The organism is Paenibacillus fonticola DSM 21315, from assembly GCF_000381905.1.
GTDB lineage: Bacteria > Bacillota > Bacilli > Paenibacillales > Paenibacillaceae > Fontibacillus > Fontibacillus fonticola.
Genome location: NZ_KB907252.1, coordinates 173014 through 230684, shown reverse-complemented (window position 1 = coordinate 230684; position 57671 = coordinate 173014). Strand labels below are relative to the sequence as shown.

The 57671-nt window shown below is 45.2% G+C and carries 58 protein-coding genes and 1 pseudogene (2 of these 59 only partly in view); 55 read left to right on the top strand and 4 right to left on the bottom strand.

The window, feature by feature from the left end; all coding sequences use genetic code 11:
* The 9 genes from G358_RS29890 to G358_RS0110460 form a co-directional block, all read left to right on the top strand.
* Positions 1 to 1753 carry the final stretch of an S-layer homology domain-containing protein gene (locus tag G358_RS29890; protein WP_019637177.1) on the top strand. It extends 3668 nt beyond the left edge of the window, so only the last 1753 of its 5421 coding nucleotides appear in the window; the start codon falls outside the window, past its left edge; it ends in the stop codon at positions 1751 to 1753.
* 361 nt (positions 1754 to 2114) lie between these two features.
* Positions 2115 to 4070: an elongation factor G gene (locus tag G358_RS0110505; RefSeq protein WP_019637176.1), complete on the top strand. Its 1956-nt coding sequence runs from the start codon at positions 2115 to 2117 to the stop codon at positions 4068 to 4070.
* 138 nt (positions 4071 to 4208) lie between these two features.
* Entirely contained in the window at positions 4209 to 5612 is a 1404-nt protein-coding gene (locus G358_RS0110500; RefSeq protein ID WP_157274331.1) for an MATE family efflux transporter, read from the top strand.
* Between the two features lie 176 nt (positions 5613 to 5788).
* A complete protein-coding gene (locus tag G358_RS0110495; RefSeq protein ID WP_019637174.1) occupies positions 5789 to 5974 on the top strand; it encodes a hypothetical protein in 186 nt (61 codons plus the stop codon).
* A 66-nt stretch (positions 5975 to 6040) separates the two neighbouring features.
* On the top strand, positions 6041 to 7204 hold the full coding sequence (locus tag G358_RS29885) for an NAD(P)-dependent malic enzyme (protein WP_420836055.1): 1164 nt from the start codon (positions 6041 to 6043) through the stop codon (positions 7202 to 7204).
* A 755-nt stretch (positions 7205 to 7959) separates the two neighbouring features.
* A complete protein-coding gene (locus G358_RS0110480) occupies positions 7960 to 10047 on the top strand; it encodes a zinc ribbon domain-containing protein (RefSeq protein WP_019637171.1) in 2088 nt (695 codons plus the stop codon).
* A 118-nt stretch (positions 10048 to 10165) separates the two neighbouring features.
* Positions 10166 to 11554, top strand: coding sequence for an MATE family efflux transporter (locus tag G358_RS0110475; RefSeq protein ID WP_019637170.1), 1389 nt, complete (start codon positions 10166 to 10168; stop codon positions 11552 to 11554).
* A 3-nt stretch (positions 11555 to 11557) separates the two neighbouring features.
* On the top strand, positions 11558 to 11755 hold the full coding sequence (locus G358_RS0110470) for a hypothetical protein (protein WP_019637169.1): 198 nt from the start codon (positions 11558 to 11560) through the stop codon (positions 11753 to 11755).
* Between the two features lie 425 nt (positions 11756 to 12180).
* Positions 12181 to 13542 carry a copper amine oxidase N-terminal domain-containing protein gene (locus G358_RS0110460; protein ID WP_019637167.1) on the top strand — a complete coding sequence of 454 codons (1362 nt, stop codon included), beginning with the start codon at positions 12181 to 12183 and terminating at the stop codon, positions 13540 to 13542.
* A 184-nt stretch (positions 13543 to 13726) separates the two neighbouring features.
* On the opposite strand, the gene G358_RS0110455 is transcribed toward G358_RS0110460, so the two are convergent.
* Together G358_RS0110455 and G358_RS0110450 are read right to left on the bottom strand one after the other, a co-directional pair.
* Positions 13727 to 15883: a fructose-specific PTS transporter subunit EIIC gene (locus G358_RS0110455; protein ID WP_019637166.1), complete on the bottom strand. Its 2157-nt coding sequence runs from the start codon at positions 15881 to 15883 to the stop codon at positions 13727 to 13729.
* Positions 15884 to 15991: 108 nt separating this feature from the next.
* Entirely contained in the window at positions 15992 to 17935 is a 1944-nt protein-coding gene (locus G358_RS0110450; protein ID WP_019637165.1) for a BglG family transcription antiterminator, read from the bottom strand.
* Positions 17936 to 18226: 291 nt separating this feature from the next.
* On the opposite strand from G358_RS0110450, the gene G358_RS0110445 reads away from it, so the two are divergent.
* Positions 18227 to 19174, top strand: a complete 948-nt coding sequence (locus G358_RS0110445; RefSeq protein ID WP_019637164.1) for a serine/threonine-protein kinase — start codon at positions 18227 to 18229, stop codon at positions 19172 to 19174.
* Here G358_RS0110445 and G358_RS0110440 read toward each other — a convergent pair.
* Positions 19137 to 21248 (bottom strand): VWA domain-containing protein, encoded by a 2112-nt coding sequence (locus G358_RS0110440; RefSeq protein ID WP_019637163.1) that lies wholly within the window; start codon positions 21246 to 21248, stop codon positions 19137 to 19139. The genes G358_RS0110445 and G358_RS0110440 overlap by 38 nt on opposite strands.
* Positions 21249 to 21655: 407 nt before the next feature.
* Between G358_RS0110440 and G358_RS0110435 the strand changes: the two genes are divergently transcribed.
* The 40 genes and pseudogenes from G358_RS0110435 to G358_RS0110240 all read left to right on the top strand — a co-directional run bounded on the left by G358_RS0110435 (position 21656) and on the right by G358_RS0110240 (position 54461).
* Positions 21656 to 23824 (top strand): hypothetical protein, encoded by a 2169-nt coding sequence (locus tag G358_RS0110435; protein WP_019637162.1) that lies wholly within the window; start codon positions 21656 to 21658, stop codon positions 23822 to 23824.
* Between the two features lie 462 nt (positions 23825 to 24286).
* Positions 24287 to 24718, top strand: coding sequence for a hypothetical protein (locus G358_RS0110430; RefSeq protein ID WP_019637161.1), 432 nt, complete (start codon positions 24287 to 24289; stop codon positions 24716 to 24718).
* A 51-nt stretch (positions 24719 to 24769) separates the two neighbouring features.
* Entirely contained in the window at positions 24770 to 24907 is a 138-nt protein-coding gene (locus G358_RS33440) for a hypothetical protein (protein WP_169447426.1), read from the top strand.
* Positions 24894 to 25370 carry a J domain-containing protein gene (locus G358_RS34270; RefSeq protein WP_276203562.1) on the top strand — a complete coding sequence of 159 codons (477 nt, stop codon included), beginning with the start codon at positions 24894 to 24896 and terminating at the stop codon, positions 25368 to 25370. The genes G358_RS33440 and G358_RS34270 overlap by 14 nt, the downstream gene beginning before the upstream one ends.
* A gap of 33 nt (positions 25371 to 25403) precedes the next feature.
* Positions 25404 to 25943, top strand: a complete 540-nt coding sequence (locus G358_RS0110420; RefSeq protein ID WP_019637159.1) for an FHA domain-containing protein — start codon at positions 25404 to 25406, stop codon at positions 25941 to 25943.
* Positions 25944 to 25984: 41 nt separating this feature from the next.
* Positions 25985 to 26503 carry an FHA domain-containing protein gene (locus G358_RS0110415; RefSeq protein ID WP_019637158.1) on the top strand — a complete coding sequence of 173 codons (519 nt, stop codon included), beginning with the start codon at positions 25985 to 25987 and terminating at the stop codon, positions 26501 to 26503.
* A 15-nt stretch (positions 26504 to 26518) separates the two neighbouring features.
* Entirely contained in the window at positions 26519 to 27436 is a 918-nt protein-coding gene (locus G358_RS0110410; protein ID WP_019637157.1) for a PP2C family protein-serine/threonine phosphatase, read from the top strand.
* A 47-nt stretch (positions 27437 to 27483) separates the two neighbouring features.
* Positions 27484 to 29319, top strand: coding sequence for a hypothetical protein (locus G358_RS0110405; RefSeq protein WP_019637156.1), 1836 nt, complete (start codon positions 27484 to 27486; stop codon positions 29317 to 29319).
* The gene (locus G358_RS0110400; protein ID WP_019637155.1) at positions 29316 to 30602 is read left to right on the top strand and encodes a hypothetical protein; all 1287 of its coding nucleotides are present in this window, start codon (positions 29316 to 29318) and stop codon (positions 30600 to 30602) included. The genes G358_RS0110405 and G358_RS0110400 overlap by 4 nt, the downstream gene beginning before the upstream one ends.
* Positions 30593 to 31291 carry a hypothetical protein gene (locus G358_RS0110395; RefSeq protein WP_026342187.1) on the top strand — a complete coding sequence of 233 codons (699 nt, stop codon included), beginning with the start codon at positions 30593 to 30595 and terminating at the stop codon, positions 31289 to 31291. Before G358_RS0110400 ends, G358_RS0110395 begins: the two co-directional genes overlap by 10 nt.
* An 83-nt stretch (positions 31292 to 31374) precedes the next feature.
* On the top strand, positions 31375 to 34023 hold the full coding sequence (locus tag G358_RS0110390) for an acetate and sugar kinases/Hsc70/actin family protein (protein WP_019637153.1): 2649 nt from the start codon (positions 31375 to 31377) through the stop codon (positions 34021 to 34023).
* Positions 34024 to 34034: 11 nt separating this feature from the next.
* Positions 34035 to 34592, top strand: a complete 558-nt coding sequence (locus tag G358_RS0110385; protein WP_019637152.1) for a hypothetical protein — start codon at positions 34035 to 34037, stop codon at positions 34590 to 34592.
* A gap of 100 nt (positions 34593 to 34692) precedes the next feature.
* The gene (locus G358_RS29880) at positions 34693 to 35154 is read left to right on the top strand and encodes an RDD family protein (protein WP_051107670.1); all 462 of its coding nucleotides are present in this window, start codon (positions 34693 to 34695) and stop codon (positions 35152 to 35154) included.
* A gap of 149 nt (positions 35155 to 35303) precedes the next feature.
* Positions 35304 to 35678 (top strand): RDD family protein, encoded by a 375-nt coding sequence (locus G358_RS29875; RefSeq protein WP_338042684.1) that lies wholly within the window; start codon positions 35304 to 35306, stop codon positions 35676 to 35678.
* Positions 35679 to 35754: 76 nt separating this feature from the next.
* Positions 35755 to 36531, top strand: coding sequence for a hypothetical protein (locus G358_RS0110370; RefSeq protein WP_019637151.1), 777 nt, complete (start codon positions 35755 to 35757; stop codon positions 36529 to 36531).
* A 37-nt stretch (positions 36532 to 36568) separates the two neighbouring features.
* On the top strand, positions 36569 to 37171 hold the full coding sequence (locus tag G358_RS0110365; RefSeq protein WP_019637150.1) for a hypothetical protein: 603 nt from the start codon (positions 36569 to 36571) through the stop codon (positions 37169 to 37171).
* Positions 37164 to 38576: a phage baseplate assembly protein V gene (locus tag G358_RS0110360; protein WP_019637149.1), complete on the top strand. Its 1413-nt coding sequence runs from the start codon at positions 37164 to 37166 to the stop codon at positions 38574 to 38576. The genes G358_RS0110365 and G358_RS0110360 overlap by 8 nt, the downstream gene beginning before the upstream one ends.
* A complete protein-coding gene (locus tag G358_RS0110355) occupies positions 38573 to 39202 on the top strand; it encodes a hypothetical protein (protein ID WP_019637148.1) in 630 nt (209 codons plus the stop codon). The genes G358_RS0110360 and G358_RS0110355 overlap by 4 nt, the downstream gene beginning before the upstream one ends.
* Positions 39203 to 39218: 16 nt before the next feature.
* Positions 39219 to 39743, top strand: coding sequence for a hypothetical protein (locus G358_RS0110350; protein WP_019637147.1), 525 nt, complete (start codon positions 39219 to 39221; stop codon positions 39741 to 39743).
* A 41-nt stretch (positions 39744 to 39784) separates the two neighbouring features.
* Entirely contained in the window at positions 39785 to 40186 is a 402-nt protein-coding gene (locus tag G358_RS0110345; protein ID WP_019637146.1) for a DUF4280 domain-containing protein, read from the top strand.
* Positions 40187 to 40272: 86 nt separating this feature from the next.
* Complete coding sequence (locus G358_RS29870) at positions 40273 to 43074, top strand: AHH domain-containing protein (protein ID WP_019637145.1); 2802 nt, start codon at positions 40273 to 40275, stop codon at positions 43072 to 43074.
* Positions 43071 to 43568: a hypothetical protein gene (locus G358_RS0110335; RefSeq protein ID WP_019637144.1), complete on the top strand. Its 498-nt coding sequence runs from the start codon at positions 43071 to 43073 to the stop codon at positions 43566 to 43568. The genes G358_RS29870 and G358_RS0110335 overlap by 4 nt, the downstream gene beginning before the upstream one ends.
* Before the next feature lie 205 nt (positions 43569 to 43773).
* Positions 43774 to 44202: a hypothetical protein gene (locus G358_RS0110330; RefSeq protein ID WP_019637143.1), complete on the top strand. Its 429-nt coding sequence runs from the start codon at positions 43774 to 43776 to the stop codon at positions 44200 to 44202.
* Positions 44203 to 44268: 66 nt separating this feature from the next.
* A complete protein-coding gene (locus G358_RS34525; protein ID WP_019637142.1) occupies positions 44269 to 44445 on the top strand; it encodes a hypothetical protein in 177 nt (58 codons plus the stop codon).
* 210 nt (positions 44446 to 44655) lie between these two features.
* The gene (locus tag G358_RS0110315) at positions 44656 to 45363 is read left to right on the top strand and encodes a hypothetical protein (protein WP_019637140.1); all 708 of its coding nucleotides are present in this window, start codon (positions 44656 to 44658) and stop codon (positions 45361 to 45363) included.
* 209 nt (positions 45364 to 45572) lie between these two features.
* Positions 45573 to 45929 (top strand): annotated as a pseudogene (locus G358_RS29860) (transposase); the annotation flags it as partial.
* Positions 45930 to 46164: 235 nt separating this feature from the next.
* A complete protein-coding gene (locus G358_RS0110305) occupies positions 46165 to 46620 on the top strand; it encodes a CdiA C-terminal domain-containing protein (RefSeq protein WP_019637138.1) in 456 nt (151 codons plus the stop codon).
* A gap of 15 nt (positions 46621 to 46635) precedes the next feature.
* A complete protein-coding gene (locus G358_RS0110300) occupies positions 46636 to 47076 on the top strand; it encodes a hypothetical protein (RefSeq protein ID WP_019637137.1) in 441 nt (146 codons plus the stop codon).
* Positions 47077 to 47245: 169 nt separating this feature from the next.
* Positions 47246 to 47614 (top strand): hypothetical protein, encoded by a 369-nt coding sequence (locus tag G358_RS0110295; protein ID WP_019637136.1) that lies wholly within the window; start codon positions 47246 to 47248, stop codon positions 47612 to 47614.
* A 148-nt stretch (positions 47615 to 47762) separates the two neighbouring features.
* Positions 47763 to 47954 carry a hypothetical protein gene (locus G358_RS33925; protein WP_338042685.1) on the top strand — a complete coding sequence of 64 codons (192 nt, stop codon included), beginning with the start codon at positions 47763 to 47765 and terminating at the stop codon, positions 47952 to 47954.
* A 13-nt stretch (positions 47955 to 47967) separates the two neighbouring features.
* A complete protein-coding gene (locus tag G358_RS0110285; protein WP_019637134.1) occupies positions 47968 to 48390 on the top strand; it encodes a hypothetical protein in 423 nt (140 codons plus the stop codon).
* A 1120-nt stretch (positions 48391 to 49510) separates the two neighbouring features.
* Complete coding sequence (locus G358_RS0110280; protein WP_019637132.1) at positions 49511 to 49798, top strand: DUF6809 family protein; 288 nt, start codon at positions 49511 to 49513, stop codon at positions 49796 to 49798.
* A gap of 236 nt (positions 49799 to 50034) precedes the next feature.
* Positions 50035 to 50640: a hypothetical protein gene (locus tag G358_RS0110275; RefSeq protein WP_026342185.1), complete on the top strand. Its 606-nt coding sequence runs from the start codon at positions 50035 to 50037 to the stop codon at positions 50638 to 50640.
* A gap of 150 nt (positions 50641 to 50790) precedes the next feature.
* The gene (locus G358_RS29855) at positions 50791 to 51060 is read left to right on the top strand and encodes a hypothetical protein (RefSeq protein WP_019637130.1); all 270 of its coding nucleotides are present in this window, start codon (positions 50791 to 50793) and stop codon (positions 51058 to 51060) included.
* A 101-nt stretch (positions 51061 to 51161) separates the two neighbouring features.
* On the top strand, positions 51162 to 51632 hold the full coding sequence (locus tag G358_RS0110265) for a hypothetical protein (protein WP_026342184.1): 471 nt from the start codon (positions 51162 to 51164) through the stop codon (positions 51630 to 51632).
* Between the two features lie 584 nt (positions 51633 to 52216).
* Positions 52217 to 52546, top strand: coding sequence for a hypothetical protein (locus G358_RS0110260; RefSeq protein ID WP_019637128.1), 330 nt, complete (start codon positions 52217 to 52219; stop codon positions 52544 to 52546).
* Between the two features lie 74 nt (positions 52547 to 52620).
* A complete protein-coding gene (locus G358_RS0110255) occupies positions 52621 to 52857 on the top strand; it encodes a hypothetical protein (protein WP_019637127.1) in 237 nt (78 codons plus the stop codon).
* Positions 52858 to 53031: 174 nt separating this feature from the next.
* Entirely contained in the window at positions 53032 to 53514 is a 483-nt protein-coding gene (locus G358_RS0110250; RefSeq protein WP_019637126.1) for a hypothetical protein, read from the top strand.
* A gap of 81 nt (positions 53515 to 53595) precedes the next feature.
* The gene (locus G358_RS0110245; protein WP_019637125.1) at positions 53596 to 53943 is read left to right on the top strand and encodes a hypothetical protein; all 348 of its coding nucleotides are present in this window, start codon (positions 53596 to 53598) and stop codon (positions 53941 to 53943) included.
* 50 nt (positions 53944 to 53993) lie between these two features.
* The gene (locus G358_RS0110240) at positions 53994 to 54461 is read left to right on the top strand and encodes a hypothetical protein (protein WP_019637124.1); all 468 of its coding nucleotides are present in this window, start codon (positions 53994 to 53996) and stop codon (positions 54459 to 54461) included.
* 362 nt (positions 54462 to 54823) lie between these two features.
* On the opposite strand, the gene G358_RS0110235 is transcribed toward G358_RS0110240, so the two are convergent.
* Complete coding sequence (locus G358_RS0110235; protein WP_019637123.1) at positions 54824 to 55027, bottom strand: helix-turn-helix domain-containing protein; 204 nt, start codon at positions 55025 to 55027, stop codon at positions 54824 to 54826.
* 430 nt (positions 55028 to 55457) lie between these two features.
* On the opposite strand from G358_RS0110235, the gene G358_RS0110230 reads away from it, so the two are divergent.
* The 5 genes from G358_RS0110230 to G358_RS0110210 form a co-directional block, all read left to right on the top strand.
* Positions 55458 to 55745: a DUF6809 family protein gene (locus tag G358_RS0110230; protein ID WP_019637122.1), complete on the top strand. Its 288-nt coding sequence runs from the start codon at positions 55458 to 55460 to the stop codon at positions 55743 to 55745.
* 37 nt (positions 55746 to 55782) lie between these two features.
* Complete coding sequence (locus G358_RS29850) at positions 55783 to 56157, top strand: hypothetical protein (protein WP_019637121.1); 375 nt, start codon at positions 55783 to 55785, stop codon at positions 56155 to 56157.
* 182 nt (positions 56158 to 56339) lie between these two features.
* Positions 56340 to 56639, top strand: a complete 300-nt coding sequence (locus tag G358_RS0110220) for a hypothetical protein (protein ID WP_019637120.1) — start codon at positions 56340 to 56342, stop codon at positions 56637 to 56639.
* Between the two features lie 72 nt (positions 56640 to 56711).
* On the top strand, positions 56712 to 57311 hold the full coding sequence (locus tag G358_RS0110215; protein WP_019637119.1) for a hypothetical protein: 600 nt from the start codon (positions 56712 to 56714) through the stop codon (positions 57309 to 57311).
* A 125-nt stretch (positions 57312 to 57436) separates the two neighbouring features.
* Positions 57437 to 57671: the 5' portion of an ankyrin repeat domain-containing protein gene (locus tag G358_RS0110210; protein WP_019637118.1), read on the top strand. 632 nt of this gene lie beyond the right edge of the window; the window shows 235 of its 867 coding nt (coding positions 1-235); the start codon lies at positions 57437 to 57439; its stop codon lies off the right edge, out of view.

The window sequence follows — 57671 nt, the reverse complement described above, 5'->3', positions numbered from 1 at the left end:
CTATCAACCTTTGCTGACGAAAGTATATATCCGAAATGACGCCATCATCTCCAATAAGATGAAGGCCGTTATCGGCTCCCAGGTTCAAATGGATTTATACGGAGATTTCCGAGAGTATCCGAGCCAATATGTGACGCAGCTGAATTCGCATGATTTGGTGGATATCACCTGGAAATCAAGCGATGAATCGGTCGCCGTCGTGGACCGCAAGGGAGTCGTAACGGCGAAGGCTTCAGGTACGGCAACTATCACAGGAACTTCCGGCGGCAAGAGCGGCTCCATTACCGTGGAAACCGTGCAGCCTGCGGAGGTAAAGCCCGTCAAACTGGAGCTGGCCGTAAAGTCCAGCATCAAGGTTGGAGAAGAGATTGTTTCGACGATCAAGGCCACTGATGCTTACGGAGCAGTCTATGCACTTGATTTGAAAGATGTAGTATTCAGCTTCAAGCACGGGCGGGTAACCCAAACGGCTAGCGGGAAGCTGCTGGGGAACGCCGCCGGGGAAGAAGAGATTACCGCTAAGTTTGGCGGTTTGCAGGCTGTGGCCAAAGTGATGGTTATGACGGGAGAGAGCTCGCCGTTCCCATCGCCATCCCCGTCCCCCTCCACTGAATCTGGTGAAAGCATTACGGGTAGAGGCAATACAGACGGCAGCGGTAAAGGGGGAGCTGCTGTTCCCGGCGATGCAACTAAAGAAGGCGCGGACCAAGTGATCGATATTTCCGCCGATACTACGGTAGCTTCAGATCTGTTTGCACAGCTTGGCAAGACAAAAGGAAATACCGTGGCATTTGTGGGCAGCGGCTATCAATGGACCATCCGTGCGGAAGATATTACGAATCCGGCTGTCGCGCCTCGGCTTGATTTGGGCGTCCGCCTCGTTAAGCGTGCGCCGGCAGGAGAAATTGCCCTTCCGGTCCAGGTGAACCCGGTTAAGATTGTGCTTGGACTTGCCTTGAACCACCGCGGCCAGCTGCCCGGCAAAATGACGCTGGAATTAAGCGCAGGCGCAGAGCATGCAGGCCAAAGATTATACTTTTACGCCTTGAATTCCGCGTCGGACTCTCCGGTGCTTAAATATGAGCTTTTGGCAGACGAGAACGGTCAGGTGCTTATCCCGTTTACACGCTCCGATGCGGACGAGTATACTTTGACGACGCAGAAAATACTTGATTTCACGGATGCGAACAGACACTGGGCTAAGGCATATATTTATTATCTTGCCGGCAAGGATTTGGTCAGCGGCATAGGCGAAAATCAATTTGCGCCGGATAAAGTGATCACGCGCGGCGAATTTGTAAAAATGATCGCCGGCGCGGCAGGAGCAGCAGGAGCGGCCGGAGCGGTAGGTCCGGAGGTGCCAGCATATGCAGGCAGCAGATTTACCGATATCCATGCTGACGACTGGTATGCCCCGTATGTGGCCTGGGCTAGCGAGCAGGGAATCGTTGCCGGGATCGACGCGGCCACATTTGCGCCGAATGCCAGTATTACCCGGGAGCAGATGGCAGTCATCCTTATGCGTCTAACCGATATGCTGGGCTATAATTTAGAGAAGCAGTCAGAGCCGATGCGTTTTAAGGATGAAGCTACAATCTCTCCTTATGCCGCAAAGGCAGTGAAAAAAGCTCAACAAGCCGGGATAATTAAAGGAATGGCGGATGATACATTTGCCCCCGGCAGGAGCGCAACGCGAGGTGAAGCGGCCAAAATGGTGACAAGCCTGCTCCAAGCTATGGAAATGAATAAATAAATCGATATGAAAGAGCGATCGCTCCCGGTTCTTTACCGGGGCGATTTTTTTTGGCCTAGGGTTGGTTCGCCCACGAAGCCAATCAACTAGATTACCTGAAAACGGGATGTTGACATATATGAGTTGCAATATGAGAATTGGGGAAGGGCTAGGAATTTGATTCATCGTACCCTTTGAATTTGAAGCAATATTTTGGAGCGGATTCTGGCACAGATTCCAGATTAGATTCCGGAACTCCAGAACAGATTCGATATTAGAGCTATTATTGAGCTATTGAGCTATTGAGCTATTGAACCCATTAACTATTAACTATTAACTATTAATCAGGTTAGACGTTTGAGATCGCTGGAGATGATGACAAATGAACAAAACAATTGGAATATTAGCCCATGTCGACGCCGGGAAAACGACCTTCTCGGAGCAGCTGCTTTACTATACGAAAAGCATCAAACAGCGAGGGCGCGTTGATCATCAGGACGCGTTTCTGGACAGCCATCAAATCGAACGGCAGCGGGGCATTACAGTGTTTACAGACCAGGGGATGTTCAGTTACCGCGGTTCCAGTTATTATTTGATCGATACGCCGGGCCACATTGATTTCTCCCCGGAGATGGAGCGGGGAATTCAGGCAATGGATTATGCGGTAATTATTATTAGCGCCGTCGAGGGAATCGAAGGGCAAACGGAGATTGTATGGGAGCTTCTGCGCAAGCATCGCATTCCCTGCTTCTTTTTTATAAATAAAATGGACCGGATTGGAGCGGACGTGCAGCGTGTGGTGCGGGATATTCAAAGCGCTTTCACCGCGGATGTTTGCGATTTGACGGATGCTCTCACAGAGGATGGCGCCATGAGCGGGGAACTGATCGAATTTGTTGCCGAGCGCGACGAAGAGCTCCTCGAGTATTATATGGAGCACGGCTATGATCAATATTTATGGCTGGACAAAATACGCCGCCTGATCCGGGACAATCTGATCTATCCTTATGCCTGCGGCTCGGCGCTGCAAGGGGCGGGGATTGAGAGCTTCCTGCAGCAGCTGGACCTGCTTACGGTGACCGGATATTCCAGCGAGAAGCCGTTTTCCGGCCGAGTCTATCGGATTCGTCATGACGAGCACGGGACGAGAATGACTTATATCAAAATATTAGGCGGTACGCTAAAGGTACGGGATTCGATAAATTATGGGGATGCCGAAAACCCCCTTTCCGAAAAAATAACGCAAATCCGCGTTTACAATGGCCGCGAGTTTAAAGCGGTGGAGCGGGCGGAGGCGGGCCAGCTTGTTGCCGTATGCGGTTTAAGCATGGCCGCGGTCGGGGACGGTTTAGGAACACTCAAGGAACAAGCGGTCTACGAGATGGTACCTACCCTGAAATCGAAAGTTATTTTTGAGCCTGCGGTGAATGTGAAGGAAGCGTTGCGATATTTTAAAATATTAAATGCGGAGGATCCTTCCTTAAATGTAGTTTGGGAGGAAAGTTTACAGGAGATTCATATTCATGTCATGGGGCGGATTCAGCTGGAGGTTTTGGAGCAGCTCGTCAAGGAACGGTTTAATTTAAATATATCGTTTGATCAGCCGAAAATATTGTATAAGGAAACGATAGAGACAGTCGTAATCGGATATGGCCATTTTGAACCGTTAAAGCATTACGCTGAGGTGCATATTCAAATGCAGCCGGGGGAGCGGAATAGCGGCCTTATTTTCCGGAGTGCATGCCATGCCGATCATTTGTCCGCCGGGAATCAGAATTTAGTCCGCCATCATCTGTTTGAGCGAGATCATCATGGTCTGCTGACAGGCTCGCCACTAACGGATGTAACGGTGACCCTGTTGACCGGGAGAGCCCACAATAAACATACGTCGGGAGGGGATTTCAGAGAGGCCACCTGCCGCGCGTTAAGGCAAGGGCTGGAGAAGGCGCAGAACCTGCTGCTGGAGCCTTATTACCAATTCAAAATCAAAGTGGAGCCCGAACAGCTCGGCCGCGTCATCTCGGATGTCCAGCAGGCTCACGGAAGCTATGACGCCCCCCGGACAGAAGGGAACAAGGCGGTTTTAACAGGAAAGGTGCCCGTAGCTACATTTATGGACTACAATAGCCAGCTGGCCTCCTTCACACAGGGAAAAGGCGCTCTGACCTTAACGTCCGCCGGCTATGACCGATGTCATAATGAGCAGGAGGTCATTGAGCGGATTGGCTACAATAAGGATGCAGACCCGGAATATTCTTCGTCATCGATATTTTGCGCTAAGGGACAGGGCTATACAGTCCCATGGGACGAAGCGGAGAGCAAAATGCACTGCTTGTAATACAGTTCTAGTAAGGGCTGGAAATCATCTCTTTGTTGATGATCGTTCAATTCTCTCAGAGTTGAACAGTGCTATAATGATATAAAGTGGTAAAAAAATACGATAATGCATCTGATGCAGAGTCCGACTAAAGAAGTGATGACACGGGTGAATAGTATAAGGCCGAGAATACAACAGAACGCAGTAGGCTTGTTGAATCGATTTTTTACCGGAACATCTATGGATTATAAGCAAATTATCGCGATCATTATTCCTATTTTTGTCGACCAGGGATTTATCGTTTTGATGAGCTTGCTGAATACGGCGATGATCAGTTCGTCTGGAGTGGCTGCCGTCAGTGCGGTGAGTATGGTTGATTCATTGAACATATTTCTGATTAATGTGTTTGTTGCCGTAGCTACTGGAGGTACGGTCATCGTCGCGCAGTATAAAGGCAGCGGAAATCAGCAAATGGTATCCAAAGCAGCGACGCAGGCGCTTTCCGCTGTGGCCATATTATCTGTGCTTATTAGTGTTCTGGTTATCATCTTTCATACGCCTACGCTGAATTTGTTGTTTGGCAAGGCGGAAGCCGATGTGTTCCAGAATGCAAGATTGTATCTGATCGGCAGCTGTATTACCTATCCGTTCATCGCGATATTTCAGGCCGTAAACGGCGTACTGAGAGGCGTCGCGGAGACGAAGGCCAGCTTGAACTTATCTTTAATTATGAACATCACTTTCTTGATCCTGAACGTGCTGCTCATTACGCTTCTCGATCTGGGCGTGATCGGCCTCATTATTTCCATGCTGCTTGCTAGAATATTAGGTATGGTAAGCTCGCTGGTTTACTTGTTGAAATATAACCAAACCTTGCGCGTGAAGCTGAAAAATACGCTAAAATTGGACTTCTCGATTCAGAAGAAAATTATGTTTATCGGCATTCCGTTTGCCGCAGAACAGATGTTTTTCAACGGCGGCAAGCTCCTGACGCAAACTTTCATCGTTCAGTTGGGGACGCTGGCGATGACGGCGAATGCCATCAGCGGACCTATATCACAATTGCTTCAAATCGGAGGCAGTGCACTGAGCATTTCCATCGTGACGGTGGTGGGGCAATGTATTGGACAAAGGAATATTCCAGATGCCCGGAAATTTATTAAATCGTTTCTGGGGCTTTCTACAGTGATTTTTATAGTAGCATCGATTATTTTATTACCCTTCTTCCCGTTCATTGTAAGGATGTTCTCCCCTCCGGCAGAGATCATTCCGACCATCTTTAAACTTACTATGCTGATTGCTATCGCGCAGCCATTCCTGTGGTCATTCAGCTTCGTTCTGCCAGCAGCCCTGCGCGCGGCGGGAGATTCCAACTTTACGTCGGTCTCTTCCTTGCTGTCGATGTGGCTGTTCCGCGTCATCCTGGGTTATGTGCTGGGAATTACCCTCGGTTTCGGCATTATGGGTGTATGGGTGGCCATGGTGGCGGAATGGGGAATTCGCGGATTGGTCTTTGCCTGGAGATTTAAAGGAGAGAAATGGTACGCGCATAAGCTGATATAATGGTGCAGGTTGCTGTAATGTAAGATAATGATTGGTAATGTAATATATATGTTTGGTAATGTATGGATGAAAATAGAGAGTCAGAGCTCATTCTGACCCTCTATTTTTTTGTGTTTTATAAAAATTAAATGTTCGCGGCGATTACCTGCAAGATTGGAGGATGCAAGTTCACCGAGTTGGAAAGTCTAAGCAAAGCGGGAGCTGTTGCTATTACCGATGATGGCCGATTAGTGATGAATCCCTGGCTGATTTACGAAGCATTCCAACGGCCAGCCAGACTTGGAATCCCCAATACGCTATTTGGTGGAATGAGATTGACGGGCAATGCGGTTATGACAATGGTAAGAGGCAAAGTTGTCTAAGAAGAGCTTAATGCGTAATTATTGAATCCAGATGGAGAGTGGGACATGAACGCGAAGCAACAGATGATCGATAAGCGGCTGGCAGCGCTGGCCCTCCACCGGGAACACCGGGGGAAATTCGAAATTACCTCCAAGATATCTGTTAAGAATGCCGATGATTTAAGCTTGGCTTATTCTCCCGGGGTCGCTGAGCCGTGTATGGAGATCGCTAAACATCCGGCGGCGGCTTATGAATATACGGCCAAGGGAAATATGATCGCCATCGTGTCGAATGGGACGGCTGTACTCGGTCTCGGACACATTGGTCCTGACGCAGCGATTCCGGTCATGGAGGGGAAGGCGATCCTGTTCAAGCAGTTTGCGGGGATTGACGCTATTCCATTGTGCATTCGCGGTACGGAGCCGGATGAAGTCGTGGAGACGGTCAAGCGTCTGGAACCTTCCTTCGGCGGAATTAATCTCGAGGATATTGCCGCGCCGGCTTGCTTTGAAATTGAGAACAGGCTGAAACGGGAAATGGGCATTCCCGTCTTCCACGATGATCAACACGGTACGGCGATTGTGACGCTGGCCGCTTTAATGAACGGGGTAAAACTAACGGGGCGAAGCGTTCCGAATACTCGGATTGTAGTCAACGGAGCGGGCGCAGCCGGACTGTCTATTACGAGGCTTCTTGTAAAGTTCGGCTTTCGTCAGATCATACTGGCAGATCGTACTGGAGCGATTTATTCGGGGAGAGCCGAAGGGATGAATACATATAAGCAAGAAATCGCCGAGCTAACGAATGCTGAGCAGGTAGAGGGCAGCCTGGAGCAAATCATTCAGGGGGCGGACGTATTTATCGGCGTTTCGGCGGCCGGTGTTTTATCTGAATCAATGGTGCGTTCCATGGCTCGAGATTCAATTATCTTTGCGCTGTCTAATCCCGATCCGGAAATTTTGCCGGAAGCAGCATGGCGGGCCGGAGCCGGCATCGTATGCACGGGACGCTCCGATTATCCCAATCAGGTGAACAATGTGCTGGCTTTCCCGGGGATTTTCCGCGGAGCGCTTAACGCTCGTGCTGCGGCGATTACCGATGAGATGAAGATTGCAGCAGCTGCAGCTATCGCAGGGCTTGTACCCGAAGGTGAATTATCCGCCGATTATATTATTCCTGGTCCTTTCGATGAGCGGGTCGTGCATGAAGTGGCGGAGGCGGTTGCCCGGGCGGCGTTGGTCCAAATGTAAGGAGTTGGTCTATAGTGTGTTAGTCTAACTGTAAGGGGTTGGTCTATACGGTGTTGGTCCAACTGTAAGGAGTTGATCTATACGGTGTTAGTCCAACTGTAAGGTGTTTTCCTAGAGGAAAGGTCGATTTGTTCGCGAAATCCGTCTATTGATGTGCTTCTATTCGCGAGGTCCGACGGCTTACGAAAGTAACTGTATTTATAGTAGTTATTATGTGTGGTTTGGAGAAAAAAGTCATTTAGATGGATTTCATGTATTAAAAAGAAGCTTATTTGCTAAGGAAGGTTGGATAGTCTCGTTTAGATGCAGGAATTCCATTTAAATGTTTCAAAGCTCCGATTTGCTCAAAATTAAATACACGAATTCCATTTAATGTACAGATGGCAGGAGAATTTACTTAATACATGCCCTATGAACCTGCCACAAGAACAACTTGTACTGTCTGCCGTAACCTGCCACAAGTGCGGCTTGTCAGTTGCTGCCCGCTGTCGCTCCCGCTGTCGCTCCCGCTGTCGCTCCCGCTGTCGCTCCCGCTGTCGCTCCCGCTGTCGCTCCCGCTGTCGCTCCCGCTGTCGCTCCTACCAAAAAGTAATAGGTCCATCAGCCGACAACTTCCTACAAAATCAACGGAATCGCCTAACTTTTTTGGAGAATATTGTTGAATAATAGTTAGTTTTGGGATACAATGATTCCATTTATGTGCAATTGTACTTATTGGTATAGGTGCAATGGGCTAGATTAAAGGAGGATGTCATTTGTATTGCACAAATTGCAAGTCAGAATTAGCGAAAAATGCAAAATTCTGCGGAGAATGCGGGCAGGAGGTAGCAGAAAGCTCTTTACAGCAGCTAGTTACTGAGAATCAATCTGAGGAGAAAGTATCACCTTCAAAGCCTGTGCAGTTTTTACAGCAGCATAAGCTGTTGGCAGGCGGGCTGTTAGGGACGATCGTGCTGGCCTTGGTTGTTATTTTAGTCTTAGTGCCATTGTTTCAAGCTAAGAAGAGCCCGATTATTTTTCTAGGTGAAAATGAGTTGTCCATGCAATCATCCAAAGATGAAGAGCCGATCTGGCTTAGTAGAAAGATTATGGACAGCGAGGATTGGAATTGGTCGTGGGGTTGGACAAACAGTAGTTTTCTGATATTCAATGTCCAACTCAATGAAGACCGGGATAAGCTATTTTTCGTTAAAAATCTTGATGAAGACGAAAAAGCCAGCTTATATTATCGTGATTTGAAGAAAAAAAACTCCAGTTGGGGGAGGGAGCAAGGAGTTAAATTAGCATCCAATATCGATCATGTAAATAACAAGACATTTACGATCAGCAGTTCGGGCAAAACGGTTTTATACATAAAGAACTACGACGCGGAAAGCGGCGGCCAATTTTATTTACATAATCTCACCAGCGAGCAGCTCATTGATCACCGGGTAACGGATTACTGGTACTCGGATGACAAGAACCTCATTTATTATACGAAAGTAAATGAGGAAGAAAGAGAAGAAGACTTATATTATGTTCACGTTAAAAAATTGAAAGATAAGGAACAAGCAGCTTCAAACATTCATTCTGTCCTTCAGCTCGATGAAGAGAAAGGCGATCTATACTACACGACGACGACTTCGAACGAGTTTACTAACAATCAGAATCTATATAAACAATCGCCAGGCAAAAAGGCTGTCGAATTAGCGTCTGGGATCGGCAATATCGTATCCTTCGTTGAGGACGACTCATTTTTCTATACGGAATCCGTGATTACGGAAGTCCAATTATCGGACTTGGTTCAAGACGATTTGGCTGAATCTGATGCAGCTATCCAGAAACCGTCCATTCAAGACTATACAACGATCGAAGAAAATGTCGAGCATGTGAATTGGTGGACAGGCGAAACCTACTATAGGGATGTGGAACATACGGACTATGATTCATATAATGAAGCAAAGGATCGTTACTCAGCTAAAGCCGAACGGGATCGGTTACGCCGTGCATTGAGTAAGGAAATGTATCAGCAAGAATCGCTGCATCTTTACTATTCCAGCAACGGCAAAAGTAAGAAGCTGGTCGAAAATTACGATTACCCTACCTACGTGGATGCAGCTGACGGGACGATAGTCTATTATAAAAAATCACTTGATAAGGATAAGGTATTATTATCCGAAATCAAGCGCGTAGACGATGTACGCTCTGCGTATGAGGAGCGTGACCGGACTTCCCCTGCTTACATTTCCAATAAACACGTCGTTGACCTGAATTTTGGGGAGGACGGAAAGAGACTTATGGTATTAAACTTCTCATCAGACGGGAAGGTATTGTATGGCAGGGAGATGGGGGGCAACACAGATGCAGATGAGATTGTTACCTATGATATCGTGAAAGGGAAGCCGGAAAATCGAAAGGTTCTTGTTGAGGATGAGGATGTTCTGTTTGCGAATTATTTACCGGAATCCTCTCAATTGTTCTATTATAAAGGAACTGATATTTACAACGGCGATCTGTATGTCATTGAAAATGGCAAGAGCAAACAGATTGCTGAGAATGTAGGGATGTGGCAATCAAGGTTCTACTTCGAGGACAAATCATTGTTCTATTATACAGACTATGATGACGATAAAAATGCGGGTACATTGCATCAATATAAAGACGGCAAGTCCAAGGAGATCGCCAGCGGAGTAAGCAGTTTTTACTATAGTAAATCGGCAGGCCTGTATTATATAGCAGACTATAATTACCAACGAAGACTCGGTACGCTGATGAAAGCGGAGGATAAGGGAGAAAGCATCTTCATTGCGGATGAAGTGTCTGAAATATTTGATCCGGAACGCTTCAATTGGCTGGGATTATAATTTAGTTAATATGGCAATGAGTAGGAGGGGAGAGATCCCCTTCTATTTATTTTTATTTGCCTCAGCACATGATTGGCGGACTTGTCTGCTATGATATGGAGTGGGGAGGGAACAGCATATGAAACAGCGCGAGAAACAGGACATGGATCATATAGAGCAACAAAACCAAATAAAGCAGCACGATTTTACGCAGGGGAACATTTGGCGGCAGTTGCTCACGTTTTCGGCACCGCTGCTGCTCACGAATTTACTCCAAATATCTTATCAATTTATCGACAGTTTATGGGTCGGCAATCTGCTCGGCACGAATGCGCTGGGAGCCGTGGCAATATCCAGTACGGTATTATTTACGATTCTATCCTTCATCATCGGGATTAATAATGCGGCACTGACCATTTTATCGCAGATCAAGGGCAAACAAGACGAGCAGGGTTTAAAAAGTTATGTGAATGCATTTTCCGTTATTCTAGGCATGATCGCTATTGTGCTGGGCGTGGTTGGGTATGTATTTGCAGAGCAGATTTTGCTCCTGCTGCGAACGCCTAACGAGATGATTTCTATGGCCGTAAGCTATTTGCAAATCAACTTTATGGGCATCTTGTTCTTGTTCGGTTACAACTTTATTAGTACTGTGTATCGGGCACTCGGAAATAGTAAAACGCCGCTGCGCTTCGTCATGATTGCCGTTGTCTTGAACGCAGTGCTTGATCCATTGTTTATTTATGTATTTCAATGGGGGATTCAAGGCGCAGCCTATGCAACGGTCGTTGCCCAAGGGGCTGCTTTCTTCTATGGACTTGTACTCAGCATACGCCGTAAATTCATTCCGTTTTCTATGCCAAGTCGTCCCAAGAAAGCAGAAATCTCGCTTATATTAACGCAAGGGATTCCCTCCGGCCTGCAAATGATGGTTATTTCTGCGGGATCAGCAGCGATTATGAGCGTAGTGGCGTCGTTCGGGAAGGATACGGTGGCTGGCTTTGGTGCGGCGCAGCGTCTGGATAGCCTCATCATGCTTCCGGCTCAAGCGCTAGGCGTAGCCGTGACAAGTATGGCGGGGCAAAATATTGCCGTGAAGCAATGGCAGCGCGTAAGACAAATTACCAGGTATGCTCTTTTGCTTAATTTGGCAATAATGCTTTCTATTTCGTCGATCATTTTTATTTTGGCCAAGCCGGGGATTGAAATGTTCATCTCTGAGCCGGGAGCTGTGGCGTTTGGTAGCACTTATGTGCAGCTGCTCGCTTTTTTCTATCCGTTTTTAGGCTTGAATTTTATTTTTAACGGCGTAGTGCGAGCTTCGGGAGCGATGCTGCAGGTGCTTGTCCTGAATATCATCTCCTTCTGGATTTTGCGGTATCCGCTGACTTATTGGTTTGCCGGCATGCTTGGCGAGAAGGGAATTGCGGCAGGCATTGGCTTAAGCTTCGTGATTAGCAGTGTTATCTCCTATGCCTATTACCGATTCGGAGGCTGGCGGGCAAAAAAATTGTTCGCAGAGACCTAAAAGGTGGAAGGAGAATCTGATGAAAAAAAATTAGTTCTAATCCTTGGAGGAGCTGTGCTGTTATTCGGCGGAATGAGCTTGGGGGCAGCGGCCAGCTCGCAGCTGCAAGAAATCAAGGCGTTTCTGAATGGAAGCATCAAAGTTAGAGTCGATGGAAATATCGCTCAGCTGAAGGGTGCAAACGGCAAAGCCTTACGCTAGAAAGCGGAATGTAAACGATCGAAGTAGACATTACCGGTGTGAAGAACATTGCAATTAATGTGAAGAAGGAAGTTGACGGAGGCTTTATCATTCCGCTGACAACTTCTTATTATAAATAAAATGCTAAGGGCCCCGCTTTTACGGGGAGCTTCGTTAAATATCTCCTGCTGGCTTCGGCAGGGGGTATTTTTTATGCACTCCTTCTGTACATGTTTCCGTGGGATGGCAGCTCATTGGAATATGTGTGACTTTTGTAATTGCAAACATAGAAGTGTGGGAATTATTTCCCTGGACATTGGTTTGGTTGACAATGAAGGAAATAGTCATAAAGAGCTTATTTTCGACAAATTTAGAGGTTTTTCAACGGTATTGGCGAAACACCTTTAGACATAAAATTAATAGCTTAAGAAGAAGGAGAAGGCGAAATGAAAATTTTTAAAAGTAAATATTACATACTCTTCGTTGTTTTGGCTATGCTTACTGGTGTTTTTGCATGGCCGGCGGCAAATCTGCAAGCCGCAAAGGCTGGCGATTCATTCATTCAAGAAATAAATAAGCAGTACACGACGGTTCGCGATGAGTCCAGAGGTCAATACGATGCCGATTTGAAACAGATTCAGGGGGATTTTGAGCTATTCCTGCTAAAATCCAGAGAGGATCAAAGTACGCTGGAGAAGCTCCTGGATGATGATCTGGCCTATCTGACGCAGCTGTTGAAGGAGGATCATAAACAGCTGCAAGCAGCTTATGGCAAGCAATCCAGCTACCAGAGCAAATTGCAGCAATACGAACGGGCGATTAACCCGCATTACTCTTCCGGCCCGCTATGGAGATATAACAAGGCAAGCGATAAGAGCTATTCCTCGAGTATCCACTGGAAATTCAACAATGAAATTAACCCTAACTATTCCAGCAGCCTGATGTGGAAATACAGCAACAATGTTAATCCATCCTATTCATCAAGCATCATGTGGAAATATGCCAATACGATGAATCCGAATTATAGCAGCAGCCTGATGTGGAAGCTGGAAAATGAGAGCAATCCATCGTATTCCTCAAGTACGATGTGGAAGTATGACCGGGGGGGCATGAGCCTGACCGCGGCAAAGGAGCAAATGGCCACGATTTTTGCCAATGCGAGGAGAGATCTTCAGGCTTCGCGTGATCAGGCGGTAGGTGAGATGAACAGGCTGAAAGCAAATACGGAATCATCCATTATCGCGCTGCGCAACAGTAGTGCAGAGAAATTGCTGCAGCAGCGGGCCAGCAGTCTTGCGGAGATTTCGTCGATCAGAGAACGCCACTTCGGCAAGGGCATTACGCCAAATAAACTGCAAATTAGCTTTGATAAGATCAGAGTTATTGTTGATGGAGAATTAATGACTTTCGAACAACCGCCGTTGATGAAAGATGGCAGTACGCTCGTTCCGATGAGAGCCATTTTCGAGCGCCTAGGCGCTAGCCTGAAATGGAACGCTCAGGCTCAATCCGTTGTGGCGACGAAGGATGAGACGAAGGTTGAGCTGACTCTGGGCAGTAAAGCTGCGAAGAAGAATGGACAGGTGATGAATCTGGATGTTCCCGGGCAGCTTGTCGGCTCCCATACGATGGTGCCGATCCGCTTCATTAGCGAATCGCTCGGCGCCAGCGTCAAGTGGGACAGTGCCACACAAACTGTGTATATCACAACGGCTGCCGCAGAAACCGGCGATACAGAGCCTTCCGAAGCCGAAGCGGCCGTGTCCGGAACCGCTGAGACTGTAACTGGTGAGGTAGTAAATGAATAGACAGTAGATGAATGGAATTAACTGCCAATATGGTAAATGAATAGACTGTTGCCGAATGGATGCAACTGATGAAATAGTAGCTGAATGGAAGCAACTAAATAGACAGGAAGAAACACTAAGAGCTGAAAATCCCACTCTTGCATCATAATGCAAGGGTGGGATTTTCACTTTGGCAGATAAAATTTTAATGGATCTCATCCAGCAGTTCGTAAGCTTCCTGTTTCGTTCGGACGTTTAGCAGCCGCTCCATGTAACTCTCGTCCATCAGTTTGCGGGAGAGCATTTGCAGTATTTTTAAATGCTCGTTCCCTTTGTTTTCTTCGGGAATTGCAATCATAAAGATCAATTTCGCTGGGGTACCGTCTACGCTGTTCCAGTCGACCCCTTCCTGCTTCATCCCGAAGACGACCCGGGGATGAATGACAGCACTTGATTTCCCATGGGGAACCGCGATGTTCATGCCGATTCCAGTTGAGCTTTCCTGCTCGCGGTTAAGAATGGCCTGTTTGAACTCGGAAGCGGAACTGATTGCTCCGTCTGCCAGCAGTTTTTCGATCATCTCGTCGATGATCTCGTCGCGGGAATGGGACACAAGCTCTGTTTCGATCAGGGCGGGGTGGATAATATCGGTTAGTTTATGGATCGGCCGATGTTGATCTGCAGGAGCTTTTGCTGTATTAGCACCGTTCGTACCGTTTCCTGCATCTGCTGCATAGGCACTGTTTGCATCGTTCCTCGCATCTGCTGCAATCGCTGCACCAACGCCGTTCCCCGCATTCGCTGCATTCGCACCATTTACACCACTCGTACTGTTCCCTGCATCCACTACATCCACTACATCCACTACATCCACTGCATCCATTGTACTCCCTGCGTTCCCTGCATTTCCTGCACTCGCCAAATTATATGCTAAGGATTCTCCAGCCACACTGGATTGGTGCACAACGACATCTTTCTTTAATAGCTTAATCATCAGAGCGGTGACGATCGAGCCGATAATGACGGCAATAAAGAACATGACTACGTTATCGACGGCTCCCAATACCGCCACGATCGGTCCGCCGTGAGCGACACGGTCCCCAACCTGGCCCAGCATGGCTATGACAGAACCGATCATGGAGCCGACCATGATGCTTGGAATGACACGCAGCGGGTCCTGGGAGGCAAAAGGAATGGCCCCTTCCGTAATTCCGAACAATCCCATCGTGAACGAGGCTTTTCCGGATTCCCGCTCTGTATCATGAAACTTCCGCTTAAACAGAAAGGTGGCCAGCCCGAGTCCAATCGGCGGTATACAGATGGCGACGGCGATCGGCCCCATAATTTCATAGTTTCCTTCACCGATCATCGCTGAACCGAACAAGAAAGCAACCTTGTTAACAGGTCCGCCCATATCGAAGGAGATCATTGCCCCGAGAATCAGGGCCAGCAGGATGGAGCTCGTTCCCTGCATGCTTGCTAGCCAAGCGGTTAATACTTCGAACACTTTCGCAATCGGCCCGCCAAGAATATTAATGAAGGCCAGGCCAACGATCAGTGACGCGAGTACAGGAATAATAATGATCGGCATAATAGGCGCGAGCGCTTTAGGTACTTTCCACTTCTTGATCCAAAGCGCCACATAACCTGCCAGGAAACCGGCAATAATCCCGCCTATAAATCCGGCGCCTGCTTCACTGCCGTAGAAGCTCCCGTTAGCAGCGATGAAGCCGCCGATGATCCCTGGAGCGAGACCCGGCCGATCCGCGATGCTGAAGGCGATAAATCCGGCCAGGATCGGCACCATAAACGTAAACGATGCAGCTCCGACACTTTCAATCGTTTTCCAGAATGATCCCTCGGGAATCTGCAGCCCGCCTGGTGTCGGTACGCCGCCGATCGATAGGGCAATAGCGATCAGCAGCCCGCCAACAACGATAAAAGGCACCATATAGGATACGCCGCTCATCAAATGACGATAAAATTGGTTTTGCTTGGCCGCTTGCTGCCGGGGATGGCCGCCTACCGCATCTTGGGCCGCTTGCGCTTGGTAGACCGGAACGTCCCCGCGAATCAACTGCTCGATTAAAGCTTCCGGGTTGCGGATTCCTTCTTGGACTCCGACGACCAGCAGTTTTTTTCCGACAAAGCGGCTCTTGTCCACGTGCTTATCAGCGGCGATGATAATCCCGTCTGCCTGAGCGATGTCCTGCTCCGAAAACTCATTCTCTACGCCGATGGAGCCCTGGGTTTCCACTTTCATGGGGATTCCGAGCTTATCTGCGGCTTTCTGTAAATTTTCTGCCGCCATATACGTATGCGCAATGCCGTTCGGGCATGATGTTATAGCTAACAATTTCATTTAAACGAACCTCCTCTGTTTAAAATAAAGTCTTTATACCCCCCATGTTACCCAAATAAAACAGAGGAATAGTTTTTATTTTTACCGCAGATTCCGGCAAAACAAACTTTATAATAGGGCAAAGAGGTCCTCAGGCTGTTTGGCCCGGATAAGCTGCTCAACTATTGCAGGCTGCTCACTAAGAAGAGACAGGCGCTGGAACAGCTTCTTTGTGTTTTTTTGCTCCTGATTGCGCAGTGCCAGCATAAACACAATCGAGACTTTTTCCTGCTCCCACTCCAAAGGCTCCTTTAAGGTGGCAATGGCAATTTGCGATATCTTCACCAGCTTCGGATCCCCGTGAGGAATGGCGATACCGCCGCCAATCGTGGTGGAGGATGCCCTTTCCCGCAGCAGCGCCTGATGGGCGTAATCCTGCGCTACGAAGCCCTGGGCGTATAAGCTGTTAGCCAATTGCTCGATGATTTCAAACCGGTGCGTGACCTCCACTTGAGTAAAAATCAAGGCTGGCTTCGTATACATTTGCAAAAAAGAAGCGGAAGCCTCGGGCTGCTCTTCCAATCGTTCGAGAAAACTCGTTAATTTTTTCACATCGGCTGCTTCCAATAGTGGCGAAACTACAATGTGCGGCAGCTTTATATTTCCCAAAGGAACGGTGGACACTATGAAATCAACAGGATTATGCTCCAAGTATAGAGGCAAATCCGCTCTGCCGAGGGAATCCAGCACTTGGATTCCACTGAATTTGCGCTCTAGCTTTGTGCGCAATATTTGCGACATGCCGGTTCCCATGTGGCACACCGTTACAATATGCTTCATCGATTTGGGCTGTTTATTCGACCGCTCAACGGCGGCTTGAAAATGCAGGGTCAGATAAGCGATTTCATCCTCTGGTATCGTAAAATGATAGCTTATCTTCAGCTCGTTGGCCGCATATATTACCATGCTGAACATATAGGGATACATTTTCTTAATGTCATGCAGCAATGGATTGGTCACATCAAGCCCATAGTTTAATCGATGAATTGTGGAGCTTAAATGTATGCCCAGCCCCTCCCGGAGGGTAGCATCCTGTTCAAAATTCATAAAGGTCAGGCTGGACAATTTTCGGATCAGCGATTGTACTAATTCCGTCACTTCTGCGGTAATCTTTAGCCGATGCTCGGACATATTTGCTGTTTCCGCCGGCGAACGCGAACGGATTTTCGCTCCTAACAGATGCGCGGTTAAGTAAGCAAGCTCGTCACCCGAGAAATGAACGGAAAATATACGCTCCAGTCCCTTCGTAAAGTCCATTGTCCAGCGGTATTCTTTTTGCATCTGTATAAATTCTTTTTCCTGATCTGCAAAAGAAATCGGCTGCCTTAGCTTCGTTCTTCGAATCATGAGCAGCGTATGAATCAGCAAATTGTCGAAAGCTTCATCCGTGAAATGAAATGATTCATTCTCTTCCAGCTGCTTCAGCTCCCGGGTTACAGCGTCTACCTCGTAAGCTTCAAATTTTTTCTTAATAAAATCATTGGTCGTGGTGCCGATGAGCTGGGATACTTTAGACAAGGCAGCCCGCTTATCCATCTCCGTTCCCTCGATCATAATGCCGACCCTTTGTTTGGAGACGATGGCTAGTCCCCGTTTTTCCAGCCATGGTTGAAGGGAGTTTAAATCCCTTTTGATCACGGATCGATTCACATAATATTTATCAGCCAACTCCTGAAGCGTTGCAGGCTTGGCGTTCATCAGCAGCTCATAGGCAACTGCGGCAATCCGGTTATCGTCCTGTTCATAGCCGGCATTCGGGGCAGACTGGAATAACTGATCGAATAGTCTGGCCTGCTCGTGCTCCTCGATATCCAGATTTACGCCAATTCCCGGCTTGCGTAATAGCTTGGCATTTCCGTACTGCTGCAAAAAGGCATCGATCGCTTCGAAATCGTTTCGAATCGTTTTTTCCGAGCAATTCAAATGCAGCGCCATATCCCGAACTACAAAATAGCGGCCTGTGTCGCTTAACAGCATCCGCAAAAGCTCTTTTTGACGTTTTGTATTTATCATGCTTTAAGTTTCACCACCTTGCTTAGAGTTCTATTCAATATGTATGGGAAAATCGGTAGGGGTAAATCGTACTCATTATAGCCGAGCCGTTAGATTTGTCCAATAACGTAAAATAGCGAATGGCTATTTATCGTCTTTTACTTGGAATTTCCATTCAAAAATTGGTAGTATGAGGATGTAGAGTGATGAAACGATACATTCTATGACTCTAATTGAAGTATCCGTTCGAGTAAGTTCATGAGTGTTCTACTTTGCTATGTAGACAAGCGGCGAGGAGGCAGAAACAGAACAGTGAATAAAGTATTAATAGGGGATGAACTGCGGCGTAATTCAAAATTAATCAGCGCGGAGACCGGAGCGTCCCGGACGTATCGGATTCGCAGCAAGCTTTCCGCCAGTGAACTGGCCTTCGTTTACGCAGCGAGGGATGAAAAGCAGGATATGAAATGCGTCATTAAGGAGTTCTTTCCGAATTCGCTTGTACGCAGAGGACAGGATGGCAAATCAGTATACCGTCGATCGGGAACGCCAAACGACAAATATGAAATGCTAAGAAATGCATTTATTAATGAAGGAAAAATTCTGGAAGCATGTGAGCACCCGGGTATCGTTCGCTGTATCGATCATTTCGAACAGAATAATACCCTGTATATCGTTATGGAATTTGTAGAGGGCGTGACGCTTGGAGAATTAATTGGCGGACGTCCGGATACGATTGAACCCGGCTTTCTTTATAGGACGATCCTCCCTCTTATCGAGACGCTCGAACATTTGCATGGACAGGGAGTCATCCATCGGGACATAAAACCGGGGAATGTTATGATTGATACCCAGGGCCGCGTAAAGCTTCTGGATTTCGGTTCAGCTGTCCGCTTTGAAGGCAGCGGAAGCAGAAATGGCCATCCGATTCTCACAACCGCTGGGTATTCGCCACTGGAGCTGTATTCAGAACAGTCTCGTCAAGGTCCAGAGAGCGACATATACAGCCTGGCTGCATTGCTGTATTATTGCTGCCGCGGCTCGGCTCCGACGGATGTCCGCAAGAGGCTGTTCGACGAAAGGCTGGAGCCTGTCGGCACGGGGCTGAAGCGTTCCTGGCACTTTCTCTCCTTGGCTATCCGGCGAGGATTAGTCGTCTCGCCGGACAAACGCTGCTCTTCCTTCAAATGGTTCAAGGCCGCCATTGCCATGGAATATATGACTACCCCGCCTGCCCGTCGGCGGAGTCGGTCCGGATGAAAATGTTCGTATTGGGCTTGATCGCTTTATAACGCAGTTCGATTTCCGTTATACCGTCCTCGAATGTAATGTACAGCTTGTCATTATATTCGAGGACTTCTTTTTTGTTCTTTGGCAAGGGTGTCCGATTCCGGACAAGTGAAGAACGGGATGTGTTCTTCACGAGGAGCTTGCCGCCTTTGCCAGGCATGAAGACAATTTGCTCTGCTTCCGGAAGCGGCTCATGGACATCGAGACTAACGAACAGTTCGAGCAGACTGACCTTGCGTCCCGGGAAAGAGGTGAGCGGCCATGACTTGACCGGCACTTCACTGCCGCTGGCGGTAGCTAGGAAGTATCCCTCCAGCTTGCCCGCAAAGCCTGGCTTCGGCCGAAGCCACCAATACAAGCCGGCAGCCGCAGCAAGAAGTACAGCTCCTGCGGCAATAGACCAAAGCAGCGTGGTATATTTCGATTTGACGGTGATGGCCAGGACAGCCGTGGCCGTGCCTCCCTCCGGATCAGTCGCCGTCAGGTTAATATGGGTCTGTCCCGTCCGAAGCGGAGATAAGACGAGTTTGTCGCCCGATAACTCAGAGTTCATCGTTTTATCCGGTCCGTCCCCGGCATGAACCTCATAGGTCAATGCATCTCCGTTCTCATCCAGGAATAAGTCACTTAAATTGAGAACAGCTTCGCCATTCTCCTTAATGACCTCCAACTGCTCATTGCCATATACATAGGGCTCCTTGTTTACAATACTTTGTTCATGGACGGTACCGTAACGAAAAAAGCTGGGCCCGTCCAATCGGACCTGCCATGTGTAGTTGCCGGAGACAGGGAAGGTATATTCGGTGTAAAAGCGTGTTTTCTCGTTGTTCATCTCCACGATAACTTCATCATTTGTATCCAGGCTCGTGACGACAAGCCGGCCTTTGAGAGATTGATAGACTTCCTGCTCCATTAACCGCTCTTGCGTCATAGAATCGGTGAGGTAGGCCTCGATTGCGGCCGGATGCCCCTTGATTACTTCCTCGTTTGTGATTGCTGCTTTCAATTCCAGTTCATAGCTGCCCAGCAAATTGATTTTAATCAGATCGCCTGCAGTCCCCCGAAATTTCAGCTTCGCTGTTCCTTTCTTAGGCTGTAATACTTTAACAAGCGTATAGCTCCCTGATTTGAACATACGGATATTTTCCGAGCTGTAGAACAGCTGTGTTTCCTTCAACGGATGCTCCGAGAGCAAAATAAGGTTTGCCTCCTTCATGCTTGAGTTGGGAATATCGACCTGCAACTCCTGCAGCTGACCGGTGGCCGTAACTCCAGCAATCGGATGAAGGACGGATCTCATCTCCGCCGCAAAAATGCGGTTAAAAATTTCCGGTAAATCATCCGCGCTGCTTGTAATGTAGGAGGCGCCGCCGGTTTCATTGGCAATGCGCTCCAGTTCATTCGGGTTGACCGTCCCATCGTGATTTAGTCCAATCGTGTAAATGGGATATCCATCCTGCTGTGCTTTGGAGATGGCTATCTCCACGTCCTTGGCGGAATCGTCGGCGGTGCGCCGGGAGCGGGAGCCAGGCCCAAAATCCGTCTCACCGTCAGACAGAAGGATCATGAAAGGTTTGCGCCCGCCCTGATCTCCTGTATCCGCTTTGGAAGTAATTAAATTACCACCCGTTCTCAGCCCCAATCCCAAATCGGTATATCCGCTTCTGCGTAGTCCGGCAATTTTCTGTTTAAGCTCCGCTTTGTTGGCGGCAACAGAAATCGAGGTAAGCGGTTTTGAGGCGACAATTTGATCATTGTAGGCTACAAAACCGATTCTTGTCCGGCTTGCTTCGCTCATATCCATAAACATATGGATGACTTCGTTGGCTATTTTGCCAGGATCAGCCTTATTCATGGAATAACTGATATCGAGAACAAAAACAGCATCGAAGGCATCCGCCTGATTTTTTTGTCCAATTTCTTGTCCGGAATTTGCTGAGACTGTGAAAGAAATGTCGAAAATATGAACAAAAACCATGAAAATCAAAAACAGTATAAAAGTCCTAGTAAATGATAATGGGATTATGTATTTTTTTTGCCTCATTTGCCGACACCCGCCTTAAGTACTGTATTAGCTGTAATAGAGCGAAATCAAACACTCAAATATGTATATTTAGACTTATATCGGCATTACATCTTTTAAATTGTATATAATTCCAAAAAATAGGACTTAAATTCGGTGTAAACACCTCCTTTTTTGGTATAAAGGGTCTTAAGTCCCTGTATCGATCAGTAATTCAATATATTGACAATTCATATGAACGATGTTTAATATTACCATCGAGGCCAGGAGGACGGCGAATTCATCCTGGTCATACGACTCTAGTATCTCCTTCTATAGTCGGATGCCGTCGAAATAATTAGCAGTACAAGCGTCCGGCAGAGGTAAGGAATCAGGGTTTCATCAGGCCGGCTGCGCTTTTTTAGAAGCGGGAGGAGGAATAACGACAAATGGATATTATCAATCAGACCAATCGAACGATGCTGTTCGAAGAGATCAATCCCGAGAAGCAGGACCTGATCACCATTGTGGGCGATGTGAAAGGCATTGACAGCCTGAGCGACGACAAAATTAAAGAAATTAACGGGCAGCTATTGGTTCGCAGTTTCGATGAGTTTTTGGACAAGTTCTCGCCGACTGTATACTCATTTTTCAATGCAGCTAACCAGAAAGTCGTCTATATGCTGAAGAAGCCCGAAGGAATTGCCGAAGATGCCATATCCGAAATCCGGATCGATCAGCACAATGACTTCTTGAAAATGCTGTTTACACTCATCGATACGAAAAGAAGCCAAGGCATGACAAATGTCGACTTCCGGTTCGAGAACCTGCTCGACATGATTTCTCCAAAGAAAGTAATGGACGACATTCGCCAGGTCCGCAAAGAAATCCATTACTTGTATGGCCAATACGAGCAGCTGGATGATGAGGATCCGAAAAAGCTGGATATGGGCGATAAGCTGAATGCGATGTTCGAAGAAGCCAGCGCAAATTACAACAACGTGATGGCGATGCTGCCGCTGGCGATTGAGGATATCAAGACGCGGCTGCTGCTTGGAAGCTCGAACGAAGAGAGAGATGCTGAAGCGGTTCAAATCGGCATGCTCAGCATCGGGGAGAACGGTGAATTGAAAATCATCGAGGCTCCGAAGAACGAGAGCACCGAACTCGTAATGCTGGATGAAAACAGCTCCAATGGGTTGGCGCAGGTGTTTGAAGAGGACTACGACTCCATTACGGAAGCTCCGTCCGGATATGTCAGAGACTTGGTTGTACGCACATTTAATCCTCTGCCGGCGGTGAATACAGAGGTCAATCTGGAGCTCGAAGTGCAAAATTACAATACGTATTTGGAGTTTTACAAAACAGCCAAGGACGATTTCGTCAAGACAGTGAAACCGCTGGTTGAAAAAATTCTTGGCGTCAAAATGTTCTTTGACCAGTACACCGTCAAGAACAAAGGGATGGCTCCAGCCTTGCTCGTAACGAACACGAAGCTCGACATGATCGTGAAGAGCTCCAACATCCCGCGTCTGGAAACGTATTTGAATACAGTCAACTCCAAAAATGACTTCTCCGATACGATCTGGTTTGGTATCGTGCCTTCGGTTGAGTTGGAGAGCGCTGGCAAGGTGAAGGTTACCCGCGAGCGCTTCAAAGGCAACGAGAAAATTGCCAAGCAGGACGGCAATACGATGGAATCGCTGTCGATGCTCATGCAGGTGGTCAAAGATTTCAAAGTACAGGTCTTCTTCAGCTTTGAAACCGGAGAAGAGACGACGTTCAACAACATGGCAACCGCAGGAATCGACAAGTACATTGACAAATGTACGCCGCTGCTTCGTAAGGAGTATAGCGAATATGCGATACCTTGTGTTCCTAATTTTACCGTTATTCCCAAGGAGAAATCAGGCGTTATTCTTGACAGCCGCATGATCCAGACCGAGAACGGCGCACAACTCTCCAAGGAGAAAGAAGATGTTCTCAAGCTGTGGATCGAGGGCGTTTACGTCGGAGCGTCGTATGTCGCTGCCGGTATCGTTTCGGCCTATCAGTGTCCGGAATATCTCCGGGAGTCCTACAAAAATACGAGTAAAGAATTCCCGGGCGTGCGTTTCGACATCGAAGCGGGCGAGAACAGCTTGCGGGCCGTGACAACAATGGCCAAAGAAATTACGGGCTTTACGAACACCATCAAGGATGCGATCAACCGTAAAAACTTCGGCTTCATCTTCTCGTCGGAAAACGCCCAACTGCAGGGCAAAGATATTCGGCGCATTACGGTATACAAGGCGAGAAGCCTGGCTGCTTCGGAGGACGGATTCGACTCCATTTATAAAACATTAGTCAGCACATACATAGAGCGGATTTTGCGTTTTCAAACAGCCGATTTCAAGCATGAGAATATTATTAAATTTTTCAGCAACAACCCGAGCAGCCAGAAGAGCACGTGGCTGGCCAAGCGCGGTTTCATAAATTCGATTATTCATGACGGCGATGACATGAACTATGTGATCGACGAGAAGAACAACCTGTGCCACATCGACCTGATTTATAACGGCAATGTGAAAAATTTGGAGGTCATGATCACCAAAGGTACCAGCGCGGTCAAAGCCTAAGGCAACTTTTGATCACGAAGTGGGGACTGATTGTAGCTCGGCGTCGAATCTTGAATTCAGCCGAAACAAGCGTCTGCTTCCGAAGTATGTTTCCTCCGGAAACATTTGAGGTACTCACGTAGGTTTTGCCTACGCTCCGTTCCTCAGTCCCTAGCTTCATTCAACCTTCTCGGTGCTGAAAAGTTGCCTAGAGGTAATTCGAAGAGGACTTATGATCACGAAGTGGGGACTGAGGGTAGCTCGACGTCGAATCTTGAATTCAGCCGGGCCTTCACGAAAACGGTTTTGGGATCAGGAAAAAGATGGTGAAGACCTATTGAATTTGATAGGTGCCACTTTTGTCAGGAAGTATTAACATAATTTGTATGTGGGAGGCGATCCATCAACGGCTCGTCTCGTTACATAAATTTCGGGAGAATTATTTACCCGAACCCTATTTTATTACTTAAGGAGGATGCAAGTATGGGATTCAGATTGAAAGTAGAAGGAGCCGAAACGATTGAACTCGGATTGGACAACATTCAGAAGGTGATTTATGACACAGATACGCCAGATGACTCAAATGCCAGATCAACGGATGTAGGGTCAACGCTGAAAATTAGCGGTAAAATCATCACTGCTACGGATGGGGACAAAGCGGATGACACGCTGAAGCTGGCGTTGTGGTCCCTGGTTCCGGCAGAAAAGGCGGATTGCTACCGCAAGCTGACTCTGGAAGTCATCGCTGCGGATCAGGTCGTCCGGGAAATTACGTTCCCTAACGCTTTTGTGGTGGACTATAAAGAAACGTTTGGCGATACCGAAGGCGTAGGCACATTCGAGTTGTATGTGAAGCAGAAGAAGGACAAAACCGAGCTTGCCAAGCTTAACGGCGGCTATGATGCCAGCAATTAATTGAATTATTAAGAAGCAGACAACAGCAGGTGATCTCAGGGGGCTGGCCCCTTGAGATTATCTGCACATTGTACAAAAGAGCAAGTCATGATGATGCGGCTGCTTCATCGCAGAGCTGCTCTTGCAGCTGACGCTCATGACGGCGGTCGACCATATGGGAAAGCGGGGGAACGCTTTGAACGATACTGATTACTATGGCCAGCTTGAAGTTTCCCGGCAGGCGACGATGATCGAGATCCGGCAAGCTTATCGCGGACTGGCCAAGCGCTATCACCCGGACGTCAATCATGGAAATCCGGAAGCGGAGTCGAAGTTTAAGCGGATTGTGGAAGCTTACGAAGTGCTAAGCGACGAGAAGCTTCGGGCCGCTTATGATGCTAAGCTGGCTCAAGCCGGAGGAACATCGGGGCAGAGCGGCAGCAGAGCCCGGGAAGGGCAGGGTAAATCAGGCATAAACGGCATGGCATCTGCGAAGTCGAAGGCAGAGAGCTTCGATCCGGCTGCAGTGCAAAAGCATTTTGAACATTTTTTTGGCATGTCGCCCAAGAGGCAGACGGACACGCAAAAGGTACAGAAGGAAGCAAAGGAGAAGAATCCGCTGGATTCATCAGCGATGTTTAATCACTTTTTTGGCTATCGCAAAAACAATTAGTTATAGCATACATACATAGACGGGGGGAGCAACTTGAAGCCGGAGAATTACAAATGGAGTAAACGCATTGATGTGTTGATATACGCAATATTAGCCGGCATGATGCTATACGGCCTGCTCCGTCCACTGCACTATACATTGCAAATGTTCATCGTCGTGGTATCTGCTGTAATTGCCAGCTTCCTGATCTGGACTGGCGGCCGTGCTATTAACAGATCTCCAGAAGCGAAAAGAGCGATTGCAAAAATCGTTCTTCTTGATGACGACGGGGAGCGTTTAAAGGAATGGTACGTAAAAGGAGAAACATCCGTGCTTATTGGAAAAAGCACGCCGCGCGGCGAGGTTGATATAGATTTGACTGACTGCGAGTACGCTTCGCTCGTCAGTTCCGAGCATGCCGTTCTGAATCGCGTTGGCGATCAGTGGTTTATTGAGGATGCGGATTCGCACAGCGGGACAGGCATCCGTAAGGCAGGACGCAGCGAGGCGAAACAGCTCGTAGCCGAAGAGCCGGTAGAGATCGGCATGGGAGATCTGATCTTTATTGCCAACACCCGGCTTTTAATTAAATAGCAGCAACCATACTTGCTTATATATGGGGGAATGAATCGAAGATGAGCTTGACGAGATGCCTGAATGGACACATGTTCAGTACGAGAAAGCATGGCAACACTTGTCCGTATTGCAACACGACGCTAGAGCAGCCTTCGCGGAACGACTCGCGCCGGCCCTTGGCCGCGGAGGACATGGAAGAGAAGACAATGCCCTATTTGGGAGAGACGACAGGCATTCAGCCAGTGACTGGATGGCTGGTTTGTGTCGAGGGTCCACAGATGGGACAGGACTACCGGATTATGGCTGAGAAAAACTTTATCGGCCGGGCCGAGGAAATGCAGATCCGGATTATCGGGGATAACGCCGTATCCAGGCGGAATCATGCGGTAATCGTTTATGATCCGAAGAAACGAAGTTTTTATTTGCTGCCGGGCGATGCTTCGGGGCTGGCTTATCATAATAACGAAGCTGTATACACTCCTGCTGAGCTCAATGCTTATGATTTAATTCAGCTGGGGCGCAGCAAGTTTGTATTTGTGCCTTTATGCGGACCACATTTCGAGTGGGATAACGGTTAAGAACGGATGGTAGGGATGGGAGACCGGTTTTTTTTAGAATCATATGGAATCGTTGCGGCTGCGCTATTCGTAGTCGCCATATTGCTTATATTAAGGCAAAAGCTTCGTACAAACCATACTGCGGAAATGACGGCTGAAGATGCTGCTAAAGCTACCGCTAATGATACAGCTAATGATACGAGGCGATTTTTTCCAGAAATCGACCAGTCGATCCGCATCGGAAATGCCCAGACGATCGGCAGGCGGGAAGAGCAGGACGATTATTTCTCAAGCTCGGTCACGCGGATTGGAACTATGGCCGCAATAGCGGACGGCATCAGCGGCTTGTCGCACGGGCGCATGGCCAGTACACTCGCCGTGACTATGTTCTCAAAGGAGTATTTAAAGCTGGATGATCCGGCGGATATTCCTGAATATTTTAACAAAGTGGCATGGATCAGCAACGAGAGAATTATGGAGCAATTGGGCGGAGCCACGGGAGGTACAACACTTGTTGTTGGCATCGTTGCGGGGGGATTACTGCATTGGGGTGCGGTAGGAGACAGCCTGATTATTTTGTTCAGAGACGGTGAATTTATTCCAGTCAATTCGAAGCACACGCTGGAGGCTGTTCTGGAAGCGAAATATTTGTCCGGTGAAATCAGCAGGGAAGAAGCGAAGGAAAATCCGCAGCGCAATCAGCTTATCAATTATTTGGGGTACGGCGGATTCAAGAGCATGGAGGTTGGGGAACCGATACCCTTGCAGCCGAACGATACGATCATTCTGTGCAGTGACGGGGTCTACGATGCGCTTACCGAGGTTGAGATGGAACAAATCCTGATGCAGGGATCGCCGCCGCAGGATACGGCGGAGGAAATGATCGATAGGATTGAACGCAAAAGCTACAAGCATCAGGACAATGCCACGGTCATTATAATGCAAATGAATTAGACCTATTTTTTATTCTCGCAGCAGGACGGGGGGAAACGGAGGGGCTCATGAGAAAGGAGAACAGTGATTTCAAGACCGCATTTGTCTCCGAAGCAGGTACGTTTATTGACAACAGAGATTATTTTGCCTTCGTCGAGCTTGAGGACATGGCCTGTTATGTCATTGCGGACGGCCTCGATACGGATCGGGAGGCGCACAGTGCGAAGATGGCGGTCAGTGTCATTCTGGAGAATTTTATGGAAAAGCCCTCCTTGTCCCGGAGGAAAATCCGTCAGGATCTGGAGGCAGCCCATGAATGGTTGAAATTCGAAAGCCGCAGAGTCCGCTTAAAAGCGAGCGTGCTGGTCGTTGTAACGAATTATACGAAAATGGTGTGGGCAAGCTGCGGCAATGCGCGTCTGTATCAGTTTCGCGGCGGCCGGCTAAATTTACGCTCCAGGGATCAAAGTCTGGCGCAGCTGCTTGCGGATAACGGGAGAGTGCCTGAGGGAGAGCTGTCCAGCCATGAGGAGCGCGGTAATTTATTGAATTATATGGGGAGGCCGGACCGTTTTGAACCCTATATTTCCGATAAAACACCGCTAACGGATGGAGATGTGCTTCTGCTCTCGACACCGGGGATTTGGCAGGAGGTCGAGCTGCCGGAAATGCTTGATGCTTTAGCGGAATCCAGTGATCCCGATAGCCTGGTGGATACGCTGGAAGAGATTGTCCTCAGCAAACAGCAGCAGACGGTCAACAATTATACGGCTGCAGCCATTTATGCCAATAAGACGTTTGCGGAAAAGCCGAAGAACCTCAAAAAATGGATCATGCGCATTGGAATACTGCTGCTGACCATGGCGATTGCCGGAGGAGGCATTTGGTATGCGAAGGCCAAGCAGGCGGCCAAGCTGGCCGAGACGGTCGTCCAGATGACGGAATACGAGCAGGAAGGCGATGAATATGCGGCCGCCGGCGATTATCCAAAGGCGCTTAAAGCCTACAGCGAAGCGAAGAATGCCGCCAGCAAGCTGAAGGACAAGCTGCATTTCCAGCTGCTTCGCAACAAGCAGCGCGTCGCCCAGGCGGTGACGGACGGCGATGAATATGTGAAGGATGGCAAGTTCGATATGGCCGTGGACAGTTATACGAAGTCGCTGGGCGAGGCGGAGAAATACAAGCCGTTCAAGGTGGAGGATATCGAGGCGCGAATCGAGCGCAGTGAAGCGGTGGCGAAGCTGACCGAAGTGATGAAGGAAGGGGATATTCACTTCCAGAATCAGGACTACAACAGCGCGCTGGAGCTGTACAAGAAGGCGTACCGGGCGGCGATTGAGGCCAATTATCCTGGCGGGCAGAAGCAGCTGGAGACGAAGATGGAAGAGGCCGAAGGCAAGATCAATTCCATTTTTCGGGAGACGAAGACGCTGCAGGCCGACAATTTGGAGAAGAAGGGCGATCGCGCATTAGCCGTACTGGACTATAACGCCGCGATTGAGGCGTATACGCTGGCCCAGGAAATCTATCAGGAGATCGACAAGCTAGAGCGGGTGCTGGCGATGGAGCGGAAGATCGCCAAAGCGGATGAGAAACGCAACCCGATCGTGCCCGCATCCGGGCAGAACGCCGACTTCGATGCGGGAGCCGGACTGTCCGGCAACCTCGGGGCGAACGGGGCATCGGTATGGAACGGTGCTGCGGGGACAGGTGAAGGTGGAGCTGTCAGCAATAACGGCAGCAGCGGCCAGGCGTCTGCCGCACATTCGCCGGGTCAGGCGCAAAGCTCGAATAACCAAGGGGCGGGCTCATCCACTGGTTCGGAGCAGTCGGAAGCGAGCTCCAGCACGACAAACGGCAACCAGGATAAATCGGCAGCACCGGACGGAGGTGGGGAATCATGAAGGACATCGTGATGGATCGGCTGAGCAAAATGGAGGATTTACAGCAGCGCGGCATGCTGCGCAACCTGATGAGCGGCGTGTTCCTGGGCCTTGTCGAATACCAGGAGGAGCTGAATCGTCAGCTGGAGAAGCGGGTGTTTGCGGAAGTCGGCAATCAGGAGAGCAAATACGATATTTATGTGGCGATGTGCCGCAGGGAAGCATGGGATCCGCTGCACGAATATTTGTTTCCAATGAAAGCCGGGGATACTGAGCCGCGCAAAATCGATTTGGGTGAGGTCGCTGCCTGTCTGAATGAGGGAAAGGAACTGCCGCTGTTTTCTCTTTTTTTGGAGTGCAGCTACCCGATGATCCAGAATCTGCTTAGCAGCAACAGAATGTTTCATGGAGAGTTGATCACGAATCAGCATCGTTACGCGATTCAAGTCAAATTGGAGCGGGACGTTACATATATCCGGGAAATTGAAAAGCTGTATCACGTTTTTTTGAACAATGGCCTTCCGTGGAAAACGATAAATCATCCCTATGCCTACAAATTTGTCCATGCGGTATTAATCGGGGGAGAGGTCCAGTTGTCGGAGGAGGAGGAGGTACAGGAAATTACGGTTGATTTGGAGGAGTACGAGGCGTGCAAGCGAACCGAAATTGTTCCGCTCTGGAACATCCAGCATCTGACGCTGAAGACGGGGGGGTTCCCGGTTCCCGCGGCCGACCGCGTCAATTTCGAGCATGCGCTGCCGCTGCGGAGCAGCGGGCTGCAGCATGGCTATCTGGTCGATATCAATGACGACAGTATCCGGTACATCAAGCGCTCCCCGGAGGAACTGACCGTCGTATCGACGCGCGAGAAGTCCGATTCCTGGGGGGTGCTCAAGGTGGTCGAGCCGATCAGCTCCAGTATGGGCAAGCAGAGTTACGCGCAGATGTCGAATCGGCAGCGGGACGATTTCATTGCCAACTATGGGCGCAGCCAGGGACGAGTTGTCCGCTCGAAGGGCGAGATTTTGCGGATCATCCATTCTTTTGCTGTGTCGGAATGGCTGGAGCTAGTGGATGTGGAGATTCGTCCGCCGTCCGCCGGAAAGGCGCTGACCTATGAGCTGAACCGGTTCATTACGGATGAAGTCCGGGTGGATAACGGCAAATGGCGAATGTGCCTGAAATTCAGTTACCGGGAGTCCGGCAGGGAGCTGGACTATTTAGCTGAGGATATGATGAGCTTCCTCGTGTCCGAGGTGCAGATGTCGTTCCCGGAATACCGCTGTGAAGGAGAATGGGCTTGAATTACATTTGGGATTTGCTCGTTCAGGCGAAGGAAGCCGGAATTCATAAGCGGGATATTTCCTTTGTTCCAGCCCAAGTGTATTCGCCCTACATGGAGCTTAGCCTGGAGGATTTGAATGCCGCTGCCGGCGGACAGGTGGAGGTCGAGGTCAACCCGTTCTACCGCTTCTACGACGTGTTCCGCGATCTGCTCGACATTAACTTGACGGAGGACGAGGAATTCCGCCATGCACTGTTTGATATTTTGATCCATTTTCTGGCGGAGCTGGACTTCATGCAGGGGATGAATAAGCGGGAATATCATATCCGCTTCGTGCTTCGGGATCTGGAGGCCGGGGCGTTCGGCGAGCGGGTGAAGGAGCGGATCGGCCTGTTCGAGCGGGATGAGCGGGAGTGGATCGCCTGCGCGATACTCCGCATGTATGACACAGGCGAGACGCTGAACCTGCTAAGGAGCACGGTGAGCCGGATCTTTCGCCGCTCAACGATTTACGTCAACAGCGAGGAGAAGGACGAGATGCTGTTCTACATCGGCCAGCGGAAGACGGAGCTCGCTCGCCGGAAGCTGGAGCTGCTGATGGAGCTGTTCCTCCCGGTACGCTACCGTACTGAGGTGTATTGGGAGTGTCACGTGGGAATTATCGATGCCGAGGATACGATGATCCAGGACCGAATCGCCATGTACTAAAGAGGAGCGGTAATTCAAAAAGTCATCTTTTGATCACGAAGTAGGCCACGCCCTAACCATTTTGGAGGAGGAATTTATCAAGCATGAAGGGTTATAAACTGTACACAGATTCCACCAGCCAACAGCGGTTGCGCGGGAAGGTTCGCTATACGCACGACGAGCTGTCAGAGATGACCACCTTCCAGCTGCGGAATATTTGCTACCGGGAGCGGCTTGTGGAGTGGCTCAGCCATCGGCTGGACCGGGAAGAGATGATCCGCGTCATTCTGAAATACTTGGGGGCGGATGAAGAAATGTTCATCGGTCCTTACTGCGAAGGCGGCTTCGAGCGTGTGAAGACCGTAATGCGCAAGTATATGCAGGCATCGCTGCAAGGGAACGGGGGCATTAGCGTTCCAGCCCGCATCGTCATTTATCCGGACATCGCCATCGATCAGAGCGACGGTTATAAAGTGAAGGCTCCAGCGGTATTCGCGGCGTCCAATGTACTGCTCGTCAACGACCGGATGGAGCTTTGCGGCATTCTCAATTTACGCAAGGAGGCGGGCGAGGCGGGCAGCTTCTATTTGGCGGCCGACAGCAGTATGGAATGGCATCAGACGTCAAATCGCCAGTACAGCCTGCTGTTTCTACGCAAGCGCGATTCGGAATACATATTTAAGGCTTATTACCAGGAGCAGGCGCTGCCGCCGATTCAAATCCAATATTATAAAATCCCGCTGGCCGAATTGGAAATACGCGGGCTGCAGCAGACGGATGCCGTATTGGCCATCGACTTCGGCACATCCAATACGACGGCGGGTGCATATTTACACAACGGATACGCGAAGTCCTCGAGCAGCCTCGACGTATTGAACGGTCATATCCGCGCAAATGAAATAAATTTTGTCAAATTTCCCGACCCGACGTACCGGCAGGTGGAATGGAGCGAGGCGCTGCCTACCGCGATAAGCGTGGCGGATTGCTCCGATCCGGCCGCGGTGAAATACCAGTTCGGCCATGAGGCGCTGCTCAATATTCGCCGCAGCAGCTACAGCAGCCGGGCTTCGGTCTTTCAGGGGCTGAAACGCTGGGTGAATAGTTATGATAAGCCGGTCGAGATTATGGACAGTGAAGGAAATACAGCCACCGTGCGGCGGCAGGATATCATCCAGGCGTATTTGGAATACGTCATCCAGATGGCAGAGCATCAGTTCAAGTGCAAGTTCAAGAACCTGCATTTCACCAGCCCGGTCAAGATGAAGGCGCCGTTTCTCCAGATGTTCTCGAAAGTTTTAGAGGATTACAAGATTGAGCAAGATGAGGCGCTGGATGAGGGCATGGCGGTGCTGTACAACACGATCGCCGACGGCCTGGAGCGGAATTTGTTCATCGAGGGCGAGGAGTACAAAGCGCTTGTGATCGACTGCGGGGGCGGAACGACGGATTTATCGTCCTGCCGCTTCCGGGTCGAAGACGGGCATATGTCCTATCGCATTGCGATGGACACCACGTATGAGAACGGGGATACCCATTTTGGCGGCAATAACATTACTTATCGGATTATGCAGTTCATGAAGATCGTGTTCGCCGATTATTACACAAGCGGGCGGCGGAGAGTGACGGATATCGATGATTTGATCGATATTCCCGCGAACGATTTATTCCGCGAAGTGGACGAGAACGGCGTGGATGCGGTGTATGCCGAACTGGAGCGCCGTTATCAGGCGGCAGAGGCGATTATTCCGACTGCCTTCTCGATGTACGAGAACCGCTCGCGGGACGAGTACTATCGGGTGCGCGGCAACTTTCATTTTCTGTGGGAAATTGCCGAAGGCATGAAGCAGCAGTTTTTCCGCAAGACCGGCATTCTGCGCAACCGCTTCGACGCCGAGGAGGACGACAGCCGGGATAACGATTTGCAGATTACGACGATGGAGCGCTGGTTCCTGTCGGTGTCGCGCGGCGGCGAGCTGAAGGATGAATATGAAATTCCGAATGTCGTGTTCAATATTAAGGAAATTACCCAGCTGATCAAAGGGGATATTTACGAGGTGCTGCGGAAATTCCTGGACGAATTCTATCAGGACGGCGTGCTTGGCGAATATTCGATTATTAAACTGACCGGGCAATCCTGCCGCATTGAGGTGTTCCGCGAGGCGCTGAAGGAGTTCGTTCCGGGACGGAGCATTGAGTTTCGGCAAAAGCCGACTATGGGCCGGGTTCCCGAGCTAAAACTGGCCTGCCTGCGCGGGGCGATCCGCTATTTGAACGCCCGGAAGGCGGGCGTGATCGAGACGAGCATTACGAATCATGCAGCCGTCATCCCGTATTCGGTCAGCGCCTATACCCATGATCGCCGCGAGCTGGAGCTGATCTCCAGCCTGGAGCGGACGAACCGGGTGCTGGGCTTCATTTCGCGGCCGTATCATACGCAGAAGATCGAGTTCCTGCTGCGGGGAGCGGACGGCGGGCTGCGCCACAGCTATGTGTACCAGAATCGGACGGAGGAATATAAGCCGGTGAAGTTCGAGGACATCCAAGCGGTTTACGGCGACAAAATTCCGCAGGATGACACCGACTCCATCGTGAACGGGGAGACGAAGTATTTCGTCTTCGCCGACGACGACCAATGGGGCTTCTACGTACTGCCGATCGCTCGTCAGGACGAGGGACTGCTGCTCGGCCGCAAGGAGTTGTATTCGTTTGAGAGCGAACGCTCCGAGCTGGACTTTTTTGACGGGACGAAGTAGGGAGGAGAACGATGAATTTTTTGACCAGGTTAACTATGAGAGCACTACGAAAAAGACTGCTGAATAAAGCGTTTCTGCCGGCAAAGCGAAAATCGGCGGAGGAGATGCTTTTTCGGAGATCGATTTTATGGAGTATTTGGATGGCTTTCGGGAGTGTTCTGTCATGGGTTGGGCTATATGCCTCGTTTATGGATGAAGCAGCCCTTGAAAGTGCGGAGGATATTGTCTTTTTACGTTATGCTTTTGCTGGATTAGCTCTCATTTTTACTGCCATTATGTTTGAGTCACTTTGTTACAAGGCTGTAGCTGGGCCCTCTTCGATTACCGTTCGATATGGTGTGAAAACGAAAACGATCCGCTATTCCGAGATTGAGAGAGTAGAGCATTCCACTGTATACGGAGGTTATATGGTTCTGCGGAGTGGAAGTTCGGTCGTTCGTATCCCGGATGGAGCGAGGGGGATTGCGGAGTTTATTCAGCGACTAAGTCAGGAAATAGGGGAAGAGCGGTGTAGTAAAGCTTTTAGAGTGCTGAATAATAAGAAGATTGAAATCATGCAGTTAAGCTAGAAGCAAATTGGAAGGAGGGTTGGAGCAAGGGGGATTAGCTACTAGGCTTCCGCCGCGCTAGCATAGCGGCAGGTTGGATTGATAAGAAGGGAAGAATGGAATGTACGAGGTACTATTTAGAAGATACGTAGCACTGACGATTGACCAGATTATTATTGGGACGGTGGCTTTTTTAATCTTGCCTAAAGAAATTTACAATTACAATTTTACCTATATCCTTATTACACAGTTAGTGCTTATTACCATTCTAAACTGGATATATTGTTGTTCGATGGAGTCATCCAAATACCAAGCTACCATTGGCAAGAGACTTCTTGGAGTCATGGTCGTGGACAAAGATGATGAACGAATTACATACGTAAGAGCCAATAGCAGGTACTGGTGGAAGCTGCTATCGGGCTTGATCCTTTGCTTTGGCTACCTGATGGCCTTCTCTCATGAGAAGCGGCAGGCGCTTCATGACAGAATGACGGGGACATACGTGGTGAACAAGAGCTTCCTGCTCTTTATGCTCAACTGTCAAAAAGACGATGATGTCAAAACAGACATTGCGCATGCATAAAATAGGGGGGCGAGCCATCGTGTATGCACGATTTTGGAAAAGGGCGGTAGCGGAGCTATTGGATCTATTAGTTATCGCTTCGATTCGTCAGGTGAGTGTTATATTGAGTATTTTCATAATGTATTCAATTACTACAGTTAATTAAACGGTTGGATGAACTTTTATGGATATTTGATCTAGTCCGAAGTGTTCTGGTGTTAGTTGTGCTATGGAGCTACTTCGCGATCATGGAATCTTCCAAGTTCCAGGCGACTTTTGGCAAGATGGCGATGGGACTCAGGGTAGTTGATCAGGAGGGCAAGAAAATTACTTTCCACCGGGCGACTGCACGATTTTGGAGTAAAAGCTTCTCGGCCATCACGGTATTGATTGGCTGGTTCATGGCGGGCTTCACGAAGAAGAAGCAGGCCCTCCACGATCTGATTGCACAGACTTATGTCGTAAACAAGGCAGGGCTCCAACTGAGTAGATACTATCCTCCAGTGCATCCGCAGGAAGTTTACACGGAGGGGCCGCAAGTTTAATGTGGAAAAAAGTGGACGGATCGAGCTTTAACCTAGAGAGTCGTGTCAACATCACAGCCGGAAGGAGGGGGAGGCAATGTTTAGCCATATCGCACCGAAGTTTGAGAAGGGCCGGATTCTAAAGACGGCGATGCTGGAAAATCTGCGGGATTTCCCCCGCGACTTTGTGGACGTCTACTATCACGAGTATACGGACGGCATCATTTCGGGTGCCCATGTTGAGGTCGGAGCAGACTCCCTGATCGTGCATCCCGGCATTGTCAAGCATCAAGGGCGGCTATATTTGCTGACAGATGCTGTGAGCATCAAGTACCGCGCCACGGGGCGGGAGGGCGCGCTAAAGGTTCGTTTCCAGGCTGGCAATGAGGACAGCGACTGGCGGACGTATCGCAGTGAGATCGTGATCGACGAGCAGCTCGAGGCGACTGATTCCGAACTGGAATTATGTCGTTTCAAGCTCAAGGAAGGCGCCCGCCTGCGCCAGGACTATCAGGGCTTTCGAGATCTGGCGACGGAATTTAATACCGTGAATGTCCTGCATGTCCGCTACGCGGCTTACGGCAAAAGCACCTTGTCCCCGGTTATTTTGCGCTGCTTCGCGGAGGAAATGATGCGCAAGGGAAGCGGCGACCCGCAGGACTTCATGTTTACAATGATGTGCATGAACGAGGGAACCCTCGCTCGGGACGTCATTTTGCACTATATGACCAGCCGTCTCGGCATGAGCAGCAGGGAGTACACGAATGTGGAGATTCACAAGTACCTGGGCCGCATCCTGGACGGCGTCCGCGGTGGCGGTGGCGGCAGGCTGGGCATGACCCCGGGCGGCAGCCAGCGGGTGATTGTGGATTAGGGAAGGATTTACCCCAAAAAAAGGAGGAGGAAAAGTGATGTCGTTTATGGATGAAAAGATTACGCAGATCCTTAATGAAGCAGAGCAATCGATGGTATCCCGTTCGATTACGGATGGGCCGGTGAAAATTGGGAAGCGGTATTATGAATTTAGCTTGCAGTCTTTCTATGAGGACAAAATCTCTCTCTACCTTCCTGCTGACTTTGAAGAAATGCCAAAGGAGATTCGCTCTATTAAGTATCCCTATGAACAACGGCCCGAAATTATTAGAAGTGATGAGTCCGGGGCGATAAATTTCACTCTCAACCGAATAGATCATGAGCTCAAGGATGAGATGGTAGCGGAGCTGGCTGCCGGCATGAAAACGATGATTCAAAAATCGAATCCTTCCCATGTTTTCTATGATAGTGGGGTAGAGACTGTAAACGAGAAAACGTTCGGATACTTTGAGTTCAAAAATATGGTGATAGACGGTGCCTTGTTTAACATCATGTATTTCCTCGAATTTGAAGGAAAAGTCCTCATGGGAACCTTCTGCTGCCGGTATGAGGATTATCCGGATTGGAGAGATGTGGCGTATCAAGCCATTCGCAGCCTCACTGTCCATGTTGAAGAAGAGGAGGGGAATAAGCATGAGTGAGATCATCTATACGTCTGCAAATATTATCGTTTCGAATTATAAGTTCGAGAGAATTACTGAACTCGTCATCGAAAAACAGGTGAACGAACATGCCAAGCTGAAACTTAGCGGCATTATTTCCGAAGACATGCAGGATAAGTATATTGAACAAGCCAATGCGAGCGACACCATTCGGGTTGCGGTTCAGGATAAGGACAAGGCCATCCCCCTGTTTCACGGTGTAATTACGAATATTTCCGTACAAGCTGCGCGTGGAGTAAGAAGCATTGCCATTGAAGCCCATAGCTTATCCATTCTTATGGATATCCGTAAGGAGACTGGATCGGTCCAAAACAAAGAGCTACCGTATAAAAGTTTGTTTCATCGGATTATAGCCAACTACCCTGATTCCGATGTCATTGACGAAGCATCGCAAGGCAAAAAAACAGGTGGATTGCTGGTCCAATATCAAGAAACCGATTGGGCGTTTATGAGGAGATTAGCCTCGCATTTCCACGCTCCTCTTATTCCAGTCAGCTCTCGAGCCGGAATCAAGCTGTATGTTGGATTGCCGGACGCTGATCATCCCCAGAAATTAGATGAATACAACTACGCGATCCATAAAGATTTAAGAGATTACAAGCTGAAATCTGAGAACGGTGTCAAGGGTATTTCAGAGCAAAATAGCATCAGTTACACGGTTACAAGCCACAAGGTATTTGAGTTGGGCCAAGCGGTCACCTTCCAGAAGCGGACATTGTATGTCAGCCGCGCGGAAACCAAGCTGGAGAATGGCATACTGAGCAGCTTGTATGACCTAAAGGATGCCAAAGGGCTGCGCTGCCGAACGGAATATCCTTATGCCTTAGCGGGGACGTCGTTATTTGGAACGATCCTCGACGTCGCAAAGGATAAGGTCAGGGTGAAGCTGCATATTGATCAGGATCAGCCTGTGAATGAAGCGATGTGGTTTGCTTATTCCACGGTTTATTCCTCCCCGGATGGGAGCGGCTGGTACTGTATGCCGGAAAAAGGGGATGAAGTGCGGCTTTATTTTCCCGACGAACAAGAGAAAAACGCATTTGCCGCGAGCTCGGTAGATACCGACTCCTCTAATCCTGAGAAACGAAGCGACCCGTCTGTCAAGAGCATCAGCACCAAGTATGGTAAGGAAATCGTGTTTAAACCCGGCGCGGTTGAAATTATTGGCGGAGGTCAGTTGCTGATGAAACTTACCGATGATGGGGGGATTGAAATTAACAGCGACAAGAAGATTTCCCTGTCAGCCATGGAAGATATCGAAATTAACGGCGGTGCGAAGATTCTTATCCAAGGGGAGTCAGGCATTGAATTCGTGCAAGGGAATGCTTCGCTTAAAGTGGAGGATGAGGTCACGCTTAGCGGGGGCCGGGTGAATATCGAATGAGTTCTGTCATGAGTCGTGAAGAGGCGTTGGGTCATTTTTTGGAACATCATGTGTTTGATCGCTGGCAGGGTGACTTGGATATCATTTCTGAGAATTATATCCAAAATCAAGAGGATATTATAGCGGAATTTGTGAGTTCTGTGGATGCAGCATGTAAACAGGCGGCCGAGCTTCAAGAAGCAGGGGTGAAGGGAGATATTCAATTTATCTATCTCTCTTTGCTGCGGACAAGCTTAATGGAGCATAAGGCTAGTTATCGCATTGATATCCATGATGAGCGCTGGTTTCTTGATCCCGTAGAGTGTTCTTCTCACTGGCAGGCCAATTTTATATTCGATCCGTTATTCAAGAGAATGCGGGAGTTGGAAGCTGTAAAAACAAGCTATGCCCGGAAAATCTCAACGATGGATATTGAACGAATCTTGCAAATTGAAGCGATAAGATATCATTTGTTCACGATCGAATTTATGAGAAGTATGATTCCTCCTATTTTGGAATGTGAGGGCTACAGCCAGCTGATCAAGAAACCGAATATTTGCATTTTGGCCGGGGAATACCGGGATCGCAGCGAGCTGCTCTATGGCCAGCTGGAAGCCGAACCGGAAGAAATCACGGTAGAGCAGTGAATGGAGGAGGGATGTCATGGATTACTTTGTGATGCAGCAGGATGAACGCTATACCGACACACCAGTCTTACAAAATATTCGGCAAAAAATAGATGTTCGGCATAAGAATCGCCTACGTTCTCATCAAATTGCAGATACGACAATTTTTCAGGTTAAGGCATCTACCGATACAGAGTACTTGGATCTATTAAGCGATCAACTGTACTTGCTGTCTGAGAAGTTGAAGAAATTGATCGCCATGTACGAGCCGGAATGTATTTTTAAGTATATTCCTCTGATGGATCAATTCAATAGGAAGCAAAGTCTTTACTTCCTGCCCTTTTTTGAGGAAGTCGAAGCTCTAAGTCCAAGCAGTGAGTTTAATGCAGATCGAAGCGTCATTAAGAAGCTGGTGCTTCAAGGGGAGAAGGTAGCGAAGAAACGAATTTTCCGCGTGCAAGAAAGTGAGAAACCTCTGATCATTGTCCGCTTAGATATAGCCGAGAGCATCCTCCGCCGAGATATGATCGGGGTCAGTTTGAAGAAAGTTCCCATCGAGTGAAAAAGTTTTCATCGAGTGAATAGTAGGAAGGGGTTGAGATTGTGGATAAGCCCGAGTATGTAGTGCGTGGCGCTCTTATTCAATGTGAATGCGGATCTCATCGTAGAAAATTGAACTTACCCCATAGTCATGGGGCTTATGTGAACGATAAGCCTATGATGAATGAGTCGGATTGTATGCCAGAAGTCCATATTTCAAGTTTTGGAATTTGCGATAGTCCGGAGAACCAGAGCGGTGAGACCGTTTATTTAATTTCGATGGAAGGTACGGAGATAGCAGGCAAGCCCTGCCAGTTTACTTTATTAGAAAATGCTAGATGGGAGAAAACAAAGGAACAGGCAAAGGTAGAGGGGGAATCCGCATTGACTACCGAGTCGGTATTGAGCTGCGCATGGGGCGGTGTGATCCAGTTTTATAGCAGTGGACAGCATGAAGAAGAGTAGGCAGCAGTATTCAGTGAAAATATGAAAGAGCATAAGCGGAGGCGACCGGACAGCATGATAAGTTATGCGATCGGAGGCTAGTAGATATGATAGGGTTTGAAAACATAAGCGTAACATCGCCATACCGAATCAAAGTAGTTAAAGACCTTCAAATGGAATGGAATCCAAATGAGCATGCGCGATTATTTATTTGCGGCCTTCTCGATGAGCAAGAGCAGGTTAACGCCGTACTCAAAGCGTCGACGGATGACGAGGTTCAGGTGTATGACGGGGAAACCAAGATTTTTAGCGGACTCATTGCCAACGTACAAACCAAGCATCACAACGGGATTTATAGTATAGAGCTAGAAGTCATTTCCGGCACGAGCCGGCTGGATGTGCAGAAGAGGCGCCGATCCTTCCAAAATAAGAACATGACGTACGGTGAACTCGTCAAAAGCGTGTTGAAAGCTTACGCCGGGTACGATGTGATTCAACTTGTGGGCGAAAATAAGCCTATTGGCGCACCGATCATCCAGTATGACGAAACCGACTGGGAGTTTCTTAAGCGGATGGCCAGTCATTTGCAGAGCGTGGTGTTCAGTGATATTTACGAAGCCAAACCACGGATGTACATCGGCGTGCCAAACAGGAACAGCATCCAGCTTCCCGATGATTTGCCGTATACGGCAAGCAAAGATTTATTAGCTTATCAAGAGGCAAGGTCAGGAGCTGCATCGGTGCATCATACTGATTTTTTTACATACGAGGTTCAAAGCGGCACACGTTATGCGATCGGGGACGAAGCTCTGTTTCGAGATAAACCGATGGTGATCAGTGAAATGAAAGCCGCCATGAATCAGGGCCAGCTGATTTATAAATACCGCTTATCGAGAAGAGATGGCATACGTCAAAATTGGATACATAACCCCAAGTTGGTTGGCGTCTCGATGAACGGGAAGGTGCTAGATGTCAAGGGTCAGCAGGTAAAGCTGCATTTGGAGATCGATCAGGAGCAGCCGCCTGCATCGGCCTATTGGTTCCCCTTTGCCCCGCCTACGGGCAGTGCCATGTACTCGATGCCTCAGAAGGGAACGAATGCAAGCCTGTACTTCCCAGATGATGCAGGAAGCAAGGCCAAGGTCATCGGCTGTGTGAGGACAAACGGAGAGGATTGCGGTAAAACCGGGGATCCCAACAACCGCTACTTCGGTACGGAGCATGGCAGCGAGCTAGAAATTACGCCGACAGCGATAAATGTGGTGAGTGGTTCCAAAGAGCCGCTGATGATTAGCTTTGATGATGCGGCTGGCGTCATCCTGACAAGCCACCGGAAGCTCACGATGAATGCGGGCGAAGATATTTCGTTGTACACTCCGAAACGTGTGGTATTCCGGACACCGAACATGATCCTGGCCAAAAAGTTAAGCAAGCTGAGCGGATTTACAGTTGAAAGCGAGTACCACCTGCTCGGAAGCCAGGTCAAGCTAGACGGTGCCGACCGGACAAGCTATGAGAAATACAACGATGAGATTCAGACTTATACGCCGAAGGAAGAAACAGAGGAGAAGAAGTTTAGTTGGGGCAAGCTCTTTGGAAATGTGATGGCAGGGCTAGTTGTGGTAGCAGCGGTAACGCTATTTGCGGCAGCTTGTGTAGTAACACTTGGAGCAGCTGGTGTTGTAGTTGGAGTCTCGGCTGGAGCCGTGGCTGCCGGAGCTGCAATAGCCGGAACAGCTGCCGTAGCCAGCATGGCCGTTTCGGATATTATAAGAGGTGAAGTCAGTGATGTAGAGGACTATATGCTGACTGCCTTTAGAGAAACCGTAATTGGAGCTGTATCAGGAGCTATTTTTGGCCCGTTTGGAACGATGGCGACGATTGGTGGAAAAATGGCTTTCGGCGCCACAACGAATACATTTGAAAGTATTATGCGCCAGAATATGGAGGGGAATGGATTTAGCTTCGGTACACTATTCTTGGACGCAGGAATTGGTGGCATAACCGGTGGTTTATTCGATTCGAGAGTTCTAAAGGGGATCGGAAAAGTTGGGATAAAAGCATTCCAGAAAGCAAATGGGCTTGTCCAAAAAGCAATCGGTTCTTCTACAGCATGGCTAAAACAAGGAGTAAAGAGTGTAGAAGAAGGCTTTAAAGAACGCCTAAAGGACTTAGCGGCAGCAGGCAGTCAATTTGCTCGAATGTTCAAGGGGAGGGAACTATCGCCAGTAAATGGTGCATCGATTAATCATCTCGAGAAATGGAAGCCCGAGAAAATTCCACCAAAAACCGAAGTACAGATTAATTATGAGAAGGTTATGAAGGAGTTGGAGGAGGAGGCGGAGAAGAGAGCAGCAAGGGGTGCTGATCCTACGGGGACGGGTGAAGGTCGAAGAATACCTGGAACTCCTGGTGTTACTACTAAAGGTGACCCGACTGAATTGGGACAGAATTTAATGGAGTCAATGGGGCTGCCACGTTCTACTTCATGGTCTGGGTATCAGGCACAGCATATTATCCCATCTCAACTTAATAGCCATCCGATAATCAAAAAAATTGGGATGGATATGAATCACTATACTAATGGAATCTTCCTTCCTGAACCAAGTGAAGCTATTAGCAGCCTATCTAGACACAAGGGCTATCATAAGGTATATAATGATGTTGCTAGAAATCAGTTGGATAAACTGGATATTAATCAAAGTGTAGAGGTTCTTGAAAAACAAGTTTACGAATTACAACAAAAATTGCAAAAGGCTGTTGAAAAAGGTCTACCACTTTATAAATCAAAAGTAAAGGCAATGGGTCTAAGTAGATTTTATAAGTCTGGCGAATATAAAAAACTGGAGATTTGGAATAGAGGCGGCGGAGCAACAGAAGAGCTATGGGAAAGGTGGTTAAATAAATGAAATACGGAGAATATTCATCTTTAGTCGAAGAGGTTATCAATTATATTCAATCAAACCAACTATTTCAGGGGAATAAGCAACTAGATGATGAATTTACGATTATTGACGATTTTGAACAAGCACAGGAAATAGCTTGGACACAAGATTTAGATATTGTAGATACGCTCTGGGAGTATGTTAAGTCCTCCGAAGATAGTGAAATTATCGGCAAAGTGTACGAAAAAGAACTGCGTTCAGTTGAACGTGAGTTAAAAGAGCTATTTGATTCAACAGAAAGTTACTCCGAAGGTTTTTTTCCAAGTGGATATCTGGATATTATTGAGGAGGTACAAGGTGACCTCTTTATGTGTGCTATAAACCGCTTAGTTAATGGTAAAACGAATAATTTTTATGAGGAACTGTTCCGTATATATCAATCAGGCGGTTGGCCTTGCGGATGGGAAGGTAAGTATCCTGAAGGCAGAATTATTACATTTATTCCAGTAAACGACTAGCGGGTCTGTCAATAGTTTTGTGTATCCTCTTTTTGTCGAATAATATAAGTTGAACGCTACTCTATTACATTGAACAGGTCGATTATGGTCAGAAACCACCATGATTGACCTGTTTTTTGTTATGTTCGCTTTCTCATAGGATTTTCAAAATGCTACGCAACTGTAAAAACGCCGCCCCTCCTCCCTGTCTGTTGGGCGGTTCTCGATGGCTGTGAGAACGTCAGAAGGCTTTTCAGGCATTTGGGTGTTCTTTCTTGTAAGTGCCCATAATGAATTCCAGAAAGCAAATGGGCTTGTCCAAAAAGCAATCGGTCCTTCTACAGCATGGCTAAAACAAGGAGTAAAGAATGTAGAAGAAGGCTTTAAAGAGAGCCTGAAGGACTTAGCGGCAGTAGGCAGTCAATTTGCTCGAATGTTCAGGGGAAGGGAACTCTCGCCAGCAGATGGTGCACTGATTCCAGATGATATTAATCTCTTCGAGAAATTGATGCCCGAAAAAATTCCACGTAAAACCGAAGTGCAGATTAATTATGAGAAGGTTATGAAGGAATTGGAGGAGGAGGCGGAGAAGAGAGCAACAATGGGGGCAGATCCTACGGGTGATATTGGAACACCGCATCGGTACGGGGATTGAAGGATATCAGATGAACAATATAAAAAGTTAAGAGGGAAGACACCAACTCCAGAACTTCGAGATAAAGTGAATGAAGGAATTCAAATACCATTTGACGATCTTCCTGGTAAAATTGTTATAAAAAGACTAGAACCTGATCATATTGTATCTATGGATAATATTACTAGAATGGAAGGTTTTGGAAAACTGACAGAGAGACAACAACTTGAGATTTTAAATAATTCAGAAAACATGAATGGTTAAGTAGAGCGGCGAATGGCTCTAAACAAGATAAAACTTTTGAGGAATGGACGCATTATAAGAAGGGAAAAGAAGGTGAGATTGAGGTTGACCCTAAATTTAGAAAAGAAATGATGGAAAAGAAAAAGAGATGGAAAGGAAATTACAAAAACAAATTGATGATTTTAATGAACGAAATAAAAAGAATAATGATAAAGGGGAGGACTAAATACAATGGAACGGAAACTTGATTACTTAAAAAAATATACCTTGAAAAAAGATGGATATGTAAGACTTGTTCCAAATGATGAAGTTGATAAAATAGACTCACTTCCCCCTGCTTGGTATGAGGTTTTTAGACATAAAGAGATTAAAATGAGAATTAAATCCTTGCTAGAAATCTGGAATATAAATTTAGCAACTGAACTAAGAAATACTATATCATATCTAAATGATTACCTAGTTAATATTGAGTTGATGGATATAAACCATAGGTACTCTATTCTATACACCATTAAGAACCGACAGGGTAAGGTACTGTATTACGAAGGAAGAAATCCTTTGGAGGGTATTGATAATGAACCACTTAAAGAATCATGGTTAAAAACCCCTTCTTCCATTAGAACGTTTTATGAAAAACTACACAACGGATTTTATTATTATGCGAGTGGCTCTATGGGGTTAGTGGCTCTAGAAGATGTTGTTTATTTGGGTGATGATGAATTTGATTGGAGTATTATTGATGATTTAGAAGAACCATTACAAATTGGTTTGGAATCTTCCTTTGGTTTTTTTAGTAATGGGATGGGAACTTATATAGCTATAGATTTTAAAAAATGTGAAGATGATAATGCAACTTTATGGTCAGCAAAAGATCAACCAGAGTATAATATTAACTTTTGGGACTATGTGGATGAATGGATTACCATTGGGTTTGAGTAACAACAAAAGGAAAACGGCAGGCTACCCAGTGCCGAATAAACCGATCATTCAACCAATAACACATCTCACCCATGTAATACCCGTATAAAGACTCTCCATTTCGGTTGTACGCACATAAGATGCTTGAACTTTTTCACCTAAATAACGGTTTTTCGTTACAACGAACAGGTCGATTATGGTCAGATACTACCATAATTGGCTTGTTTTTTGTTGTTCGAGATATTCGCTTTAAGAAGCAGGAAATCAAGAAGGTAGATAAAGAGTTAAAAGTAACAATTAAAATGTTAGGTATGCAGCTTGAGACTATGCAAGGGATAGATACTGTTACTTCCTCCGCTTTTATTAAAGAAATTGGTGACATTCATCGGTTCGCTAATTCTGATAAACTCGCCAGATATGCAGGAATAGCTCCAATTAAAATGGGTTCGGGCGGTAAGGAAACGATGAAGAAAACAAAACAAGGGAATCGAAAGCTATATGATGTCTTTTACAACTTAGCTGTCCAACAAGTCCAAGTTTGTAAGGGAAGTAAAATTCCTCGAAATCCTGTGTTCTATGCTTACTATAACGGTTTATATAATGCCAGATCAACCTAAAACAATGGCTAGTTAATCATAATGGGTGGTGGTTAAATAAACTGCCATCCTATTATAAAGAACTTATTTAGATAATCCTAAGGGGACGGGTAAAGGTGATCCGAAATACGATAAGGAACAGGTACTGCGAAATATCGAAGATAGTAGAAAAGCACGCGAAGCATCTAACTTCAATGAATTTCTCTCAAGGGAGAAAGAGCTTGGATTGTATCATAACGGAGAAGATATAACTTTAAGAACTTTACCAACAGGCGGTAAACCTAAAGGGAAGTATGAAAAGCCTGACCCTAACGATCCTCGGCCGAAAGAACTACAAAATGAAGCAGCAGATTTTTTAGCCAGCAAAGGTTATGATATTAAGATGTTACCTGATACAAAAGGTGGTAATGGTTTTGGAATTAAAAAAACCTCTAGTCCAGACTTTTTAATAGATGGCAAAGCATTTGACTGCTACTCACCTAAAGCGAATACACCTGTAAGGAATATTTGGGATACTGTAAAAGGAAAAACTGAAAAACAAGCAAGCCGAATTGTTATTAATTTGGACGATTTTTCAGGATCAGTTGATGATGTAGCTAAACAGTTTAAAGAATATAAAATAGATACACTAGAAGAATTACTCATCATTAAAGATGGGAAAGTAATTAGGCTTTATCCATAGAATTGGAGGAGTAATATGTTTTATTTGTTCTTTTTGGCTGGAGATTATGATTTTGATCATTTTAAAAGAATAGTTACTGAAATATTGCGTAATGGAGAGATAATAACTGACTCCGATGTAGAACTTGAAGTAATAACTGATGGATTTAATGTTAGTATTACAGAAGGTGGTGATAGTGTGAAATTTCGAAGTGAAGATTATGGTTTGAATTTCAAGTATAAAATGTGGTTTGATATCTATAGCGATCATTCTAACGGAATAAATGAATTAATGAAATTCGTAGGAAGCATTATGACTAGATTAAATGGTGAGTGCTTATTGGAATCAAACGGAGATACCCCTGTAATGATTAGAAGAGATAATATGGTTATCGTCGATGATAAAGGGTTGGGAGGGGCTAAAAGGTTTCCGTTTCATGAACTGAGATTAAAGTATCAAGAAGGTATCATAAATTAGTCGTGTAAAACACTATTGAATGGTGTTAGTCAGATAAAAGACGCTCCGGTTAGAATGCGACTACTCTGCTTGTTGTTAATGTAATTGAACCTTGACTGGCTTCATGCCTGTCAAGGTTTCTTTCTCTTGAGGGGCTATCCAGATCTTCACCGGGGGAGGCTCGCTGCTCATGTTATCTCTCGCGGCAGTGGATATAGGTATTAACATACAAAAGAAAAATGATTTAAATGATGGGGAATACTACACTGACCCTACCGTTTTGTGGATGAATCAGGATTTCGTAAATGTAGCGGGCACTGTGGTGGGAGCACTAGAGATTAGGCAGGTAATAAAATCCGCACTAAAATCCGGTGACTTGGCGGTATATGCGCGAAATATTGATGCGTTGGATGGTGGAATGAATAATGTATTGAAACCAAAAATTAAGGGGACGGGTGAAGCTAGTGAATCTTACTTATCACCAGAGATGGAGCAAAAAATATTAGGGGGAGAGAGAATACCAGGTAAACTTAGAGGGGGCATTCTCCTAATGTGGTAAATGGTGCAAACCCTAATTATGCAGTAGAAGTTCTCAGGGAGAATCTAGATAGAACTAAATTTGTTCAATTTTATCATCAGTTTTCAGATGGAACTCTCGCAAAACTTAAAAAAGCACACTATTTCCTGATTCATGGAGTGATGAGAAAATTATAAGCACTATAAAGAAAATTGGCGATACGCCAGCAGTTGGAAGTCGTACTTCAGATGGGGTAACTACAACTTTGCATAACGGTACTATAGATGGTGTTGAAATAGATGTTATTAAAGAAGGCAAAAACATTACTGCTGGATATCCGGTGGGAGGTAAACCAACGCCAGGATTTGATCCAATAAATTAGTGGGGGTAAATTTATGAAATATGAAGAATTTGACAAATTAATAACTGAAATGTCTGGAGAGAATGCATCAGATGATTATTGGTATGATGTTGGAGTAAATGATGCAATGACCTTATTGGAAAAATTTTCTGAAATAGATTGGGAATTGCTTGGAAAAAATATAATGGATAAGTCGTTAGAGTGGCAAAAAAGAGTAGTATATTGCTTTGAAGAAGAAAATGATGCAAGAGAAATTAATATAATATTATCACTTATTGAAACAACAGACAAAGAACTATTTGAAATGTGTATTGATTCTCTAAGATTTTTAATTAATGATAATAATAAAGATTGTATAATAAATAACAATGAACTTATGGAGAAATTGAGAAAAATGGCATCAATTGATAATATGTCAGGTAGAATATGTAGGGAGTTTCTTAAAAAATTACAATAGAGATGATAATATATGAGTTGTTAAACTTTCATATCAATAGGCTGCATAACTTATTATTTCTAATTAACTTATAATGATATTTATAAAACTACTTCATATGGAAATCATTATGAACAGCTCAGATTTCTATAATTGTTTGAAAGAAATCCCTGTGGGATTTATTGGTAATGACCCGGAACAGGAAGCCAAGTGCATTACTTATGGATAAGATAAAGGATATTTTAAATTTATAAAAATTTCACACTGAATTGAGTAAACCAATCAATCAATAAAATGAGAAATAGGTAGGTTTACAAAGTGACAACAAGATCATACAATACAACCAACAACGCTAAATGATTCAATCACTTGATAAACTTTCAAAAGCTTTTTCCAACTTATTTTAAGAGTAGGAATGAGCTTTTTTTTGTGTACAGAAAATATACCCCGTGTTGTAGTCTTTTTCGTCCTTTGATATGAATACGGTGGCATTTAACCAATAACATATATAACCCATGGTCATGTTTTGTGGAAGTAAATGAGGAGAATACATTTATTGAGTTCGTCTATGATAATAATATTAATACCAGGGAGTTTTATGAAATAATCAATATCTATTTAGAAGAAAAGAGAAACCATTATAATAATAAATGAAATATATATTTGATAATAATTAAGGCTTATTCTCAACTTGAATATGAGTTAAGAATAAGCTTTTTATATTCCTAAATGAAGGGGAAGCTACAGTATAGGAAAGTATTCTTGACTTTATGGCAGACATTTAATATGTTATTATTGTCAGCCAATAATTAAGCTAGGAGGTGAAACGAATCACCAAAAAGATTGGTCGGCCATATTCAGATAACCCTAAAGAAATACGACTTACAGTGAGGCTAGATAAGAAGCATAATGAAATTCTTGAACGTTACGTTAAGAAAAATAAGGTGACAAAGAACGAAGCTGTAAGGCGGGGGATCGCGAGGCTAGAAGAAGATGAATAAACAAAGGAAGTGGCGCACTCTCGCAAAAGAAATTGCCACTTCCACAGCGCAGCTGCCTGATGGACAGACTGCACAATTACTTTATCATGTGTCAGTCCTTCTTTCAAGGAGCTGTAAATCCTGATGAAGGGAAGAGGAAAATGAGAAGTATTTTAGAAGCGTTATATTGTGGAGACATTCGCCCTGTAGAAACGATTGTGCCAACTGATCCCGAATACCGTGCATTAAACCGGAAAATATCCGAAGCCATAAAAACTTGGGAGAAGAAGTTATCGGCAACAGAGTTTAGTCAGCTCGAAGAATTACTTGATCTGCGAAGTAGGTCTGGTTCAATGTATGCTGAAGTTTCCTTTATTCATGGATTTCAACTTGGTACATTAATGATGACAGAAGTATATACGGCCAAAAATGAGTTAGTAAGTGATTAAGGTATTCTCTTTAATATATTTTATTAAGAAATAAAAGATCAATAGAAGCTTATTTCTACCTGTATTTAGGTAGGAATGAGCTTTTTTTAAGCTCTTCATCGCAATTATGATGATTTAATCATAGCGTCAATTCGTAGACAGATCAGAATAAAAAAGACTTAGCAGGTTAGGGGAATTATGTTAGGCTTGATATGTTATTTATGGAAGAAGATACAAAGATAATGGGGGGATTTTTAATGTATCCAAATAATAGGGAGGAAAGAAAGTTCCTATATGCTAAGCTTTATTTCATTGGAGTGATTGTAGACGATTCAAATGACATTGACTGGTTAGGGAACGGCGAAAGGGGTCAGTTAGAGAGATTCATAAAGGAGAGCAATTTTGTTGACCTTATATGTGAATTGGTTCATATTTTCAAAGAAGGACTGCCAAACTATTACGAGCTATCTTCACTTTTTAGTATGGATTATGAAATAGTACAAGGATTTTTGATATCTCGTTATGGATTAGAAGCCGCTCGAAAAGAGAAAGAGGAGTTTGAAAGACGGTTTGGTAAAGGTAAAGCAGGTATGGATCATGGGGACAAAATTATTTGTAGAGTCGAAAACATTGAACGTAAAGATCAAGATATATCTAAAATAGAAATGGATATTGACATGGAGTGTTTAAAAATCAATGATCTTTATTTATTTGTCAACAAAATACCTGATCTGAATGAACTGAAAACCATTATCGAGGCAAGGTTTGATGATATTGACATTGCTGTTGGTAATAAACTAATCATCAAAGATGAAACTTATAGGATTATTGTTTTAGAAGATGAAAATAAGATGACTGATTAGTAAATCTGTGGAAGCGTACTTCAAAGCAAAATATAGAGAAGTTGAGTGGGTATCTAAGGGAAAAGCTGAATCAGTGTAAAGGTAAGGCATTAGTTAAAACGCTTGGACATTATGTTCCAGGATTTACAGAATTGTGAATGGGGGAATAAAATGACAGATGAGTGGATGCAGCTTATTATAGAGTTCACTAAAAGTGATTATTTAACAAAAAACCTTGTTTGTCCTGATTGTAGAGAAAATGATATTGAGTATGTATATGTAGGTGATAAAGAGACAAACATAGGATACCTAACTATATGGTGCAATCAATGCAGAAATGGAGTACAAATCTGCAGAGTTTCAATACCAGAAGGGGTACGGCGACTTGATTTTGACGATTTGGAAAGCATAAAAATGATACCTGCTATTAAATTAAAGTAACTCAGTTAATGATAACTATAAAATTAGAAATTAATTATTGTAAAGAATTTTGTTAGGAAGTTGTCAAAATAATGCTAAGGCTATCGGAGGAAATTTTAATAGTGATTAAGTATAAATATAAATTTAAATATATGGAAAGGTTTAATACAGTTGTTCTAGACTTTGATGAAGAAAAATCTTTGAAATTCGCCAATATGATAAGTAACCCATTGGGATCGGATATATATTTGAGATATGAGGATTTGAAGGTTGATATAGATAATTATATTGAATTATTAAAGGGAAATATACCTCAGTATGATCATGGGGGAAATGCATCTAGTGTTACATCGTATAGAGACTACACAATAATTGAAGATCTTTTTTATGATGAAGAAGAAGATGAAGTTGAACCGATCTGTAAATTAGAGACAGTTGAATTTGTAAAAATCATATTGGTGTGGGCGTTTGAAAATTATAACTATTTAAACGAGCGGGGGGAAATTAAACAAGAAAAAGCAGAAATGGTTATAAATTGGATTGAACAAAAAATGATAGAAGTTAGGAGTATTGAAAATAACGATCTATTATAACAAATGCTATATATATGGTAATGAAAGGCCTATTCCATGAAGTTGATAATGAGGAATAGGCTTTTTCAATGTAGATGCCTAGGAACAGGAAAGCTGTAAAATGAATCTTATGAGTATGTAATTATAGTCTATGTAAAAACATTAACAATTTCAAAAGCTCTTTCCACTTGAACAATGAGTAGGAATGAGCTTTTTTTATATGTTCAAAATCAAGAAAGAAACGAATGACGAATGTGAAATAGTTGAAGAACTAGCAACTTATCGTCTTTGAAATCAAATGAACAACTTTGTGAATATATAAGCATAGGAATCACCTTGAAACTTCTCTAAAGGGTAAAAAATTCCATGCGGAAATACGATATATATGTATTGGGGATTCCAATCTTAAACAAATTTTAAAAATGGAAGGAGATTCAGGAGCGGTTACTTGCAAGGCATTTCAGGCACATGTACATATCATAAGTTGAAAAAGCACTATGATTCAGTTGTCTCATAATGGCAATTTTGTTGCCGGAAACGTGCCATACATATCTAAAGGGTGTTTGAGAATTAGGAAGGCTAGATAGCCAGAAAGGAATGTTTTAATGATCATTTGGAAAGGCTGGGGTATTCTGAACGTCGTTGTTTTTGGCATTGTGTTGGCTATCGTTCAGGGCATATTATCCGCGATAGGACTTGGCGAAACAGATTCTCAATTGCCGCTGGCTTTGATTTTCATTGTTTCGGGAATGATTATTTGGTTTTTGGGAAAAGCACTGAATGCCAATTCCGGAAAAATACTGGTTGATCCTGAAACAGGAGAACAATACAGAATGGGCACCCAGCACAGTTTATTTTTTATCCCTATGCATTATTGGGGCCTTATTGGCCTTGTTTTAGGATTGTATTTTATAGTTGCACCCATACTTATGTAACGAGAAGGTTAGGAATACATACTTTAGGAATACATAACTAATAAAACCTTATGGGTATACAGGAGGAGAATGTTTTGCAAGCTTTGCAGGTTTTGCGTAACAACAAAAAGCTTATGGTTTCTACGCTTCTCGCTCTTGCAGGGGCGGCTGTTTTGGTGGTGTTATTTATCTTCAAACCATGGGCTGCGAAAGCCCCAGCGGATGAGCCGATCGTATTTATCAGAGACAACTTGCTAATGATGATGAAGGAAGATGAGCAGCAACCGACTGAACTGAGTGGACCCCTGCCGAAAGAGGAGATGGGCATATAGATTCGAAAGCTTGAGAATTCCCCATTGGAGGATCCTGAAGACCTTTTCAGGATCCTTAATTTGCTTCTTTAGTCAGTGCGGATCTTGTTGAATGGATAAATGACGGGGCTTTGAACATTGATTTATTAGAAGAAGATGAGGGGAATAAAGGTTAAATTGAAAAGGAGTACGCATATGGATAAGGAGTTTATTAGTAGAATCAAGGAAATTAATTGGTTTGCTAATTGTGGTAAAGCACCTAGAACAAAAATAAGTTTTGAATATATCAGGGTTGGAAATTGGAAAGCGGCATTAGAACAATCTGAGGGGAAATATTGGGAGCTAATCACCCAAGAAGCAGATAATCAATTGTCTGAATACTTGTTAATTAATCATCCCAATCGGTACAAGGAATGGAATAAATATGCCCAAAAGGGTAGAGAGGTTATTGATAATTTTGTCGTTCCTAATGTAACTAATTATTTAATAGATAATAATCTCCCGTACTCTCTGTTAGACAATGTTAGGTGGGAATTTATTGGTGCAATAATGGAGAATAATTATCGAAATGAACGCCAGCCTGCTTTTTTTATGGAGTTGTTTAAAGTTTATGAGTCCGGTAATTTTCCATGCGGATGGGAAGGAAGATGGCCTAAGGGAAAGTTAATTGTATATTAAGCTTTTTTCTATTCTTAATTTTTGCAGAAAGCTTTAATATATGAAAAGTATTAAGGATCGGTAAATAAGTGGAGGTTCGTAATGAGGACAAGTGACCCAAAGCCAGCAGATATCCTGAGTGTTTTGAAGTACATTCATTCAGAATATATGACGGATGAGGAAAACGATAAAATTTGTGATTTTGATATAAATGATGAGAAGGAACAAGTGGAGATAATAAAGACTTTGATTGTTCCTGATTTTAATGAAGAATTTAACGATGAAGGACGAATTAGAATAAAAAGGTCTCTGGAAATATCTATTCAAGATAAGGAGATTTTAGATCCTATTTTTGAGATGACATCCATGCCTTTTCAAACGGAAGTCGAGGATAAAAAAGAGTTTCTTTTAAATATTTACAAAGAATTGTTTGGGGGCACTAGCGAGTAGCGAGCGTTGCTTTTACGGGTCATGCTCATATTCTAAGAGAAGAAAAAACAATGGCGAAGCAAGAATGGGAAGTGGAGGAGAAAAGTATGAAAATAGTTTTTGAATCTCCTACTGGAACAATCTTTGAAAATCCTAATGTAGATGATTTACGTCAAAGTATGATCGATTCTTTTCCTGATTATTGGTATCAAGGAATTGGTACCGCAACGATAGATTACTTCGACGATGAAAAGGATCAAAGGTCTCTTTTGATTTTCCCTATTGATGAGCATGGGATATATCTTAAGTATCTAGTTATGGAAAATAGGAGAGTCAGTGAAGAATGGCTTTCATTAGAAATTCCACTGGCCTTAGATCAATTCGTTGAATCTTCGGATGAATGGTATGCTTCCATTGGTTTGTTTATGCCACTAGAGAAAGCTTGGACTGCCATAAGTGAGTTTCTTGTATCCGGCGAAAGAACTGAATTGATTAATTGGATTAACTCCGAAGATATGCCTGAGGATAGCAACTGGTAATAGATATAGAGGAATGCAGTGAAACCTACCCAGTGCTGAATGAACCCATATTCAAAATGAACGACACAGTTAACCCGTGTAAATTCTCGTATAAATGTTTCTTCATTTCTAATATACGAACATTAGGCTTTTATCTTTTAATGATAACTAGAGTTATCAGAGCGTCCTACAAGGTAATCAAGGCTTACGTCAAAATAATCAGCCAGAGCATAGGGGAGAAAAATATTAGGGGGAGAGAGAACACCAGGTGAAAATGGACTTAGAGGGGATGTGGTAGATACTATAGAAGCTGCCATTTGGTGTCTAGGGACTACAATGTCCTTTGAAGGAACTGTCTAAACTCATCCCGATAATAGCAACGCTCAATCTTCCATATCAATTAATTCATGAATATGTATATTCAATGCTAGGCATATCTGTTCTAGAGTGCTGATATAAATTCTGTCCGTCGTTCCTCTGCAAAGGGCATTTATTGTCCCGGGACGCATATTAACCATAATGGCAAACTGGCGTTGAGAAATATCTCGTTCATCTAAAAGTTGTTGTAACTTAATTTTGATTTTCATTGTAGTCCTCCCAAAACCCTATATAAAACAATATACCATGAATTAATAAAAAAACATTGACCGTTACGCTGTAACGTCATATAATCAAATGTGTGACGTTACAGCGTAACGTCGATGAGACTATCAAGAATAATTAAACTATAAAAGAGACTACGAGTAATTCGAAAGGATAATTGAAATCTGTATAAAAAGGGGATGAAAAATCAAAAATAAGCTGGGAGCATTATAGAAATTCTTTTGAGGAATATATATGGGCGCGACCCGCGCCTATTTTGGAGTTCCGGATTTTTCTTATCTTGAGACTGAAAGAAGATGAATCAACAAAAGGAGTGGCATGCCTCTGCCAAAGAAATGCTATTTAACTGCGAACTGCTTCATGTGCTAATTTTTCTTTCAAGGAGCTGCAAATCCTGATGAAGGGAAGAGGAAAATGAGAAGTATTTTAGAAGCTCTATATTGTGGAGACATTCGCCCTGTAGAAACGATTGTGCCAACTGATCCCGAATACCGTGCATTAAACCGGCAAATATCCGAAGCCATAAAGACGTGGGAGAAGAAGTTATCGGCAACAGAATTTAATCAGCTTGAAGAATTACTTGATTTGCGAAGTAAGTCTGGTTCAATGTATGCTGAAGTTTCATTTATTCATGGATTTCAACTTGGTGCATTAATGATGACAGAAGTTTATACGGCCCGGGATGAATTAGTAAGTAGTTAAGGTAATCTCTTAAATATATTTTATTAGGAGAAATAACATGGAGAATATATATCCGGAATATGTAACTAAGAGCGCTATCGAAGGTCTTGTAAAAAAAATACCTGTTCCTGATGAGTATTCACAAGATTGGGAGTACGAAGTCGCGGATTCTTCAAGAATCACCGAATTTTTATACGCTTATGAAAAAATTGAATTAAACAAAGAGGAAAGATTCACTTTAATGATTATTATTATTTCATCATTTAATGATGCTATAGTAGAAGGAAAGGTTGAGGCAAATTTTAGTGTTATCAGATATCATCTTCTTCAAGATATTAATATTCATAAGAATACTATTTATTATTGGTCGATGCTAGACGAGGATGATCTAGAAAATTGTTATGCTGTAACATCTTTCATAAGGGGATTGTAAATTTATCCAATTTAGATGATCAAGATTGCTAGAGGAATAAAATTATCGTGTGTATACAGATTGCAGATAAACTCCCTTATTTCCATTTGAAACAAGGGAGTTTGGTTTATTTTTTACTGTTTGCTGGATGAAGGGGCCAGTGTTAAGGTCTACTTCTCTGACGTTATAGAAAAGAGGGTACCTTGAAGTTATTTGAAATTAGCGGTTATTTTGAAGTTAAGAATAAAGGTACAGTTATTGGTGGTGTAAATCCAGAACTTGATCATTTGAGTCATGGAAAAATTAAAGAATTGATTGGAGAATCTATTGTTGTCATAGATTCTGAAGATAATAAACATGTGTTTGATGTGGTTTCATTTCAAATATCGACCTCATTAGTTAATAAAAGAAATATTGGAATTTGTATTGGATTCCCAGAAAATATAGACTTCCTAAAAAGTGGTGCGATAGTTTACAGTAATGAAGCCCTGACTAGAGAGTAGAATTGTCCAAATGGAGATTTTGAAATACTTATTGAATTGGAGTAGCGGGCTGTGGAGTTGGGGGGATTATTAATGTATACAAATAATGGAGACGAGAGAAAGTTTCTTTATGTTAAAAAGTATTTTGCTGGTAAGGTGGTAGATGAAGAGGCTGGAACTTTTGACACGTATTATGGATTTAGTGATGAATACTTAGAATTAAAGCAAAAGCTTGAGGAAAGTACATTGCTGGAGCTTTTAATTGAATTGGTTCATATTTTTAAAATTGGCTGGCCTAATTCTTCTCGTCTTGCATCTCTTTTTGGAAAAAATTATGATTATGCCCAAGGTGGCTTGATTGCACTGGTTGGATTAAAAAAAGCACATGAAATGAAAGAAGAGTTTGAAAAACAGCATGGAAAAGGCAAGGCTGGTATGGATCATGGGGATAAAATTATAGGAAAAGTAGAACCCGTGGAGCGTCAAAATAATGATATTCAAAAAGTAGAGATAGATATTGATATGGAATGCCTAAAAATTAATGATCTATATTTATACGTCAATGAGATTCCAAATATGGATGAAATGAAAGCAACTATAGAGCAATATTATGATGATATAAAGATTACAATAGGAGACAGATTTATTATTTCAGATGAAAGCTACCGGGTTATTGTTGTAAAAGAGGGATAGTAGAAACTTTTCTTCGTTTAGGATTCCCTATGAAGACAGAGATTGTTCTGACCTTACTGAGAGAAGAAGGATTATAAGCTATTCATATAATGAGGATAACTCTTACCAGCAGAATAGGAGGTTAAATGATCTACTATAAAGATTTGACTTGTTACTCGCTTCATCATTTTGAAAATTCATATAATGTAGGCTGGATCGATGTGAAAGATGATTTTCCTAAGGCGACGTTGTCACAAGAATTTATCACAAAATTATGGGAATATATAAAGTTCCCGCTTAATGTTCATAGATCTTCAAATGATCCGGCACTGGTACAATACAATGAAGAAAAAAAGACTTTGGGTTTTTCTGAAATAAGAG

Coding starts and splice junctions, on each gene's coding strand:
- G358_RS0110505 (WP_019637176.1), top strand. CDS start 2,115: ATGAACAAAACAATTGGAATATTAGCCCATGTCGACGCCGGGAAAACG.
- G358_RS0110500 (WP_157274331.1), top strand. CDS start 4,209: ATGACACGGGTGAATAGTATAAGGCCGAGAATACAACAGAACGCAGTA.
- G358_RS0110475 (WP_019637170.1), top strand. CDS start 10,166: ATGAAACAGCGCGAGAAACAGGACATGGATCATATAGAGCAACAAAAC.
- G358_RS0110460 (WP_019637167.1), top strand. CDS start 12,181: ATGAAAATTTTTAAAAGTAAATATTACATACTCTTCGTTGTTTTGGCT.
- G358_RS0110455 (WP_019637166.1), bottom strand. CDS start 15,883: ATGAAATTGTTAGCTATAACATCATGCCCGAACGGCATTGCGCATACG.
- G358_RS0110450 (WP_019637165.1), bottom strand. CDS start 17,935: ATGATAAATACAAAACGTCAAAAAGAGCTTTTGCGGATGCTGTTAAGC.
- G358_RS0110440 (WP_019637163.1), bottom strand. CDS start 21,248: ATGAGGCAAAAAAAATACATAATCCCATTATCATTTACTAGGACTTTT.
- G358_RS0110435 (WP_019637162.1), top strand. CDS start 21,656: ATGGATATTATCAATCAGACCAATCGAACGATGCTGTTCGAAGAGATC.
- G358_RS0110430 (WP_019637161.1), top strand. CDS start 24,287: ATGGGATTCAGATTGAAAGTAGAAGGAGCCGAAACGATTGAACTCGGA.
- G358_RS0110415 (WP_019637158.1), top strand. CDS start 25,985: ATGAGCTTGACGAGATGCCTGAATGGACACATGTTCAGTACGAGAAAG.
- G358_RS0110410 (WP_019637157.1), top strand. CDS start 26,519: ATGGGAGACCGGTTTTTTTTAGAATCATATGGAATCGTTGCGGCTGCG.
- G358_RS0110405 (WP_019637156.1), top strand. CDS start 27,484: ATGAGAAAGGAGAACAGTGATTTCAAGACCGCATTTGTCTCCGAAGCA.
- G358_RS0110400 (WP_019637155.1), top strand. CDS start 29,316: ATGAAGGACATCGTGATGGATCGGCTGAGCAAAATGGAGGATTTACAG.
- G358_RS0110395 (WP_026342187.1), top strand. CDS start 30,593: ATGGGCTTGAATTACATTTGGGATTTGCTCGTTCAGGCGAAGGAAGCC.
- G358_RS0110390 (WP_019637153.1), top strand. CDS start 31,375: ATGAAGGGTTATAAACTGTACACAGATTCCACCAGCCAACAGCGGTTG.
- G358_RS0110385 (WP_019637152.1), top strand. CDS start 34,035: ATGAATTTTTTGACCAGGTTAACTATGAGAGCACTACGAAAAAGACTG.
- G358_RS29880 (WP_051107670.1), top strand. CDS start 34,693: ATGTACGAGGTACTATTTAGAAGATACGTAGCACTGACGATTGACCAG.
- G358_RS0110370 (WP_019637151.1), top strand. CDS start 35,755: ATGTTTAGCCATATCGCACCGAAGTTTGAGAAGGGCCGGATTCTAAAG.
- G358_RS0110365 (WP_019637150.1), top strand. CDS start 36,569: ATGTCGTTTATGGATGAAAAGATTACGCAGATCCTTAATGAAGCAGAG.
- G358_RS0110360 (WP_019637149.1), top strand. CDS start 37,164: ATGAGTGAGATCATCTATACGTCTGCAAATATTATCGTTTCGAATTAT.
- G358_RS0110355 (WP_019637148.1), top strand. CDS start 38,573: ATGAGTTCTGTCATGAGTCGTGAAGAGGCGTTGGGTCATTTTTTGGAA.
- G358_RS0110350 (WP_019637147.1), top strand. CDS start 39,219: ATGGATTACTTTGTGATGCAGCAGGATGAACGCTATACCGACACACCA.
- G358_RS29870 (WP_019637145.1), top strand. CDS start 40,273: ATGATAGGGTTTGAAAACATAAGCGTAACATCGCCATACCGAATCAAA.
- G358_RS0110335 (WP_019637144.1), top strand. CDS start 43,071: ATGAAATACGGAGAATATTCATCTTTAGTCGAAGAGGTTATCAATTAT.
- G358_RS0110330 (WP_019637143.1), top strand. CDS start 43,774: ATGGCTGTGAGAACGTCAGAAGGCTTTTCAGGCATTTGGGTGTTCTTT.
- G358_RS0110315 (WP_019637140.1), top strand. CDS start 44,656: ATGGAACGGAAACTTGATTACTTAAAAAAATATACCTTGAAAAAAGAT.
- G358_RS0110300 (WP_019637137.1), top strand. CDS start 46,636: ATGTTTTATTTGTTCTTTTTGGCTGGAGATTATGATTTTGATCATTTT.
- G358_RS0110295 (WP_019637136.1), top strand. CDS start 47,246: ATGTTATCTCTCGCGGCAGTGGATATAGGTATTAACATACAAAAGAAA.
- G358_RS0110285 (WP_019637134.1), top strand. CDS start 47,968: ATGAAATATGAAGAATTTGACAAATTAATAACTGAAATGTCTGGAGAG.
- G358_RS0110280 (WP_019637132.1), top strand. CDS start 49,511: ATGAGAAGTATTTTAGAAGCGTTATATTGTGGAGACATTCGCCCTGTA.
- G358_RS0110275 (WP_026342185.1), top strand. CDS start 50,035: ATGTATCCAAATAATAGGGAGGAAAGAAAGTTCCTATATGCTAAGCTT.
- G358_RS29855 (WP_019637130.1), top strand. CDS start 50,791: ATGACAGATGAGTGGATGCAGCTTATTATAGAGTTCACTAAAAGTGAT.
- G358_RS0110260 (WP_019637128.1), top strand. CDS start 52,217: ATGATCATTTGGAAAGGCTGGGGTATTCTGAACGTCGTTGTTTTTGGC.
- G358_RS0110250 (WP_019637126.1), top strand. CDS start 53,032: ATGGATAAGGAGTTTATTAGTAGAATCAAGGAAATTAATTGGTTTGCT.
- G358_RS0110245 (WP_019637125.1), top strand. CDS start 53,596: ATGAGGACAAGTGACCCAAAGCCAGCAGATATCCTGAGTGTTTTGAAG.
- G358_RS0110240 (WP_019637124.1), top strand. CDS start 53,994: ATGGCGAAGCAAGAATGGGAAGTGGAGGAGAAAAGTATGAAAATAGTT.
- G358_RS0110235 (WP_019637123.1), bottom strand. CDS start 55,027: ATGAAAATCAAAATTAAGTTACAACAACTTTTAGATGAACGAGATATT.
- G358_RS0110230 (WP_019637122.1), top strand. CDS start 55,458: ATGAGAAGTATTTTAGAAGCTCTATATTGTGGAGACATTCGCCCTGTA.
- G358_RS29850 (WP_019637121.1), top strand. CDS start 55,783: ATGGAGAATATATATCCGGAATATGTAACTAAGAGCGCTATCGAAGGT.
- G358_RS0110215 (WP_019637119.1), top strand. CDS start 56,712: ATGTATACAAATAATGGAGACGAGAGAAAGTTTCTTTATGTTAAAAAG.